General features: G+C 39.0%; 54 protein-coding genes and 1 tRNA gene (1 of these 55 only partly in view). 22 read left to right on the top strand and 33 right to left on the bottom strand.

The window, feature by feature from the left end; translation table 11 throughout:
* The coding region (locus tag LX92_RS14295; RefSeq protein ID WP_146197841.1) for an integrase core domain-containing protein at window positions 1-330 on the top strand (330 nt) is incomplete at its 5' end.
* On the opposite strand, the gene LX92_RS14290 is transcribed toward LX92_RS14295, so the two are convergent.
* Window positions 327-1,307, bottom strand: coding sequence for a site-specific integrase (locus tag LX92_RS14290; protein WP_109651866.1), 981 nt, complete (start codon window positions 1,305-1,307; stop codon window positions 327-329). The two genes, LX92_RS14295 and LX92_RS14290, sit on opposite strands and share 4 nt — an antisense overlap.
* A 417-nt stretch (window positions 1,308-1,724) precedes the next feature.
* Between LX92_RS14290 and LX92_RS14285 the strand changes: the two genes are divergently transcribed.
* The 5 genes from LX92_RS14285 to LX92_RS14265 all read left to right on the top strand — a co-directional run bounded on the left by LX92_RS14285 (window position 1,725) and on the right by LX92_RS14265 (window position 6,054).
* On the top strand, window positions 1,725-2,159 hold the full coding sequence (locus LX92_RS14285; protein ID WP_109651863.1) for an RrF2 family transcriptional regulator: 435 nt from the start codon (window positions 1,725-1,727) through the stop codon (window positions 2,157-2,159).
* 136 nt (window positions 2,160-2,295) lie between these two features.
* Window positions 2,296-2,643: a hypothetical protein gene (locus LX92_RS14280; RefSeq protein ID WP_146197840.1), complete on the top strand. Its 348-nt coding sequence runs from the start codon at window positions 2,296-2,298 to the stop codon at window positions 2,641-2,643.
* A 34-nt stretch (window positions 2,644-2,677) separates the two neighbouring features.
* The gene (locus LX92_RS14275) at window positions 2,678-3,013 is read left to right on the top strand and encodes a 2Fe-2S iron-sulfur cluster-binding protein (protein ID WP_109651857.1); all 336 of its coding nucleotides are present in this window, start codon (window positions 2,678-2,680) and stop codon (window positions 3,011-3,013) included.
* 32 nt (window positions 3,014-3,045) lie between these two features.
* Window positions 3,046-3,231, top strand: coding sequence for a hypothetical protein (locus LX92_RS22640; protein ID WP_109651854.1), 186 nt, complete (start codon window positions 3,046-3,048; stop codon window positions 3,229-3,231).
* Between the two features lie 177 nt (window positions 3,232-3,408).
* Window positions 3,409-6,054, top strand: a complete 2,646-nt coding sequence (locus tag LX92_RS14265; RefSeq protein ID WP_109651851.1) for an MGH1-like glycoside hydrolase domain-containing protein — start codon at window positions 3,409-3,411, stop codon at window positions 6,052-6,054.
* Between the two features lie 153 nt (window positions 6,055-6,207).
* On the opposite strand, the gene LX92_RS14260 is transcribed toward LX92_RS14265, so the two are convergent.
* The 17 genes from LX92_RS14260 to LX92_RS14180 all read right to left on the bottom strand — a co-directional run bounded on the left by LX92_RS14260 (window position 6,208) and on the right by LX92_RS14180 (window position 20,995).
* Window positions 6,208-7,143 carry a hypothetical protein gene (locus LX92_RS14260; protein WP_109651848.1) on the bottom strand — a complete coding sequence of 312 codons (936 nt, stop codon included), beginning with the start codon at window positions 7,141-7,143 and terminating at the stop codon, window positions 6,208-6,210.
* Between the two features lie 12 nt (window positions 7,144-7,155).
* Window positions 7,156-7,878, bottom strand: a complete 723-nt coding sequence (locus LX92_RS14255; protein WP_109651845.1) for a hypothetical protein — start codon at window positions 7,876-7,878, stop codon at window positions 7,156-7,158.
* A gap of 12 nt (window positions 7,879-7,890) precedes the next feature.
* Window positions 7,891-8,376, bottom strand: coding sequence for a DUF3592 domain-containing protein (locus tag LX92_RS14250; protein ID WP_109651843.1), 486 nt, complete (start codon window positions 8,374-8,376; stop codon window positions 7,891-7,893).
* A 9-nt stretch (window positions 8,377-8,385) separates the two neighbouring features.
* Window positions 8,386-9,009, bottom strand: coding sequence for a hypothetical protein (locus LX92_RS14245; RefSeq protein WP_109651840.1), 624 nt, complete (start codon window positions 9,007-9,009; stop codon window positions 8,386-8,388).
* Between the two features lie 11 nt (window positions 9,010-9,020).
* A complete protein-coding gene (locus LX92_RS14240) occupies window positions 9,021-9,377 on the bottom strand; it encodes a hypothetical protein (RefSeq protein WP_109651837.1) in 357 nt (118 codons plus the stop codon).
* Between the two features lie 348 nt (window positions 9,378-9,725).
* Window positions 9,726-10,286 carry a hypothetical protein gene (locus tag LX92_RS14235; RefSeq protein WP_109651834.1) on the bottom strand — a complete coding sequence of 187 codons (561 nt, stop codon included), beginning with the start codon at window positions 10,284-10,286 and terminating at the stop codon, window positions 9,726-9,728.
* 235 nt (window positions 10,287-10,521) lie between these two features.
* On the bottom strand, window positions 10,522-13,569 hold the full coding sequence (locus LX92_RS14230) for a hypothetical protein (RefSeq protein ID WP_109651831.1): 3,048 nt from the start codon (window positions 13,567-13,569) through the stop codon (window positions 10,522-10,524).
* Between the two features lie 7 nt (window positions 13,570-13,576).
* The gene (locus LX92_RS14225) at window positions 13,577-14,155 is read right to left on the bottom strand and encodes a hypothetical protein (RefSeq protein WP_109651828.1); all 579 of its coding nucleotides are present in this window, start codon (window positions 14,153-14,155) and stop codon (window positions 13,577-13,579) included.
* A gap of 11 nt (window positions 14,156-14,166) precedes the next feature.
* Window positions 14,167-14,793: a hypothetical protein gene (locus LX92_RS14220; RefSeq protein ID WP_109651825.1), complete on the bottom strand. Its 627-nt coding sequence runs from the start codon at window positions 14,791-14,793 to the stop codon at window positions 14,167-14,169.
* 9 nt (window positions 14,794-14,802) lie between these two features.
* Window positions 14,803-15,402: a hypothetical protein gene (locus LX92_RS14215; protein WP_109651821.1), complete on the bottom strand. Its 600-nt coding sequence runs from the start codon at window positions 15,400-15,402 to the stop codon at window positions 14,803-14,805.
* A 4-nt stretch (window positions 15,403-15,406) separates the two neighbouring features.
* A complete protein-coding gene (locus LX92_RS14210; RefSeq protein ID WP_109651818.1) occupies window positions 15,407-16,006 on the bottom strand; it encodes a hypothetical protein in 600 nt (199 codons plus the stop codon).
* A gap of 10 nt (window positions 16,007-16,016) precedes the next feature.
* Window positions 16,017-16,514: a hypothetical protein gene (locus LX92_RS14205; protein WP_109651816.1), complete on the bottom strand. Its 498-nt coding sequence runs from the start codon at window positions 16,512-16,514 to the stop codon at window positions 16,017-16,019.
* A gap of 90 nt (window positions 16,515-16,604) precedes the next feature.
* On the bottom strand, window positions 16,605-17,630 hold the full coding sequence (locus tag LX92_RS14200) for a hypothetical protein (RefSeq protein ID WP_146197839.1): 1,026 nt from the start codon (window positions 17,628-17,630) through the stop codon (window positions 16,605-16,607).
* A 50-nt stretch (window positions 17,631-17,680) separates the two neighbouring features.
* Window positions 17,681-18,703 carry a hypothetical protein gene (locus tag LX92_RS14195; RefSeq protein WP_109651812.1) on the bottom strand — a complete coding sequence of 341 codons (1,023 nt, stop codon included), beginning with the start codon at window positions 18,701-18,703 and terminating at the stop codon, window positions 17,681-17,683.
* 13 nt (window positions 18,704-18,716) lie between these two features.
* Window positions 18,717-19,811 (bottom strand): hypothetical protein, encoded by a 1,095-nt coding sequence (locus LX92_RS14190; RefSeq protein WP_109651809.1) that lies wholly within the window; start codon window positions 19,809-19,811, stop codon window positions 18,717-18,719.
* 13 nt (window positions 19,812-19,824) lie between these two features.
* The gene (locus tag LX92_RS14185) at window positions 19,825-20,169 is read right to left on the bottom strand and encodes a hypothetical protein (protein WP_109651806.1); all 345 of its coding nucleotides are present in this window, start codon (window positions 20,167-20,169) and stop codon (window positions 19,825-19,827) included.
* A gap of 16 nt (window positions 20,170-20,185) precedes the next feature.
* Window positions 20,186-20,995 (bottom strand): DUF4412 domain-containing protein, encoded by an 810-nt coding sequence (locus LX92_RS14180; RefSeq protein WP_109651918.1) that lies wholly within the window; start codon window positions 20,993-20,995, stop codon window positions 20,186-20,188.
* A gap of 113 nt (window positions 20,996-21,108) precedes the next feature.
* Here LX92_RS14180 and LX92_RS14175 point away from each other — a divergent pair, with 113 nt between their 5' ends.
* Window positions 21,109-21,654 (top strand): RNA polymerase sigma factor, encoded by a 546-nt coding sequence (locus LX92_RS14175; protein WP_109651803.1) that lies wholly within the window; start codon window positions 21,109-21,111, stop codon window positions 21,652-21,654.
* A 3-nt stretch (window positions 21,655-21,657) separates the two neighbouring features.
* Window positions 21,658-22,386: a tetratricopeptide repeat protein gene (locus LX92_RS14170; RefSeq protein ID WP_109651800.1), complete on the top strand. Its 729-nt coding sequence runs from the start codon at window positions 21,658-21,660 to the stop codon at window positions 22,384-22,386.
* Here the strand turns inward: LX92_RS14170 and LX92_RS14165 are convergent.
* The 5 genes from LX92_RS14165 to LX92_RS14145 all read right to left on the bottom strand — a co-directional run bounded on the left by LX92_RS14165 (window position 22,366) and on the right by LX92_RS14145 (window position 29,721).
* Window positions 22,366-25,221, bottom strand: a complete 2,856-nt coding sequence (locus tag LX92_RS14165; RefSeq protein ID WP_109651795.1) for a CHAT domain-containing protein — start codon at window positions 25,219-25,221, stop codon at window positions 22,366-22,368. The genes LX92_RS14170 and LX92_RS14165 overlap by 21 nt on opposite strands.
* 52 nt (window positions 25,222-25,273) lie before the next feature.
* A complete protein-coding gene (locus LX92_RS14160) occupies window positions 25,274-25,894 on the bottom strand; it encodes a DUF3450 domain-containing protein (protein ID WP_146197838.1) in 621 nt (206 codons plus the stop codon).
* Window positions 25,895-26,457: 563 nt separating this feature from the next.
* The gene (locus tag LX92_RS14155; RefSeq protein WP_109651790.1) at window positions 26,458-27,828 is read right to left on the bottom strand and encodes a GH1 family beta-glucosidase; all 1,371 of its coding nucleotides are present in this window, start codon (window positions 27,826-27,828) and stop codon (window positions 26,458-26,460) included.
* Window positions 27,829-27,830: 2 nt separating this feature from the next.
* On the bottom strand, window positions 27,831-28,838 hold the full coding sequence (locus LX92_RS14150) for a glycosyltransferase family protein (RefSeq protein ID WP_109651787.1): 1,008 nt from the start codon (window positions 28,836-28,838) through the stop codon (window positions 27,831-27,833).
* 10 nt (window positions 28,839-28,848) lie between these two features.
* Window positions 28,849-29,721 carry a UDP-2,3-diacylglucosamine diphosphatase gene (locus LX92_RS14145; RefSeq protein WP_109651784.1) on the bottom strand — a complete coding sequence of 291 codons (873 nt, stop codon included), beginning with the start codon at window positions 29,719-29,721 and terminating at the stop codon, window positions 28,849-28,851.
* Window positions 29,722-30,074: 353 nt separating this feature from the next.
* Here LX92_RS14145 and LX92_RS14140 point away from each other — a divergent pair, with 353 nt between their 5' ends.
* The 6 genes from LX92_RS14140 to LX92_RS14110 all read left to right on the top strand — a co-directional run bounded on the left by LX92_RS14140 (window position 30,075) and on the right by LX92_RS14110 (window position 35,772).
* The gene (locus LX92_RS14140; RefSeq protein ID WP_109651915.1) at window positions 30,075-31,238 is read left to right on the top strand and encodes a TIGR03364 family FAD-dependent oxidoreductase; all 1,164 of its coding nucleotides are present in this window, start codon (window positions 30,075-30,077) and stop codon (window positions 31,236-31,238) included.
* A 387-nt stretch (window positions 31,239-31,625) separates the two neighbouring features.
* Window positions 31,626-31,982: a fructose 1,6-bisphosphatase gene (locus LX92_RS14135; RefSeq protein WP_109651781.1), complete on the top strand. Its 357-nt coding sequence runs from the start codon at window positions 31,626-31,628 to the stop codon at window positions 31,980-31,982.
* A 22-nt stretch (window positions 31,983-32,004) separates the two neighbouring features.
* On the top strand, window positions 32,005-32,856 hold the full coding sequence (locus LX92_RS14130; protein WP_109651778.1) for a cell envelope biogenesis protein OmpA: 852 nt from the start codon (window positions 32,005-32,007) through the stop codon (window positions 32,854-32,856).
* Complete coding sequence (locus tag LX92_RS14125) at window positions 32,843-33,340, top strand: Rab family GTPase (protein WP_109651775.1); 498 nt, start codon at window positions 32,843-32,845, stop codon at window positions 33,338-33,340. Before LX92_RS14130 ends, LX92_RS14125 begins: the two co-directional genes overlap by 14 nt.
* Window positions 33,327-34,859 (top strand): hybrid sensor histidine kinase/response regulator, encoded by a 1,533-nt coding sequence (locus LX92_RS14120; protein WP_109651772.1) that lies wholly within the window; start codon window positions 33,327-33,329, stop codon window positions 34,857-34,859. The genes LX92_RS14125 and LX92_RS14120 overlap by 14 nt, the downstream gene beginning before the upstream one ends.
* Window positions 34,860-35,562: 703 nt before the next feature.
* On the top strand, window positions 35,563-35,772 hold the full coding sequence (locus LX92_RS14110) for a hypothetical protein (protein ID WP_109651766.1): 210 nt from the start codon (window positions 35,563-35,565) through the stop codon (window positions 35,770-35,772).
* Between the two features lie 376 nt (window positions 35,773-36,148).
* Here LX92_RS14110 and LX92_RS14105 read toward each other — a convergent pair.
* Window positions 36,149-36,220: transfer RNA gene (locus LX92_RS14105), tRNA-Arg, on the bottom strand.
* A 94-nt stretch (window positions 36,221-36,314) separates the two neighbouring features.
* Window positions 36,315-37,028, bottom strand: coding sequence for a hypothetical protein (locus LX92_RS14100; RefSeq protein ID WP_109651762.1), 714 nt, complete (start codon window positions 37,026-37,028; stop codon window positions 36,315-36,317).
* A gap of 448 nt (window positions 37,029-37,476) precedes the next feature.
* Here LX92_RS14100 and LX92_RS14095 point away from each other — a divergent pair, with 448 nt between their 5' ends.
* From LX92_RS14095 to rimK, 6 genes are all read left to right on the top strand, one after another.
* Window positions 37,477-38,934 carry a type III PLP-dependent enzyme domain-containing protein gene (locus tag LX92_RS14095; protein WP_109651759.1) on the top strand — a complete coding sequence of 486 codons (1,458 nt, stop codon included), beginning with the start codon at window positions 37,477-37,479 and terminating at the stop codon, window positions 38,932-38,934.
* Between the two features lie 27 nt (window positions 38,935-38,961).
* The gene (gene speB, locus LX92_RS14090; protein ID WP_109651756.1) at window positions 38,962-39,903 is read left to right on the top strand and encodes an agmatinase; all 942 of its coding nucleotides are present in this window, start codon (window positions 38,962-38,964) and stop codon (window positions 39,901-39,903) included.
* Window positions 39,893-40,867, top strand: coding sequence for a deoxyhypusine synthase family protein (locus LX92_RS14085; protein ID WP_109651746.1), 975 nt, complete (start codon window positions 39,893-39,895; stop codon window positions 40,865-40,867). The genes speB and LX92_RS14085 overlap by 11 nt, the downstream gene beginning before the upstream one ends.
* Before the next feature lie 2 nt (window positions 40,868-40,869).
* On the top strand, window positions 40,870-41,184 hold the full coding sequence (locus tag LX92_RS14080) for a hypothetical protein (protein ID WP_109651743.1): 315 nt from the start codon (window positions 40,870-40,872) through the stop codon (window positions 41,182-41,184).
* Between the two features lie 128 nt (window positions 41,185-41,312).
* Window positions 41,313-42,839 (top strand): bifunctional GNAT family N-acetyltransferase/carbon-nitrogen hydrolase family protein, encoded by a 1,527-nt coding sequence (locus tag LX92_RS14075; RefSeq protein ID WP_109651740.1) that lies wholly within the window; start codon window positions 41,313-41,315, stop codon window positions 42,837-42,839.
* Window positions 42,840-42,964: 125 nt separating this feature from the next.
* Window positions 42,965-44,341, top strand: a complete 1,377-nt coding sequence (gene rimK / locus LX92_RS14070; protein WP_109651737.1) for a 30S ribosomal protein S6--L-glutamate ligase — start codon at window positions 42,965-42,967, stop codon at window positions 44,339-44,341.
* A gap of 47 nt (window positions 44,342-44,388) precedes the next feature.
* On the opposite strand, the gene LX92_RS14065 is transcribed toward rimK, so the two are convergent.
* Window positions 44,389-45,330 (bottom strand): NAD-dependent epimerase/dehydratase family protein, encoded by a 942-nt coding sequence (locus LX92_RS14065; RefSeq protein ID WP_109651733.1) that lies wholly within the window; start codon window positions 45,328-45,330, stop codon window positions 44,389-44,391.
* 63 nt (window positions 45,331-45,393) lie between these two features.
* Here LX92_RS14065 and LX92_RS14060 point away from each other — a divergent pair, with 63 nt between their 5' ends.
* Window positions 45,394-45,891 carry a hypothetical protein gene (locus LX92_RS14060; protein WP_109651730.1) on the top strand — a complete coding sequence of 166 codons (498 nt, stop codon included), beginning with the start codon at window positions 45,394-45,396 and terminating at the stop codon, window positions 45,889-45,891.
* Window positions 45,892-45,983: 92 nt separating this feature from the next.
* Here LX92_RS14060 and LX92_RS14055 read toward each other — a convergent pair whose 3' ends face one another.
* The 4 genes from LX92_RS14055 to LX92_RS14040 all read right to left on the bottom strand — a co-directional run bounded on the left by LX92_RS14055 (window position 45,984) and on the right by LX92_RS14040 (window position 50,397).
* A complete protein-coding gene (locus LX92_RS14055) occupies window positions 45,984-46,682 on the bottom strand; it encodes a tetratricopeptide repeat protein (RefSeq protein WP_109651727.1) in 699 nt (232 codons plus the stop codon).
* A 131-nt stretch (window positions 46,683-46,813) separates the two neighbouring features.
* Entirely contained in the window at window positions 46,814-47,188 is a 375-nt protein-coding gene (locus tag LX92_RS14050; protein WP_109651724.1) for a hypothetical protein, read from the bottom strand.
* Window positions 47,189-47,309: 121 nt separating this feature from the next.
* Window positions 47,310-48,119, bottom strand: a complete 810-nt coding sequence (locus tag LX92_RS14045) for an NAD-dependent epimerase/dehydratase family protein (protein WP_109651721.1) — start codon at window positions 48,117-48,119, stop codon at window positions 47,310-47,312.
* Window positions 48,112-50,397 carry a M20/M25/M40 family metallo-hydrolase gene (locus LX92_RS14040; protein WP_109651718.1) on the bottom strand — a complete coding sequence of 762 codons (2,286 nt, stop codon included), beginning with the start codon at window positions 50,395-50,397 and terminating at the stop codon, window positions 48,112-48,114. The genes LX92_RS14045 and LX92_RS14040 overlap by 8 nt, the downstream gene beginning before the upstream one ends.
* 117 nt (window positions 50,398-50,514) lie before the next feature.
* Here LX92_RS14040 and LX92_RS14035 point away from each other — a divergent pair, with 117 nt between their 5' ends.
* Window positions 50,515-50,979, top strand: coding sequence for a CBS domain-containing protein (locus LX92_RS14035; protein WP_109651912.1), 465 nt, complete (start codon window positions 50,515-50,517; stop codon window positions 50,977-50,979).
* 1 nt (window position 50,980) lies between these two features.
* Here the strand turns inward: LX92_RS14035 and LX92_RS14030 are convergent, their stop codons facing one another.
* The 3 genes in view from LX92_RS14030 to LX92_RS14020 are tightly spaced (at most 59 nt apart) and all read right to left on the bottom strand, a layout consistent with a single transcriptional unit that may run on beyond the window.
* Window positions 50,981-51,331 carry a DUF2116 family Zn-ribbon domain-containing protein gene (locus LX92_RS14030; protein ID WP_109651715.1) on the bottom strand — a complete coding sequence of 117 codons (351 nt, stop codon included), beginning with the start codon at window positions 51,329-51,331 and terminating at the stop codon, window positions 50,981-50,983.
* A 1-nt stretch (window position 51,332) separates the two neighbouring features.
* Window positions 51,333-51,827 (bottom strand): DUF6265 family protein, encoded by a 495-nt coding sequence (locus LX92_RS14025; protein ID WP_109651713.1) that lies wholly within the window; start codon window positions 51,825-51,827, stop codon window positions 51,333-51,335.
* Between the two features lie 59 nt (window positions 51,828-51,886).
* Window positions 51,887-52,045: the 3' portion of a pentapeptide repeat-containing protein gene (locus LX92_RS14020; protein WP_109651709.1), read on the bottom strand. It continues 417 nt past the right edge of the window; 159 of the gene's 576 nt are visible here — the last part of the coding sequence; its start codon lies off the right edge, out of view; it ends in the stop codon at window positions 51,887-51,889.

Genomic DNA, 52,045 nt, shown 5'->3' with positions numbered 1-52,045 from the left:
GGCCCGGAGTTCATAGCCCATATAACGAACGATTGGAGCCAGATGCACGGGATAGAGTTCAAATATATCCAACCGGGCAAGCCGACCCAAAATGCTTATGTGGAAAGGTTCAATGGAAGCTATAGACGTGGGGTGCTGAACAAATATATCTTTGAAAACCTAGACCAAGTAAGGGAACAGACACAGATCTGGATGAACGATTATAACCATCATAGGCCCCACGATGCCTTGGGTAAAATACCGCCCGTAAAATACGCGGAACTTAATTCTTTTGGGGCTAGCCCCAAAAGAATTAAAAACAATAACTTTAATGAAGTTTTAGAAAACTAAGCAGTTCTAATTAGGGGAAGCTTACAGGTAGGGGTATAGTCTTCTCGAAAAAGTAAAGGAAAAACATACTTGTTGCCATAACCATAAGCGCGATAATAATCTAATATTTTTTGCACCGGAGGCATTATGGCTATAGAGAAGTTTCCCTTAGTTTTTGCCCTAGTATAATAAATGATATTAGCTTCCACATCTTTCCATTCCAAGCACATCATATCTGCAAAATTCATACCTCTGGTATAGAAACTAAACACGAAATAATTTTTGGTATTTATCAAATGTGGAAAGTCATTCAAATTAAAATTAATGATGCGCATGATTTCTTCGAAATCCAAAGCACGTTTAAACCCTTTGCCTCTCAGGTTTGATATTTTATAGGTTTTGAAGGGATAAAGACTTTCTTTGATAACTCCACGTTCTATTGCCTTGTTAAACAATGCTCTAATAGATCGCATTTTCACACCGATACCGCCATCGGTGCCACCTCTGGACCTGAGAAAAGCATCGTATTTACTTAAAAAAGTAGGGTTAACTTCCCTAAAATTAAGGTTTTTGAATTTATGAAAAATTTGAACCGAGGTTTTAGCGTCCTTATAGGATTTCGCATTTCCGATACGACCAGCAAAGGTCATTTCTTCTATAATCTCATCAAAAAAGGAGAAAACATCATTCTTGACAGGGTTGAAGGTGATTCTATAGCTTGTGTCGAAATCCTGTAGTGAATAATCAGGATTTTCAATTTCTAAATCTGTTATTATTCTGTAGGCTCTTTCCTTGAACTTTACAAGTAACCGGTTATATTGGATGTAGTTTGGGTTTCGTTTATTGAAGTTCCCTATGGGTTCTATCCATTCACTCAATTTTGCGCTGAACGGAGTTTTATAATGTCTACATTGTCTTTCTTTAGTAACTCGTAAACAGACAGGATATGTTCCATCTGATAGCAGTTTCTTTTTAAGAACAATTTTGAGCGTAATCATATTTTATACATTTGGGGACAACATTTACATTATTTTAATTTGAGGACCTTGCTGTTATAGGTTGCATATGATAATCATGGGGACAACATAGGGACAACAAATGGGCTATTAAATGTAATTATTGTAAAACCAAATGCAAAACAAAAAATCATAAAATATTGATAATCAGATTATAAGAAGACATATAGAGCTAAATGAAAACACTCCATTTGCGGCTGTTAATCAGAGGGTCCTTGGTTCGAGTCCAAGAGGGGGAGCAAAAAGGGAAAGCCATTCGTAAGAGTGGCTTTTTTGTTTCCAAGGGTTTCCACGGTGTCTAGCTTGTCTTTAGGGCATCATAAATTGAAAAATATAATAGGACAATGTTATCCTAATTAAAAATAGTAGTATCTTAGTATTATAATCAATAGCAGTATAATGTTTTCAAAAGCATGTGAATACGGTTTAAGGGCAGCAACTTACATTGCTATGCAATCACTTGATGGCAGAAGGGTAAGCCTAAAGGAAATCGCCGATAAAATTGATTCCCCCATAGCCTTTACCGCAAAGATTTTACAGTTGTTGTCCAAAAATAACATCGTTGAATCCGTAAAAGGGGCGTATGGCGGGTTCGAAATATCGAGGACACAAATGGATAAACTGAAACTAAGCGCGATTGTTGATGCCATCGATGGGGATACCATATATGCCGGCTGTGGATTGGGCTTAAAAGAATGTAACGCCGACAAACCTTGTCCGGTTCATAGCAAATTCGTGGATATTCGGAATGATTTAAGGGAAATGCTCGAAAATACCAGTTTATATGAAATGACGGCTGGATTAGAAGTGGGACTGACCTTCTTGAAACGCTAAAAAAATTATCCTTAAATCGGACAAAATTATCCTATTAGAATATGGAGTAAAATGACAATGAAATAAAACGAGCCGGCAACATCTACCCTCCTGATGTTTCGGTCGAATGGTAAAGAGGGAGAAAAAAACAAAAGTTATGGATGTATTAAATAACCCTGATTTGACCCATTCCGATACTCAAAGAATGGAAAACGGACCCTTAAAAACGTATAATAATCTGTTGGCCGAATTTAAAAAAGGCCGAATGGGTTATGCTGCAATCGCCATTATTGGTCAAAGCTGTTTGGGCTCGGTGGCCGTAATGCTTTTGCTAATGCACGGTAGGCCTACGGCAGTCGAAATGTTCGTGGTATTTTTGATCACTATTTTTTGTATGGCCTTTAATGCATCGATACTCGCCCAATTGAAATCAAAAATCGCATTCAATCTACTTATATTGAGTGTGGTATTCAGTTGCTCGGTGATAGTCGCATATTTGGTTTAAGGTCTGTTGGAATTTGATTTTTAGCAATGAATGGATGACCATAAAGCAATGTAGCCTTAAGTATTATAATGAATTCGGGGAAGAATGTGATGTGATGTTTAGGCCCAACGAATACCATAGCCTTATGGAACTACTCTTCGATAAATATGTTGAAGACTGGGGTGACTGCAAGGGTAGGGCTTGGTGTGGTACCTGTCATATTCAGGTGATCAAAGGTCCAATTTCAGAAAAAATGGAAGCGGATGAAAAGCAAACCCTCTCCAAGCTGGGAAATAGCACCCTTCAAAGTCGTTTAGCATGTCAAATTCCAGTTACAGCCCAATTGGATGGGGTTGTATTTAAAATTTTAAAGGATGATGAGGTATTTTAGCGAGTACTGATCGATTTTTGGAAATCGGTTTTATGGCACCCGTTTCCCTTTCCAATGCATTGTATGGTGGTTGCCCCCGTTTTAAGGCCATACTTCCAAACAATAAGGAAAGTCCATTCAATGTCCGTAAAAAGGCTCTTATAGCCCTACCAGCCCCAGTGTTTCTCTATCCCAACGCAAATTCAGACGGTGGGTATTTGATGTTTCCGCTACCATGAATTTTGTGGTTACACATATTCCCCGAATGTAGGTAGGGTAGGTAATCTATTGGATCCATAAAAAAAATAGCCATCTTTTATATACTGATTGGGTTTCTTGGTAAAAACATGATAGATCGAAAAGGGTGTAAAAACCCCTCCAATGGTTTAACTTTGTTACACCAATGATTTCTTCCCATGGACAATATACAAGAACTATCCAAAGAGCAAAAACGACTAAAGGAACACTATTCAAAAGACAAAGATTGGCTTAAGTGGGGTCCTTATCTAAGTGAGCGACAATGGGGAACGGTGCGAGAAGACTACAGTTCCAATGGAGACGCATGGAATTATTTGCCACACGATCATGCCAGAAGCAGAACATATCGTTGGGGCGAAGATGGTATTGCCGGAATCTCCGATCGTTATTGCAACATCTGTTTTGGGGTAACCCTATGGAACGGGAAAGATTCTATTTTAAAAGAACGTTTGTTCGGTCTTTCAGGACCTCGAGGCAACCATGGTGAAGACGTAAAGGAGCTCTATTACTATTTGGAGAACACCCCCTCCCATTCGTACATGAAACATTTGTACAAATATCCCCAGAATGAGTTTCCTTATGGGAAATTGGTGGAGGAAAACAAAATAAGGGGCAAAGCGGAACATGAATATGAACTTCTTGACACGGGAATTTTTGATAACAATGAATACTTTGATGTCGTTACCGAATATGCCAAGGCCGATACGGAAGATTTACTTATAAAGATATCAATCAGTAATCGAGGACCCAAAACAGCACCGGTTTATCTACTACCTACGTTGTGGATACGCAATTTCTGGAGTTTTATTGATATGGACGAAAAACCCATAATCAAAAAAGATAAGGAGGCATCCTCCGTTTCCATTAGACATCCCTATGTAGGTGATTATACCCTGTATTTTGAGAGGCCTTCAAAAGTTTTGTTTACCGAAAACGAAACGAATCGTGAAAAGATTTTCAATGAGAAAAATGACCATCCATATAAAAAAGACCTTTTTCATGATGCGGTCATCCAAAATGATTATTCGCTGGCGGAGAAGAAAAGTGAAGGAACCAAATGTTCACCCCTTTATGAATTGAAACTGAAAGCGGGTGAAACCCGAACCATTAAATTAAGATTAACAAAGGAACCCCTCCCAGTACCTTTTGATAATAGTTTTGAGGCTGTTTTTTCGAATCGGAAAGAAGAATCACAGGAGTTTTTGAATAATGTAACCCAAAAATCCTCGAAAGAACAGCGGGAAATACAAAAACAGGCTTTTGCCGGACTCCTTTGGTCCAAGCAATACTATAATTATGAAGTAGAGAAATGGTTGAATACCGATTCGGATGATAAGCCGGCACCCGAACGAACCCATGGTCGAAACAGTAATTGGAAAACCTTGCGTACCCATGATATCCTTTCCATGCCCGACGCTTGGGAATATCCTTGGTTTGCTGCTTGGGATTCGGCCTTTCATTGCGTCTCTTTCGCTATGATAGATCCTGATTTCGCCAAGAAACAGTTGCTCCTATTTACCAAGGAATGGTTTATGGCACCTAATGGCCAGATTCCTGCCTATGAATGGAATTTTAGCGATGTTAATCCGCCTGTACAGGCATGGGCGGCCATTCATATTTACCAAATCGAGCAACGGGACACCGGAAAAGGGGATCTGAAATTCTTAAAACGGATGTTCAATAAATTGGCACTCAATTTTACATGGTGGATAAACCGTGTGGATAGGTTCGATAAGAATATTTTTGAAGGAGGGTTTTTAGGCTTGGATAATATTGGGGTTTTCGATCGAAGTGGGGGAATTCCCGGAGGAGGTATTTTGGAACAGGTAGATGGTACTTCCTGGATGGCGCTCTATTGCCTTAATATGTTGGAAATTGCCCTGGAAATTGCCATTGAGGATGATACTTTTGAGGATATGGCCATCAAATACTTTGGCCATTTTGTGTTTATTGCCGAAGCACTGAACAAACTAAAGGAAGGCGCCCCAGGTTCTTGGGACGAGAAAGAGGGATTCTTCTATGATACGTTGATATTGCCGGATGGACAGTCGATTCCCATCAAGGTCCGTTCAATTTCCGGCTTATTATCACTGGCGGCCGTACTGAACATTAGAAAAGAAACTTTGGATAAACTACCCCGTTTTCGTGGTAGTATAGAGTGGTTTCGCAAATACCGTGTGGAAAACGCCATGTACCAGGTTGTTGAGGAATATGCTACCGATAAGGATGTTTTACTTTCCCTAGTACCCAGGAAACGTATGGATATTTTGATTAAAAGTATGCTGAATGAATCTGAATTTTTGGGAATCCATGGTATACGTTCTTTGTCCAAGGGACATGAAAAACCTTATAATATTGAAATTGATGGAACCAATTACGGCATTAGCTATGAACCTGCCGAATCCCAAACGGACCTTTTCGGTGGCAATTCCAACTGGCGAGGACCCATTTGGATGGCAATGAACTATTTGTTTATCGGTACTTTCAAGGAATATCACAACTATTTTGAAGATAACCTTAAATACCAATTCCCATCAGGAAGCGGTAATTATTTGAATTTAAAGGAAATAGGATTTGAAATCAGCAAAAGGCTGATTGCGATGTTCGACAAGGATAAAGATGGCAATCGACCTATTCATGCGTTGCACAAAGAAAAATATAGAGACGAATACTTTAAGGATCTTATTCTTTTCTACGAATATTTTGATGGTAACAATGGTCGTGGTGTCGGCGCGTCACACCAAACGGGATGGACGGCCTTGGTGGCCAATCTTATCGAAGAGATTAACCGGAATAAAAAATGATTCCAAAGCTAGCTTTGCTTTCTGTAATATAACTATTGCTATAAGGGTTACGACCTTCATTCCTGGCAGAAGAAATTGACCGTGGAAGTAATTTCTTTAGTCCTGATTTATTTAAAATAAGGCAGCAACCCTTAATTGGGGAAAGGTGATCATTTAGTACAGCGTTGATCTAAAGTAATAAGTGGCATCATCAGGAATGGAAGGCACCATCGTATGCACGTGCTTTTTATATCGCGATCGGTCCTCTTCGGGAGCGTTTGGAAATTCATATTTTCCAATAACTTCCGTTTTTACCAAATTCCATCCCGGTTTAAAACTAAGGTCATATGTAACGGTAGTTTCAACCAGCAATGGAGTGCCCGTGTTGCTTAAATCCCCTTTCCAATTTTCATGGGCCATAATTGCGCATGCTTCGTCAACATAAACCCATGACAATAGATACCCCTCATCACCATAATATAAATCCCCGGATGTTAATAGGTTTCGGGTTACTTTTTCAGAATTTCCGATGGTCAAGATCCCTATTTGTTTATCATTTTGATATACCGATAAATAAGCGTTGAGTTTAAATCCGGAATCTTCATTATGGTATTGATAAACATCTGGATTATGGATATCAAAAAAATTGTTGTTATCCTTAAATTCCTTTATAGGTTTTAGTATGGGTACTTTGTTTATGGGATTCAATGCAATAGTGCCATCTGCCCTAATGACGCCGATCTTGACATACTGTACCTTATCTTTTCCCGGGTCATAAGAATAGTTGAAAACAAGATCGGCGTCTCCGTTGTTCCAATTTTTCAGTGTATTGCCGGAATCGCTGGCTAATGTATTTTTCCAATATTTATCCTCATTTTTTATGGCTTTAGGGATAGGGCTCGTTGTATTATTACTTTGCTTATCCGATTCGAGCCTTTTTTGCTGCTGTTCTGCCTTCCTTTGGACCTCTTCAAGATTAAGGCTCTCCATGATACTATCCCGCATTTTCAAGGCCTTATCTATCATTTTTTGTTGCTCAGGTGTTTGGGAGAAACCTGTACACCCAATAAGGATTATAAGTATGGGGAAAATCTTATGTATTGTTTTCATGCTTACTATATTTTAGAAATATTTACCAATCCACTTTATTGTTGGTGGAACTGATTGTGTTGAAGTAACCTTTATTTTACTAGGCTTCATTATGTTGTCAAAAACACCTTCCTCATACATGCTAGGAATGGCATGTTCAAGTACGCTTTCGATTTTATATTCAATGAAATTAAATCCGGCTTTTAGTTGCAAATCGTAGCTATAGGTTGTTATAATGGTATCGTTTTCTGTATTGGACACTGTGGAAGTGCATTCCCCCTGATAATTAAAATCCGATTCCATATAAACCAGTTCAAAATAGGATCCGGTTACGGCGTTATTCGAATAGGTGTCTTCCAGCCAAGGGACCAACGCTTCATCCGTAACCATAGACAGCAACCCCGAATACGGATTCTCTTTTGTGCTTAATGAAATTTGCCCAGCATTGACGGCTTTGCCATTTTCATCCTCTGATAGCATGTCATAACTATTATCACATTTGGAAAATAGGGTAAATGCCGTGTCCGACATAAAATTGGCTTTTACATCATCAGTAATGGCATTTAGGTCTTTTGGAAAATTGAAAGTTATTTCTCCAGAATCCGAGATGGTTCCTATGGTAAGGGGGTTGTCCATTCCGAAGGAAAACAAGACCAAATCCGTAGCTCTCAACGGAAAATCCTCCACCGTGTTATTGGTTTGGGCCATGCCAAATTGAAAGGCACAGGCCACTAAAAACATAACTGATTTTTTCATAATAAATGTGTTCTAACGGTTAGAAAAATAATCTATGGCTTCCACTAGTAAAGAAGGACGATAGAAGGATACGGCCCCTAATAAGAAAAGTAGGAACAATAGTAGTAAGGCACCTATTACACCATCCTTTCTTCCTGGCTCCAAGGTCGATATCCTAGGGTTTGAAGGATTGTAGAAAACATTTACCTGTTTTCCAAGCGCATATTTAGCAATTAACCCTGAAGCCTTCTTTTGCGAAAAATTCTTGAATGAATTGGCAAAAAATGGTTCTTCGCCTGTATAAGTGGCGCCATTGAGTTCATAGGTGTATAGAAAATCGATTTTTTTGGATAGGGGGAAGTCGAGCCCCTTTGTTACCACTCCCTTGACTTTGGGCCATTGGTGGGATTGTTTTGCCCACCACCAACGGCGAAGGGCCATAAATAAAAATGGCAGAAGTATCAATTGCAAGACAAGGCCTACTATTTGAAACTGACTAAGGGATTGAATGTATTCCATACTATTGATTTAATTTCTAAAGCCATTCAAATTGTCAATACCCATGGCTTTCCAAAGGGCATCGGTGTCCATCCCCTTTCCTACCAAGGTAACATAAAATCGATTACCGTAAAGAAATCGAAGTTCGGATTGAAAATCGGCTTTTGTATTTGCATCCCGATCAGTACCAAAGGTTAAAATTCCGTTGCGCTCAATTTTGGAATATCTTATGGTATTGTTGCTCTCTGAAGTTATTTTGTTGAGGTGCAACATTTTTAAGGGTAAGATGGCACCAACGGCTTTTTGGCCTGCGGCATCCAAAATTTCCATTCTAATGGTGTCATCCCCAAAGCTGCCTGCAACAAGTTGGGTATCGGTGATTTCAGGTTCTTTTGTATTCTGTTCTGAAGGATCTAAATTGAGATGGTTCAATTTTTTCGGAAATGCCGCTATGAGTTGGTTATTGGTTAGTGGGGTCTTGGCACCTAATTCCTTGAGTAGAAGATCGTATTTTTTATTTATTTCTTCATTCTTGCCAGTTATTTCATTCATTACTCCTTCCATAATCTTGGATTTATTCGAATTTGATTTTGGAGTGTCTTTACAAGCAGCCAAGAGTACTATAACTAGGGTTAAACTTAATATATTTTTCATGTTCTTTGTTTTTATATTTTTTCAATAATAAGCTTCGAAACTTCAATGGCTTTTTCATTATTTTCAATGCCGTTATTAGATACTTTAACATGCACAGGAAATATATATTTATTTGAAAGAAACGTTAATTGAGACATCCTTGTATACCAAACTGCCATAGTGCCCATATTGGAAATTTCTTCCGGTTGTTTATAAACTGATGTAGATCTTTTGAACATATCTTCATTAGCGTTTTTTACCATAACAATTAATACTTCACTAGGTATAGTAGATTTAATTTCTTGACCTCCAAAAGATACCGACGTTGTAATTTTACCATCTTCCCATTTAAAAACACAAGTAGGATACGTGTAAACTAAATCTTTCATTTCTATAGGGTATTCTGTTATTTAAAAAAATACTTTTCACTTCTTCCATTGAAATAAGTTCGCAAGGGGAGTTAGTAGAAGTCGATTTTTCGGATTTCACACTTTTATTTTCTGGTGCATTCGTTTTGTTTTCTTTGCTATTTCATGCAAATACAAACATGGATAATAATGTAATAAGAAAATGGTTTTTTATTATTTTCATTCTAAATATGTTTAAAATATTAATATTGATGTGTTTCTTCTACATGAACCCAATCCATGCATATTGGCTGAATAATCTTGCTTTTTATTCAATTATTGTAAGTTTGTCTTGTGAGGTCTTTTGTTAGTTTTTGCAAACTGTCTGGCTTAATACTTATCCAATTTTTTTAAGTCCTCTTCTTTTATGTAGGTCCATAGTTTATCCGGATGATCAGCACCTTCCAGAATGATGCTAAAGCGTTGATTATAAATAAACTGAATCTCATTACGGTTTTCCTCTGGTTGTAAAAAGGCAATGGTTTTGTAGCCATTGCGCTCTTTATAAATATATTCCGTTTCTCCTTCCCCTTTATTCTGGTACTTATAGGATATTTCAAAATCTTTAAGCACTGAAGAACCTTTCTTATGACCATCTTCAACACGGTATTCCATATTATTTTTCATATTATCACCTTTCAAATAAAATGCACTTGTAATTGTGCGAGACAGTACTGTAGATTCAGACACTTCTATTAATTTGTAATCTCCGATTTCTTTTGGAAAAAAATCACCAAACTGCTGTTCAGATAAGGTTGTTTTAGACTGTAAATCTTTAGAGGAATCCATGCTTTTCTTTTGAGCAGAACTTGAACTAACAGCTTCTTTTTTATTGGATTGGCAAGAGACCATTAACACCAATACCGTTAGTATTTTTAAATAGTTTTTCATAATTACACTTTTTAGTTTTTGATGAATAATCCATTAGCTCCATCTTTTCTTCTTGGTTCCGATGTTGCTATTTTTGGCTTATTTGGATTGTAAAAAACCTCAACCTGTTGTCCTTACATGCAAACAGAAGGGCTACAAGAAAAACTATATATATTATTTTTATAATCTCTCTAGTGTGTTTTTTCATTTTGTTTATGTCTTAATAGATTATTTTTTCTTGGCTATAAAATTGTTATTAACATTTGAATATGCCACTTCCATCACCCATCAGGCCTATTATAACATCTAATCCACCCATTACTTCCCCTACCTTTCCAAAAGCAAAAAACATAATTTCTTTATCTACATTACAGGCAAGTTCTTGTAAAGCCGCCATAACTTTTTCGTCCATTCCTGTCGGATCCATAATGATAATGACTTCCGTAACAATGGCATAGAGCTTAACAAGCGTTTTGCCATAGGCGGCTACAATGCCAAGTGCCAAACCTGAAGCCCCTATTGAAGAAAAAACTAACATATACATATCCATAACTTTATTAAGCTCTTTAAGTTGTTTCTCAATACTATTAGACCCACCACCTGTTCCATCAGCCAATATGCCAAATAGCTCCCCTGTTTTTTGATTGATTTGCCAATAGGCCAAACTCACGGCGGCTTCATCGAAAATTTTAAAATTTCCATCACCCCGGTGAATCCGTTCACTCCAATAGTAGGGTTGTGAAAAGGTTTCTTTTTTCTCTTGAAACCATTGATTATCAATTGCTTTTTGCCTTTCTAATAGTCGGCTGTTTGTTAATTCAGAGACTGTACTGTTGGTGAAAAAATGGGCTTCCCTTACCGCCAATTGTGCTGTTTTTTCCAAGGTGATTTTAAATGCGGAATCTGGGTCTTTCGTTAATGTGGTATACTTTGAGGTTGGCAAATAGTCGAATGACTTTGTGGATGCTTTTTCCCCCACACCAATTTTATGTTTTATAATGGCTATGCGAATGCCAGAGGAAAAGGTCATGCCATTTGTGGTAATAGCATCACCCAGTGGTGCCATAAGGGATATGATTTCAGGGTGGTATAGGTAACCTCCTTTAGCAAATTCTTCCTTTGCCTTGCTGGTATCATTGTCTATAAGTGCTTCCCCCCAAGACCGTGTAGTCAATCTGTATTTTAAAACATCCGATAAGGCTGCTGAAATGGTAGGACCTTCCCCTTCAAAATAAAGGGTAGCACCCCCGAGTATCGTATTTCTTACGGCTAAGGAATCTAAATAATCCGGTTGTTTATTAATTTCGGTTTGTGGATCCCAACCCGCCAAAACCCTTTTTATGGTAGTATTTCCGGTTTTAATGGTGCAATAGAGTCCGATCAATGATTGCCCTATTTCTTTTGTTGCGTTGGTAACGAACTTAAATTTTTCAGCTACGGTAATCCTCTTGTTGTCAATACCTAAGATGGCCTCATGCACCTCTTCCGCTCCCACGGCATAATAGGTGAAAACATACGGCGGAATTTCCATTTTCGAGATATAATCGGTTATAGCTTCGAGGGTTTTTGCTTGGTCTTTCGCTTTTAACACCATTCCGTTGGTGATTTCTGCCATTTTATTGAATGTTTCAACACTATGTCCAGACTCACTATCATTGACATTTAAGACAATAGTAGGTGCGCCGTTTTTATAGATTTCCGCATTGGTCTCGGAATAAGAATCATTATTGTCTCCATCCGTGGCATATATGATGAGATCATAATCGGATTTTGATGCTTTTAATAACCATGTGAAAATTTCCGAAGGTGTTTTCCATTTGGTAATAAAGGCCGCTGGGTATTCTTTTAAAATAGATTGGTGTAGACTTTCTATAAAAGCATCCATATGCTCTTGATAATATTCTTTAGGCATACTTAATGAGGTGTCATAAAGAATCAAAATCCGCGGGGTTGGGCGGTTGCTTTCCATCAACGCCTGTACTTGTCTGCTATTATCGGTAATTGAGAAATCCGAGGCCGATAAATTTTCTACAAAAGCCCCATTTTCATCGGTTGGGGTTACATGTAATTTTACCAATGGATAATTTGCGGGAAAAGCCTTGATCTTTAATGCGGCAACTTTTTTCTGTAACTCCGTATTTGGCTTTTTAAGTATGGTATTTCCATTTATTTTGGGTTCATCCCCAGATACATCGATGATTTTCCCATCCAACGTAAAAGGATTGCCTAAAAAGGAATTCTCTTGCATGACTTTGATTTCTTCATCAAAACTTTGAAAAGCAAGTGCAGGGGTAAAGGTGCGCAAGGTTCCTATAGGTGTAATCGCTTGTTGTTCTAAACTCAAACCGTTTAAAAAGGACACATTGATTTGATTGCCCACAACTTGGGTTGATAACCATTCCCCGGATACGAACTCTTTTTCGGTTTTAGGATCAATGGAATCCCTATAGCTAATGGAAATACTGGTTTTTTCATCATTATTTTTTACGGGATCCGCTTCAGAGATATTTATACCATCATTTTTTAATTCCCCAAAAGCTACTGCTGGATCAAAAAGATGCGCATATTTTGTTTCACCATTCAAGATGAATTCCACGGTTGGTGTTTTCCAATTATCCCAACGAAAATCGAACGGTTGATTGTCTAATTTTTCTTTATCAGGGATTAGTTGCCATAGTTTTTCGGCCAGCGCTTTGGATTCATTGTGTTCTTCATCATATTTCGGAATTTCATGGGTTGGGTTTCCCTTGACCTGGAGTTCTTTCTCCCATTGTCTCCATTGACTTTTGGATATATCGAGACCAAAGTTGCGTTGTATGGGTCTTAAAAAAAAGGCAGGAACTTCTTCTGGTTGGATGTTTGTACGTTCAAAAACCACCTTTGAAGTGATCTTGGCCTGGGTATACATGTAATTTAAAAGCTCGGCTTTTTCCCGTGGGGTGGCTATTCCGTATCTTAATGCCCCTTTTATTCCCCATTTCAACTGCGTTCCGATATATCCTACAGAGTTAGCCTTTGTAGGCATCAAATAAATTTCGTCACGAACAAAATCAAACATGGCTTTGGCATCATTTGAGGCTATTAGAAATTTCATTCTACCCTCTAAATGATCAGGACTTGTTTCCAATGCCATCAGCATTTCTTCCCAGACTTTGTAGGGAGCTTTGCCAGTACCCACAAAATTAGGTTTGTCATCTTTACAGCCGGTAAAAACCAAAGGCATTTGCGCTGCCGCATAGCATAAGGCTAGTTGCTGAATAAATTCACGTCGGGTGGTGCCATCTGTGGTTTTTGGGTTCTTCATGATTTTTTTACTTATTCAGGTTTTTATAACCACGCAATGCATTGATGTCGAAAGCGTTCCAAAGCTCGTCGGGATCCATTGCTTTTGCACTTAGGATAATATAATAGCGATCGTCATAAAGTAGTCGCATCTCTGTTTCATTATACTTGAATTCACTTATGGTTTTAATACCATCCCGTTCAATTTTGATCGATTTGATTTTGTCGGTAGCAGGGGGCACATAAGAATAAAAGCCAAGAAATGTCGTTACTAATGGATTATTTTTTCCTGCAGCATCTGCGACGGATAACGATATTTTCCGGTTTCCGAATTGCCCGACAACTTGCTGCATATAAGGAATGGCGCTAACCTTTTCCAATGGATGACCAATTAATTCTTTTGGGAATGCTCCCAATAATTCTTCATCCGTTAAGGGTGTTTTCTGTAAAAGCTCATTGGTCAATTTATCAAATTCGGAGGGTTGGTCGGCACTTTTGGCTTCCGTTTGTTCAACGGTTTTCAATAGCTCTTTGGTTACCTTTTTAGCTTCTGTATTGCATGAAGCCATTAGCAATAACACACTTGTGAATTTCAGGATTGTTTTCATGTTGATATGTTTTATTCTTTCATTCTGGTATCATAAATGCTAAAGTTCTCGAGTTTTATCCGGCCTTTCATGGGAAATAGATTCTCCGTTTTTTTCCTGGCACCATGGGCAATCCCCTTACCGTCAAAATTGATAAGTATTTTAGTCGTGGATAGTTCTTCAAGGGTAACGGAACCTTCATACAGGATTTTGTTGTCGCCCTGAAAATGTTGGCGAGAAGGAATCAATATCTCGAGCCTACTCTGTGTTTTTGACGTTGCAGCCTCTTTAGGAGGCAAGGCTAAGCTTTGACGCGTTATGGTTAAGGGTAGTTTCGTGAACATTTCGGGAGAATATATGTTTACCAAAACCGACTTATTTTGATAATCATGTATTCTAAACTGTAAACCCCCATTTAGAAAAACCACATCCGTGCTGGTCTCTGGATTGTATTCTGTTAGACTGAATTTTTTTCCACTGATATCCGCCTCAATATTTACGATCGCTGTTTTTCTGGTATTTTCCTTTTTTTCCTTGGTAATTGATTGTGGAACGGTATCGTTGGTGTTTACATCTGTATTCTTTTGAGCGTTTTCTTTACAGCTACAAAGTTGTATGCTAATGAATATGGCCAATGTTAGATGGAGTATTGTTTTCATATTTGGGATTTATAATTTTTCCGTTACGATTAATTTTGCCAAGGCGATGGTTTTTTCTTTGTTTAAAGACCCATCATTTGAAATAGCTACTTGAACCGTAAAAGAAACACCGTTTGAATACACCTCTAAATGGTTCTTTTTCGAATTCCAATAAGCACTTTCACCAACTTCCTTTAATTTTGATAGTTCTTGATGTTCATCCGGCTCAACAAAATCTAAGAATGATTCCATGTCTGCTTCGGTATCGACCCATTTTATTTGTACTAGATCGGTACATGAAATCGTTGTTGTTTTCATTCCTGGGGTTATGGTTTCTTTATTTTTTTCTCTTCCATTCTCCCAATTGTACCTCAATATTTCACCGATCATGCCCTTTAAGATGTGTGTTTTTCTTGCTTTTGACGGTTCAAAACCCGTTATTCTTGATGCCATTTCCAGCGTCAACAAATCTTCATAATCCCCGTTGAACATCAATTCGTTATGGGAAATTGAGGCTGTGGAAACTACATTGGAAACATCATTTTTCGCATCGTTATTGGGATCTTGCCCATTTCCTTTGCATGAAAAAAGTAGAAGAGTAATAACAGTGGTAATCAATAATCGTTTCATCGTTTCAATTGTATTTGTCTAATTTTTTCAGGTTTTCAAAGTCGATATAAGACCACAATTCTTTTACAGGATCAGGGCCTTCCAGGGTGATTTCAAACCGATTATTGTAAACAAATCGAATGAAATTGCGTTTAATTTTAGGCTGTAAGAAAGCAATGGTCTTGTAACCATCCCGATCTTGATAAACGTATTCGGTCTGTGGTGGTCCTTGGGGCTGTATCTTATAGGTGTCAAAAAAATTCCTTACGATGGCACGGGAACCTACACCGTCTTGAATAAAAAAATTATAGCTTTTTTTCCCTAAGGGACCATATATGCCTGATGTTAATTGACTACTTACCTGAAGTACAAGGTCACTGGTTGGTTTATGGCCATTGATATCCTCGGGTAAGATGGCAAAGAGTTGATCATTGGTTAAGGGCGTTTTCTTCTTTAGGGCCTTATATATGGCTTTTTGGCTATCGTTATCCAGATACGGATTGTCCATTGTTTTTTCCTTTGCCTTTTCTATGGCAGAAGAAATTGTCGTCTTTTCTTGGTTTGCACTTTCTTTACATGAAAACAATAGCACCAAAAGGCAGCATATAAATGTGTGGTTTTTCATAATTGTTATTTTATTCAATGGTGATTTTCATGGTGGCAGGGCTAATACTCCCTTTTATCTTTTGCCCCTTGGACGGTACCAATTGTAAAATGATTTCAAAGGATCTAGCACCCTTGGGAGGAAGACTGTTAGCCCCCTCATTTGATGTGAATTTCTGTAAAGCAGGAATTGCATCGAATGCTTCGATGGGTACAAACATATCACCTGGTATCCAAGGCCATCCGTCCCGCGAAGTTTCGGATATGGTTTTACCATTGTATTTTACTATGGTTTTCATATCAAAAAGTATAATTTGATCCGATTTGACGTCGGAGGTCCTAAAATTGAAATGAATGTTGTATTCACCATCCTTGAATGCCTTAAACAATGCTACGGGTGTTTTCTGTTTAATGGTTCTGCCTTTCGCTGATCCTTTAATCGCGAGTTTACCCTCAACCGATTGTGAAAAGGAGAAAGTGGTTGTTAACATGAAGGCCATTACGACCATGGTGATTTTTGAAGTTTTCATTGTTTTGTATTTTAATTAAGTATTGTTTTTATAGTTTAATTTTAATGAATAAAGAAGGGTTGATTTCTTTTTTAAGCGTTTGGGTTTTTCTTATTTTGAGGTTACAAAAACAGCATTTGCATAAGCTTTGTATGTGCCATCTGTTAAATTTGTCACCTCTCCGTTTTTCCAAATTTTTGCCACATAGGATGGCCCGGTATATACATAGCCAGAAACATAAACATCATTACCTTGTACAAAAATTGAGGTTGCATACGACGGATAAATCCCTTTCGTTAGTTTTAAAGGGGAATTATTATTCCAGATGGTTGCCATCGATTTACCGTTATTAAATTCCGTACCTGCAATATATACATCCGATCCTACAACATATACTGAATTGGCCGTGGCATAATCTATTCCCTTGGTTAAAATCGTTGCTTTCCCATTTTTCCATATTTTAGCAATTGATATGTCGTTCTGATTATTTTCGTACCCAACTGCATAAACATCCGAGCCTTCAATAAATATGGAGTTGACGGCCGCGTTGGTGGTGCCGTCGGTTAAATTAGTCGGTACTCCATTTTTCCATATTTTAGCAACATTTACATGTCCGTTGAATTGAGTTCCGGCAACATATACATCGTTCTTAACAACAAAAATTGAATTGAGATCGATGCTTTCAATTCCATCAAATAAATTCATCGATTCCTCATTTTTCCAAACGGTGGCAATACTTGTCGTCCCATTGGATATATATCCCAATACATATACATCAGATCCAGAAACAAAAACCGAATTGGCGTAAGACCTTAAGCGTTCTGTGAGTTTAATAGGAACCCCATTTTTCCATATCATTCCTATGTCATCCACTCCATTTGATCCGGTGCCAACAACATAGACATCATTGCCAGAAACAAATAAGGAGTTGGCGGTAGTCTTATTCCCTCCATCAGTCAATGATGTAGCTATCCCATTCTTCCAAAGTTTAGCGCTGCGTGTTGTTCCTTCATCTTCATAACCAACAGTATACACATCGGTTACTAAATCTTCGAACTCAGATGCTGATTGTTCATCATCTTTACTACAAGAAAAAGCACTACTTATCAGTAAGCACAATACAAAGAGTTGTCGCATTTTTATCATTTTTCAGTTTGAATTGATTTTATTTTTTTAGTACTGATTATTTAATTTTTGGTTACAAAGACTTTATTGGCATATGCATTATTGGAGCCATCAGTTAATGGCGTTCTTATGCCATTTATCCAAAGCATTGCAATATCTTTTGAATCAGGTCTTTCATAGCCGACAACGTAGATGTCATTTTCTGAAATAAAAACAGATTGTCCAGAAGCATAAGTGCTGCCATCGGTAATGGAGTTGACTACTCCATTTTTCCAAAGATTCACTTTAAAGCCGTCATACCCTGTTACATATACATCAACACCAGAGGTAAATACTGATGTTGCGGCTGATTGAAAAGTCCCGTCGGTTAACGTTGTTTTTACCCCATTTTTCCACAAAATAGCTACGTATGTTGTTCCATTCTTTTCACGTCCCGCTACGTATACATCATTCCCCGAAACAGCTATGGAATTGGCAATAGCATCATTTGCTCCATCGGTTAAGGGCATCGCTACACCGTTTTTCCAAACCATTGCTATGTTATTTGCTCCATTGTTTTCAAAACCAGCGGTATATATGTCGTTACCCGATACATATATGGATTGCACACCAGCGCTATTTGTGCCATCGGTTAAGGGCATGGCTACACCGTTTTTCCAAACCATTGCTACATTTTTAGATCCATTGTTCTCGCGACCCGCTGCATAAACATCCGTTCCTGATACCAAAACAGAGAGTACGAGAGCATTGGTAGTGCCATCTGTTAGTGGTGTTTTTACACTATTTTTCCAAAGTGTTGCAATGTTGTTTGTTCCATTATTTTCGTAACCTCCTATATATACATCTTCACCAGCTAAATAAACCGAGGTTGCATTAGCATCATTTGCGCCGTTGGTTAAAGCGGTAGCGATACCGTTTTTCCATATTTTGGCAATTTTATTTACACCATTGGATTCATATCCAACCGTGTATACATCAGTTACTACATTGTCTAAACCACCTCCTGATGGATCATCATCTTTACTACACGAAAATGTGAAACAGATCAGTAATAATAGGCTAAGGAGTTGTAATATCGTTTTCATTTTACAGTGCTATTTAATTAGTTGCTACGAAAACAGAAGTAATCGAAGCATTGTTAAGACCATCGGTTAACGAAGTGGGGGTGCCATTTTTCCAATATTTAGCAACATTTAATTCATTACCTCCTATATACACATCAGATCCTGATACCCAAACAGCACTTGCCGTAGCACTCGTATTTGTATTGAGTTCCGTGGCAACACCATTTTTCCATATTTTGGCAATTTGATTGTCATTCGCATCGCTTTTAATACCTGCAACATAGATATTGGAACCATCTACAAAAACATCCATGGCCATACCTTGCGTTTCACCATTTGTTAAATCGGTAGGGATTCCATTTTTCCAGAGAACAGCAATGCTAGCACCGTCATTTTTTCTAGATCCAGCTACATAAACATCGGTACCATCGACAAAAATTGAAACAGGTCTATTCCATTTTGAACTGTTCGTGTAATTTAGATCAACCCCATTTTTCCATACCTTCATTTGAAATGAAAAGGTTTCCGCTATGTATTCCTCACCCACTACATAAACATCTGAACCAGCTACAAACACATCGGAGGCACTGGCATCATTTATTCCTGATGTCAAAGGGGTAGCTACTCCGTTTTTCCATAATTTTGCAATGTAATGTGACTCTCTATTGATTACTTCAGATCGTTCGTATCCCACCACATAAACATCACCTTCGGAGACAAAGACTGAATTGGCTTTAGCATCTTTTGTTCCATCGGTGAGATTATTGCCAGCACCATTTTTCCATACGATGGCTGCATCATTATAACTTGTTTCTGCTTGCCCAGCTACATACACATCGGTACCATCAACGAATACATCGTAGGCAAGCGAAGTTCCGGATGGATTGGGAAGGGCTGTTTGCTCTCCATTTTTCCATAGTTGTGCATAGGGTTTGTCGCCATCTCTTTCATAGCCTACTAAATACAAGTCTGTAGTTTGGGGAGTTGGCGTAGGATCAACTGGGTCAACCGGATCTGGTTGTGGTTCCTCTATAGCAATGGGTTCAGGTTGGCTATCATCATCTTTATTGCATGAAAAACTGAACGATAATAGAAGCAACACTGCAATTAGTTTTATTCGTTTGTTCATAATCCGTATATGTTTAAATATTTTTAAACCACATTTTAAATTTCTCCCCCAAGAAGGGTACTGCACTTTCTTTTTCATTGATCGCGTTCATCAATCCGATAATCCACATATACAGGAGTACGAAGAGACCTAGGATGTTTATTATCCAACCCAGTATGGGGATCATACCGATGGCCGCTAATGCGAGACCTATAAGAGCCAACCCCAATGATTGTTTGATATGGTAAGCGGCAAAGGGGTCTTTTTTGTCATTGTTCATCACAAAAGCGATGATAAGTCCTATGATGGTGATGTAAGCAATAATTGCAATGTTCTTACCTTCGTTAACTACTGCTGTATTGTTTTCTGTTGTTTCCATTTTAATTGGTTTTTGGTTACCTGATATTATAATCTGATTTGATTATGGTTTTTTGAACTTCTTCAAGACCGATACATTCCATGGTCGCACTCATTTTTTTCTTTTTATGATCGATCATTTGCATTTCCAACATCAGTACATAATCGTCCTCACCGAAATAGTTTTCTAGTCCGGCCGGCATGTTTTTATTTTGGTTTTTATAGATGTCATTGAAACTTACGGGGGCATCTGCCGTGAAATACATACTGATTTCATAGCGGTCGTTCGTGGCTTTTACCCCTGTGCAGGTATATCCCATGATTTCTTTATCAGGTAAAGATTCATAACCGAAGGTTGCGGATTCATCGTTCGCTTCTTCAATATCAAGGTCATCAGGCATACTATTCGCCATAATTGCCGGGCTTTTTTCGGATTGCATATACATTACCGTAATTTTTCGCCCGTTGTCCATCACGGTGAACATACTTTCCATTAGTGGGGTGGTGAAACCAAAGTAAGGCTGCCCGGGTTGAAGAAAGTAGTGAAATACAATGTCCCCATCTTTGGTCTTCATGTTTAAGGAGTATTTCCAACTAAAGTCATAGGAGTCAGGAACAAGGGTGGGGTCCACTTTTCCCTTACCCATTGAAAAAGGATTGATTTCAAAAGCCTTATCCAATGAGTTTGATGCCTTTTCAGCAACCTTGTCCGATGTTTTTTCCACAACCACATATTCGGTCTTTTCTTTTACGCGTTCTTTTAGTTTTTTAAAGAATTGGGCTTCGGCCTGTTGTACGTTTCCTATAAATGCAAGTAAGAAAAATACCGTGATCGCTATTTTTTTCATGATTATTATGTTTTTCATTTACCTTTAGTCATGTCAAAAAATGCATTGTTAACATTTCTCTTTTAAAAAATTAACTTTGCTATAAATTCACCCTTGGCGTTCTTAAAAGGTAGATGGAAGAAAATCACATAAAAGCGTTGGTACATGGTAATCAAATAGAGGTGGGTAAACTCTATAATGGCCATAGGGATGCTTTTTTGAATTTTGGGAAAAAGTATGGCCTGTCGCATGACGACCTTTGTGATATTTACCAGGAAGCCTTCATTGCGCTTCGAAAACATGCTTTGAACGGTAAATTGGCGACAGTGAAAAGCTCTTTGAAAACATACCTTTTTGGGATCGGAAAATTTATGATTTATGATTTGTTGAAGGAAAAGAAGAAAACCGTCGAATATCAACCTAACAACCCTGGTATTCATGATACAATTGAATTAATCGCTACTGATATCGAGGAAGAGGAATTAAGCCATGAACAGGTTTTATTGCAGACCTTTTTTAAAAGATTGGGAAAAAAATGCCAAGAGATGTTAACCTTGTTCTACTCTAGGGGACTAAATATTGATGAAATTGTGGAGCATACGGATTATACGGATGGTAGTGTAGTCAGAAGTCAGAAATCCAGATGCCTAAAAACCCTGAAAGACATGATTAAATCATAGCCTATGTCGAAGCAAGAAGATTTAATTGAAAAATATATACAGAATAGACTTTCACCGGAAGAAAGGGTGATGGTGGATGAACTCTTGCATAATGACATTGATTTTCAGAAAGAACTAACCTTACAGGCCAATTTGAAAAAGGCTATCCGAAAGGAGGATGATGATCGTTTTAGGGATTTGATTTCAGAATTGGAATCGAAAGCCAAAATTGAAAAGCCAATAACGAGACGTTCCTATGTAAAATGGTTGGCAGCGGCCAGTGTGTTGCTATTTGTGGGTTTAACCTATTTTTTAACCATGGATCAAAAGGTTTCTACCGACGATCTTTTTGCAAGCTATTTTGAACCCTACCGAAATGTGGTACAACCACTGCAAAGGGGTGATGGGTATCAAGATGAGAAAACCCTTGCTTTCCTCGCCTATGAAAGAGGAGAGTATGATACCGCGATATCCTTGTTTTCAAATTTGTATTCGACCACTAAAGAACCTTATTATTTATTTTATAAGGCAAATGCCTTGCTAAAATTGAAAAAGGCCAATGAAGCAGTTCCGCTATTGTTGGAACATCTAAAGACCAATGATACCTTAACGGAAAAAACAACCTGGTATCTAGCCCTTGCTTATCTAAAAATGAACGATAGGCCTAATGCTAGAAAAACACTGGAAAAGGTAATTGCTGATGGGAAATATAAATCTACAGAAGCCAAAAAACTACTTGAAGCGGTTAATTGACTTTTTGTATAGCAACCAGATAAGTAAAAGGCCAATAAGGGCTACGATTGCCCACAATAAATAATCCGTACTGGTTAAGGGCATCGTATTACCCGTTATTACAATACCGGACCAATAGTACGGGTGTCTTAAAAGCGCATCATCATTTGAATTTAAGTACCTTAGTTTTGCTTGTCGTAAGGCTTCCTTTTTATTTAACCCGTTACTTAGGTTCTCGTAAAAGGATTTCATTATTTCTGAGGTGCTCTGATCATTGATTTTCCATAACGAGGTAACTAGTGAAGGTACACCCGCATAATTAAAACCTCTTGCCAGACTTAACATACCTTCACCTTTTTGCAGTTTTCCAAAACCCGTTTGACATGCACTCAAGGTAACCATATCGGCATCGATATGATAATTGTACAAGTCTTTCACATATAGTAAATTGGAAGTATCATCAGTATCTTCAAATGCTAAATAAGAATAATCGGGAAATTCATCATTAGCGGATGCGTGGGTGGCAAAATGAATCAAATTATAGGCATCAATATCCTTTTGAAAATTTGCAATACTCGCCCTATTCCCATCATAAATCGTTCCCCTGAAATACTCGGAAATATTTTTTGCTTCTTGAATGTTATAGATTAATGGGCCCATATCAAACCTTTCCTGATCCGCTTTTATCCCTGAGACCGATTTGTTGAAATTAGGTGCAAAGATCATTAGCTTGTTACTGCTTTTTACGTTCGTTTTGTTTTGTTCCAAGTATAAGGTCGCCGAACTTGCATAACTAATGCTATACTTGAAAAGTAAGTAGGATTTCTCTTCCAGGGGATTTGTCTGAAGTACATCAAAGGGAATATAGTTTAGGACATCATCGGCAAGGATTACAATATCTGTAAACGTATTGTTGTCCAATGCAGGCTCAATAATCGCTTTATAGATAAGCTTACTATTTATGCTATAACTTGTCCTGTCCTCTATATTGGGCATTGAAAGCTGCCGGTAATAATCGGTAATTGTTTTTTTTAGGGTTTCATTAAATGGCAACTTATAAAAAGCATCATTTTCATGGGTTAGTACTGTAAGGAATATCGAATTATCGGTAACCAAATAACTAAAGACCGATTGATCTGTATGTAATTCATTTTTTAATTCTTGCGAGGAAACGACATCAGCGTTATACTTTAAAGCATGGTATTTGGGGTAGTCATGTTCTATTTTTGCGATGTATTCATAGTATTCTTTTTTGATTAGGAACAACGAGTCGATCAAGGCGGCTTTATCGTTCGGATTGGCGTTGAAGATCTCTTCATCCAAATGGGATATTTTAGCCCGATAAATCTGCTCCTCACTAATTATGCCATCGGGAATGTTTCCGTATTTGGTTGCTTCCGAATTTCTATGCGCCTCCAGTAGGGCAATGCTTTTGCTTTTTTCCATAAAATAAAAAGCATCATCAATATAGCTGTTGTCTTTGCTCTGTTGGTATAATTCGTATGAAATGCGAACCATTGTTTGAATCGTGGGATAGGTTTCGGTAACCAAAAATTCCTTGTCTAATTTACTTTCAAATTCCGGTCGTAAAACATCCAAGGTTTTTATAATGGTTTTGGAAGTGCTATTTGCCGTCTTTAAATATTCAATATCATTGGTCATCGAATAACTTTCATAGAGGGCATTGAGTTTTTCTTTTAAGACCGTGACCAAGATTGTTTTTGAAAGTACCTTGTCCGGATTTGGATTTGAATCAAAATCCGGGTTGTTGAAATCTTTTTCTAATTGCATCAATGCCGTTTGGTAGTACGATAAAGCTTCTGCGATTTTCCGTTGCCTTAAAGACACCTTACCCAATCTTGTATAAACCATCGCCATATCTTGATGCTTTTGATTCTCGCGATACGCTTTTATTTTCAATAATCCGGCATGATAATAGGTCGCAGCTTTGTCGTAATCCTTTAAACCCAGATAGGCATCCCCATAAATTAAGTCTACCTCCCTTGAAAATGGGTTGTCTTCAAAATAGAGGTAAGCACTTTCGTCCAAAGTGGCAATGGCCGAGATGAAATTCCCTTGTATGATAGAATTCTTGGCCAAGAGAATATAGGTTGAGAGAATCCTGTTCTTAAAGCTTGGGTCTTTTATTTGTGATTTATAGTAGGATAAAGCTTCGGTTAGCAATAGGTTCGCTGCCTTAAAATCCTTTTTGTCCTCATACACCTGGGATAGTAATTTTTTGGAGTTCATTGAGGAAGTCTTCCAATCATCCATACTATCCTTGTAGGTGGATACCAATGCAATGTCTTTTTTAAAATTATACTCCGCCAATTCATATTTGCCCGTATGTTTATAGATAGCCCCAAGAAAGCTGTACAGGCTTGATAAGGTGGCCAAATCATTACGATTACGTTGGGCTTCGGGTATTGCATTAAGCTTGGCAAAGAGTTTTTGAAAATACCCTTTAGCCGTAGTGTAATCTTTTATTTTGTAATGGTAATTGCCTTTGTCGAAAAGTAGATAATCTTTATAATAATCGATGTTCGATAAGGTTTTAAAACGCTTGTCATAACGTAAAAGACTGTCTTCTTTTTTTAAGTTTTTGCGATAATTCTTTAAATCGTAATAGTGCCCGTTGGCATTCATTAAATAAATGTATGCACTTAGCATATATTCCAATTCATTCTGGCCATCGGCCAGTCGTATGGTTTTATTGTAATAATGGTAAGCGCTATCCTTATGGGCATAATGGAAATCAAATGCTTTATTATAGGTCTGTTCCAATTCCGTGTTTTGTGCCGTAGCGCACTGAAGACATGAAAAGGTACATATTAGGAGTATAACAAGACACTTCATAAAAAAAGCCCTCCTTTTGATGGAGAGCTTAAATATACAGATTTCAAGTAATTTATAGGCCAACTACGGGGGTGGGAATAGTAATTTCCCCAACTACCTTCGTTTTTAATGTGGTGTACATTATGCCCTCTCCTTCCAAGCTTGTTTTTAACTGCAGGGCACTTTGGCCATATTCGTCTTCTATGGACTTAAATGATGTGTCAACCGATTCTTCCTTGTTGTTTTTTACAAGAATATTGGCAACCATCAATTCTTCACCTAATACGATTACGGTATTTGGAGATAGGTTCTGTTGGGGGATGCAATTACTTCTATCATCTACTAAACATGGTTTTGGTGGCATTGGGCCTTTAGATCCAAGAGGTCTTTTTATATAGAGCAATGATTCATTGAATCTTTTTAATTTTTCAATCTCCTTTTGAATGTTTTCAATTTGTTCCATCACCCCTTTATTGCCGTTTTCAAATTCAGCTACAAGTTTTGTTTTTTGAAGTTTCAATCTATTGATCTCAATCTCCGCACTCGCATAATAGAATTGATGGCCGTATATAGGTTCATCGGCTTGATCTTTTGAGGTTTTGGAATTCACAGAAGTTAGGTCATCTTCAGTGGTCTCATGGTTGCTACAGGATACAAGTGTTGCAACGGTCAGGAATAGGGTTAATACGGTCATTTTTTTCATGTTAGATACGATTGTTTATTGTTAGTCCTTTTTGTTTTTAGAATGTTAACATTTTTCAATCGGGGGATTTATTGTGTTGGAATAATATCTGTGTTAAATATAACATTATAATTATTAATATATCCATAACCGTCTGGTTGCGTATGTTTTACTTGTCATGGGATAGTTAAGTGATTTGACCCCCCCTATAGGGTAATGAAGCTTGGATTCATTGTAGGGCATTCACATAGTGAAATGAAATGTGGTTTTATGGGTAAAAATCGATATTGCTTTTTCTTCTGCTGTTCGTATTCCCTGTTGGGCTCTTAGGGTTGCTTTGTTTTATTTAATGTAGGGGATATCTATCCATTTTTAAACGATAACAATTGGGGGCTCCGGGTAAAGAATTTTAAACTTAACCTAAGGTTCAAAATGACCTAACACAAAAGCTTTCGTATTTCTCTATTTTTGCATGGCCTCTATTGGGAGGAGACGTTCTTTGTTTGAGTTAGTTTAGTTAAAGCTGGTGGCAACATTGGCTTTTTTTATGTCCTTTTATCAGGATGGATCTTTGTTCAATGATTTTTCAGAAAACTTGAATACCATTTGCCTGAAGTTTTTATCAATCTTTTTTGGGTCTTGAAGTTGTTATGAACCAGACCAAATCTTGGGTAAAATCCTTCGGCCCATTCAAAATTATCGATAAATGTCCATACAAAATACCCTGCTATGCCTAAGCCTTCTTCTTTTGCCCTATGCACTTCCTTGATGTATTCCTGCAAATAGGAAAGTCTTTCAGGGTCATCTACTTCACCGTTAAGGACGTTATCTTCAAACGCGGCACCGTTTTCTGTAATGATCAATTTTTTTATCCCTTTGTATGAGTTGAATTGGGAAATCATGGCATGGATACTTTTGGGATATACTTCCCAATCCATCAAGGTGGTGGGAACATTCCGTTTCGTGGCATTTACGATTTTCGACCTAAGATAGGGTACGGTAAAACTGTGTTTAACGACCTCTCGGGTATAGTTTTGAATTCCGATAAAGTCAAAATCAAAAATCATGTTTTTTTGATCCTCCGGTTTTTGGTGCTTTTCCATACGGCGTAGTACTTTCAAGTCTTTGACAGGATACCCCATTCCCAAACTAGGTTCTATGAACAAGCGATTCAATAGGGCATCTGCTTTTCTCGAGGCTTTTACGTCTTTTTCTTTTTGGGAGTATGGCGTAATTTGGGAGCATGAGAAGGTTGTGCCAATTAGGGCTTTTTCCACAGTGTCACGCAGTACTTTGCCACCCAATGCTTGGCATAAAGTTGCGTGGTGAACGGCTGGTAAAAAATTTCTTAAACCTTTTTTTCCGGGTGCATGGACACCCAGAAAATATCCTGCCCCGGTAAAGACCATGGGTTCGTTCAATACGATCCAATGTTTAACTCGATCTCCGAAAAGTTGTCCGCATTGGCGTGTATATGCCTCAAACCAATTTAGGATGTTCCTATTGGTCCATCCTCCTTTTTCCTCCAAGGCTTGGGGAAGGTCCCAATGGTAAAGGGTAATCCATGGTGTTATGCCACATTCGAGGCAGATATCAATAACACGGTTGTAAAAATCAATTCCATCGATGCTTAATTTGCCTTGACCTTCCGGTATCAATCTTGACCATGATAATGAAAATCGAAAATGCCGAATGTTCATAGACTTCATTAATAGAATATCTTCTTTGTACCGATTGTAAAAGTCACAGGTGATATGGCCATTTTGTCCCTGATAAATGTTTTTCTTGTTTCGTGTAAATCGGTCCCAAATAGACTCGCCTTTATCGGCGCTGTTGTGGGCACCCTCAATTTGGTAGGCCGCTGTAGACACGCCCCAAATAAAATCGGAACCAAAATCGGATGCTTTTAATTCGAAATTGGAAAAGGTTGGATTGGATGGTGTCAAATTTAATAGTCCATTTGGTCGACGGTAGCTTCTTGAAGGATCTGATCAACAATATTGGCCGTAATATCGGGATAGTGAATATTGATCGTGTTGTCCATTTCTATCCAATCTTCCAAGGTTTCCAAATGTTTTAGCTTTAATGATTTCATTATGGGAACCCCCATTTCCCTTAGGGCCGCTGCATTGCATTGTTGTTCATATTGACCTTTCATCGGTATTGCCATCAATTTTTTCCCTAGATGTAGGGCCTCCGCAGGGGTTTCAAATCCCGCGCCACAAAGAATGCCCTTGCAATGGGCCATGCTGTGGATAAAAGCTTCATTATTGATTTTACGAACGGTTATATTTTTGTAAAAGAAGTCCGTATCGGTATGTTTCGAAAAAACTTCCCAATGCACGCCTTTCAATTTGGAAAGAATCCTCAATATTTTTTCATCGCTGTAGGAGGGCAGATATACCGTATAATAATTGCCTTCGGTTCTTTTCGTATTTCTGATTTCCCGACGAACGATAGGGGTAAATATTTTGTCCCCATAGGCCTTAAAATGCAGGCCATAGCTTTGGTTGGTAGGGGCATATTTTTTTAAGATCATTTTCCCTAAAAGATCGTTTTTGATGGGTTTTGGGGTGTTTGGGGCTATCACTGCAGCCTGATGGCTTAGACCAATGCATTTTTTATGCTTTAATTTACATGCCCAGGCCGATACGGGTTCAAAATCATTGATGATCAGGTCATAATCGGAAATCGGAAGACTCTTTATTTCTTTTTGTAGTTTGGCGGAATTCGTTTTAAGGTAGGTTCGCCACATATCCACCCCACCTTTTTTTCCAAATATAAAACTCAGGCCTTTTAATTGGTATGTAATGGGAAAGGGGATTTGAACGTCTGCCTGGGTCCCGCTGACCAGAATATCAAGGTTGACTTTTTTTTTATGCAGTTCAGGTATAATATCTCTTGCCCGGCTTAAATGGCCATTGCCGGTGCCTTGTATTGCGTATAGTATTTTCATTGAAATCGGCCTACTTTGTTTTTACGTTACCGCTAGAAACGCTAATGGTTTGGAACTCGAGCATCAAGCGATCAAAAAGTTCATTTTTCTCTAATAATTCGGTCGGTTCAAAAACTTCCATATCCCGGGAATGTATGGCAATGTCATTATCGTAGCTGTATAGCTCCCATTTGCCATGGGAGTATTCCAAAGCGGTAAGGTTTTCAACCCAGTCACCGGAATTTAGATACATGACGGAACCTTTGGAAGTGTTTACTTTTCGAATTACAGGTTGGTGTATATGACCACATATCACGTAATCAAATTCTTTTTCAATGGCGATATCTGCAGCGGTCTGCTCAAAATCACTGATGAATTTAATGGCCGATTTTACCCCGTTCTTTATTTTTTTGGACATGGAAATAGGTTTTTTGCCCATTTTTTTGGACATAAGGTTTACGGCACTGTTGAGTAGGATCAAGAAGTCGTAGCCCATTGCCCCGAGTTTGGCGATCCATTTGGAATGCTGCATGGTAACATCGAAGACATCACCGTGGAATATCCATGCCTTTTTTCCATGAACGTTAAGTAATACCTTGTTCGCGATACTGAACGAACCCATTCTAAATCCTGCGAATTTTCGAAGCATTTCATCATGGTTTCCGGTAATGTATTGCACTTTTACCCCTTTGGCTACCCATTCCAATAAGAGCTTAACGATTTTCATGTGCGATTTGGGCCAATAGTGTTTGCTAAATTGCCAGATGTCAACAATATCCCCATTGAGGATGACCTGATTGGGTGTAATTGACTTCAAATACTTCAATAGTTCTTTGGCATGGCAACCGTAGGTACCTAGATGTACATCGGAAATGACCACAACATCAACAGGTCTTTTTTTCATTGGAAAAGGGTCGGATTGGTTTGTTGTTTTTCTTCACCTTTAGGGGCGAACCGTAGGTGCGTAAACGATTCACAGGAAAATCGATTAGCAAAGTTGTAAGCGAAACCGTAATGTTTTTCATAGTCAGGACTTCAACTGCACCAAAGGTTTCAAATAAATTTCGATACTTCCGTAAAGTCCTTTTTAAAGTTAGGTTAAGCGAACTTTAACAATGGACTTCCTACGTTTTGTTTTATAACCTTCCCTTAACCTGTAAAAATTCATTTTCAATGTAATATTCCTGAATATTATAAAAGAAAATATTTAAGGCCTGCACCAAAGGAAATTGAAAGCGAATCAGCAATTATATGAGGATACAACCACAATATGATCTTATTGTAGTAGGGGGAGGGGTCCTTGGTACTTTTCACGCCTATCATGCACTCGAAATCGGATTGAAGGTGGCTTTGATAGAAAAGGATAGTACACCTCAAGGGGCCACGGTATGTAACTTCGGGCAGGTCGTACCTTCAGGGATGAACAGTAAATGGCAACTTTTCGGAAGGGAGGGCTTAAGGATTTATAAGGAAATCCAGCAACAGTTCGATATTAGTGTACGTCAAGAAGGTAGCGTATATTTTGCATCCAACCCCGAAGAGGAGCAACTGCTAGAGGAACTGCATCAGATAAACCGTGATAACGATTACCCCTCCATACTAATGACCAAATCGAAATGTCTTGATTCCTACCCTGGTTTACAAAAGGATTATGTGGCTTCCGGACTTTTTTTCCCCGAGGAGATACTGCTAGAGCCACGTATAATGATCAATAGATTGCATAAATACCTTAAGGCTTCGGGTTTGGTCCTTTTTGCAAATTGTACCGTGATCGACTGTATAGCATTGTCAAACGGTATAGAAGTACAATGTTCAAACACTAAATCATTATCGGCGGCAAAGGTTATCATTTGTAATGGTACGGACTTTAAAACCTTGTATCCGGAACTGTTTAATGAAAGTAACCTCGTTGTATCAAAATTGCAGATGATGCAGACCAGGCCGCAACCGAATTATAAACTGCCAAGCTCAGTACTAACGGGCCGATCAATACGCACGTATGGGGCGTTTCAGGAATGTCCTTCATATACTGGTTTTAATTCAAGAGGGGATTTCGACTCTACCGATAATAAATGGGGAGTGCAGATCATCTTCAAGCAGGCCATGGATGGGTCGGTTATTCTTGGGGAATCGCAGCAATCGGTTGATGTATCCAAGATCAATACCTTGGGAACGGACCTAAATATGGATGTTGATGATTTCATACTACAGGAAGCTAAGAATATCATTGATTTACCTACTTACGAAATACAGCGACGGTGGTACGGACTGTATTCGCATTGTAAAACGGACGATGTTTATCAAGCTACAATAGACGACAACATCCATGTTGTTACCGGGATTGGAAGAAAAGGGTTGACAGGAAGTGCAGGATTCGCAAAAGCAAATATTTATCATATTTTCAATCTGCGACACGTATAGGATTATAACTTTTCCTAACGCTCAGATGGGATGCGCATACGATGATTATATCCAAGTGTAAATCGCATAACCTAAGGTTGTTGAAAGTAACCATGGGTCTTACGTGCCTTTAGTTCTCAAATAAGTGGTCGTGAATGGATCGGAGCCTTTTTCAAGGAGGTAACTTTTTACATATAAAGGGAAGGTAGTGTACAACTATTGGTTTAAAAAGGATAAATTAAAATAGGAAACCTAATTTGTTATATCTTTGAAAACTAGCTCGAAAACACTATATTTCGTTTGTTAGGGGATTTTATTCCCTATTTTTTGATGAAATTGAAGGTGCTCGATATTTGATTGAATGCAATAGCCAATTACTATATTACAACCCGTTAAATAAAACCAATCATGTCAAAGGATCAAAAACCTGTAATTAATCTACACGGAAAGCAAGACCCGGACTCAAAGATAGAAGCGATAAAAAACCTCATTTTTGGTGATAATATCCAGACCTATGACGCAGAGTTTGAAGCTTTAAAGGAAGACATCCTCAATAAGAAAAAAATCTTGGAGGATTTAATTGAGGAGGTCGGGGCCGACTTAAGAAAATCAATTGATGATGTTTCTACCGATGTGAATATTAGAATAACCGACCTGGAAAACAGTTTGGCCACCAAGATGGAGGACTTGGATGAGAAAAGCGTTGCCAAGGAAACCTTGGGTAAATTACTCATTGAATTGGGTGAAAAAGTCAGTAGTAAATAAATAGATCTTAAGGGCAGTTCGAATGAACGAAAAAGACAGATTGGAAATCCTTAAGGATATTTTGTTCACAGAGGATCGTGAAGATATTGATAAAATTGCCGATCGCATCGAACTGTTGGAGCAAGCTTATAATAGTAGGGAGAAATTCGCCTCACGGGTCGATCCCATTGTGGAGGAACAGTTGGATAAGTTCACCAAAAGTATTCCGCATACGCTCGGACCGACTATTACCGCTACATTAAAAAAGGAAATCCAAAACCACAAAGACGAAGTTGTTGACGCCCTTTACCCCGTGTTGGGAAAAATGGTCAAAAAATATGTGGCCCAGGAAATAAAGGTTTTATCTGAAAAGATAGATAACCAATTGAGTTTTATTTCTGCATGGAAAAGAAAATTAAGATCGTTTTTTGGAGGAAGTAAGGAAAAGGAGCTATTACTTGATGATATAGGTGGGGAAAAAATTGAACAGGTAATGTTGATCGAACGCGGTTCGGGTTTGTTGAAAGCAAGTTTTTCAAAAACCGAAACCATAGATGAGGAAATGATCTCAGGAATGCTCACGGCCATAAAAACCTTTGTTGAGGATGCTTTTAATCAGAAAAACCAGGAGTTGGAACTTATTGAATATGAACTGTACAATATACATATACAAAGCTTCGTCAACTATTATGTGGCAGTGGTGATTTCCGGTGCCTATAGTTTAAAGGCAAAGGATAAGGTTCAGGATATTATTTTCGACTTTTACCATAATTTCATGGAGATGAACCTTGATCTTATCTATACCAGCCGTCATCTCGAACAGCCGGTTGACACCATAAGCAGTAAACTGATTCAAAAAAAGTTAGCAGAATATTTTGGCAATGCAAAAATCTAAGAAGATTGTGATTTTAGGTCATTTCGGTGTCGGTAAGACATCATTGATCCAACGATTTGTAAAAGACAGTTTTTCCGATAAATATAAAGTGACCATTGGAGTTCATATTACCAAAAAAATTGTTGAGGTAAATGAAAATGATTCCGTTTCACTGATCATTTGGGACCTTGAAGGTACCGATGAGGTACAAATGATACGACAAGCCTACTTATTGGGAACCCATGGGGTTGTCTTCGTTTTTGATGTAAGTCGACCTTCCACATTCCAGAATTTGAATAGTGATTTAAAAATAGTTGCCGAGAAAACCCCCGATGTTCCGTTGATCATCGTTGGCAACAAAATTGATTTGGTAATCCAGGATGAGCTTCAAAGCCTTTTAAAAGACAACAATATTGAAGCAAATTACCTGACCAGTGCAAAAACCGGGGATGCTGTAAACGAAATGTTCACCCATTTAGCTACCCTATTGAATGACCTTACTTAGCCAATATAAAGAGCAATACATAAATCAGAGCATTCAGTTTGTTGTCATAGACTTGGATGGTAAGGTTCTGGAAAGTGATCAAACTTTCATTACGTTGAAACAGGGTGGGTTCATCTATGACGTACATCCCTTCTTTATTTCCTACTCAAGTATTCTGGACAGTACGGAGGATTCGATGACCTATAATTGCGTTCACCTTGGGGAACGCGATATGGAATTGATTACCGATGTGCGCATTATCAAGAAAGACAACCACCTGTTGTTGGTTATTTACGACCTTACCGAGCATTATGTCTCCTATCAACGAATAGCCCAGGCTCGGAATGAATCTATCATTAATTCGGAATTGGTGGTTCTTAAGAATATGGAATTGGAAGAACGGGAACGTTTTAAAAATGCCTTTATCCAGAATTTCAGCCATGAACTTAGAAATCCGCTTACAAGTATTATTTCAATAACCAACCTGCTCGAAAAAACCAACTTGGATAATGAGCAGCACCAAATGGTTGATTTTCTTAAGGAATCGAATACCAATTTACGATTATTGCTCGATGATATCCTGAGCATAAGCATGATTGCCTCCGGTAGGTTGCAACTGCGTAACAAAGTATTCAATCTGTTGAAATTACTAGAGCTTATTGCGTTTACCTATACGTCGAAAACCAAGGGGACATCCATTACATTTTTGATGGATCATGATAAAAAAATACCTGAATTTATCGAAGGGGATAGGTTGCGATTGTTCCAAGTGCTCACCAACTTACTCGATAATGCCATAAAATTCACGGAAAAAGGCACGATTGCCCTAAAAGTAGTACTCAATCAGAAAAGGGCAAATAAGGTAAGTCTAAGATTTGAGGTAAATGATACCGGTATTGGAATTCCATCGGAAAAGATGAATTCTGTTTTTGAGAGTTTCACCCAATTGAATGAAGAAGGTAAAAAAGAGGGTGCCGGTTTGGGGTTGTCTATAGTCAAAGGATTGGTAGAGCTCATGGGCAGTGAGATCAAGGCGGAATCAAAGTCGGGCAAAGGTTCTTCCTTTTACTTTGACGTTACCTTGACCTATGCCATGAATTTAGCTTCCAAGCCTATTGGGAATACAGCGAGTAAAAAAGTCGATATAACAAAGCTCAAAGGGGATAGAAAATACAAGGTGTTATTGGTTGAGGATGATGAACGTACACAAATGGTATTGTTCAAAACCCTTATGGATACCAATCTGTTTTTTATTGATTTGGTCAATGATGGTGCAATGGTTTTTGAAACCGTGATCAACAACAACTATGATATTATTCTTATGGATGTTGATTTGCCCAATGTTTCTGGAGATCAAATTACCAAATTGATCCGTGACTTTCCCTTTAAGAACATCAAGAATATTCCGATTATAGGGGTCACGGCCAATGTATTTGAAGATAATATCGATAACTACTTAAAAATCGGAATGAATGCTGTGGTGCCCAAACCATTCGATTTTAATGAGCTGCTAAAAGCCATTGTTAAACTACTTAAGTAGAATCCCTCCCTTTCTGCACATTTGTGTTTTGTACGGTTTATTGTCATATATGAAATACGCTTCATAAACATAAAAGTAGGATAAATCTTGTTAACAATGTATTTCATCGATAAAATGTGCGTTTTAACGACATATATTTCTAATCCATAATTTTCAGCCCTTAAGCCATGACTGCACCTTAAATTTGTCTTGTATTAGAAATGGGAACCTTGATACTTTATAGAGCACTTATGAGCACAACGATTTTTGTAGATATTTTTTTTGTTATCAGTTTGTTGGTTTTTATGACGACCCTTTGCATTATTCTGCCGACCACCCTACTAAAACGGAAGGCGCTTTTGAAAACAAAAGGTGAATACAGATTGAATAACATGATGAAAAGTAGAAGATAAATATAATTGTTGTTTATCACGGCATTCAAACGATAAACAACGATGAACCTTAAAGGATAAATGCTATGCTAAACACTAACCATTTTATCCGTTTAAGTCCATTGGAATCTAATTGGCGGTTCTAGTGGAGTTATAAAACCAACCCGGGTTTTGATAGTGATTAAAGTAATTTAGGTTTTAATTAGTCGGTTGGTTTAAGGGCCCTGTTTACAGGGCCTTTTTTTTAAAAAATAGGGGGTTATATCAGTAAGACAATGCGTCTGTTGCCCATTGCACAATAAAATTTGAACATGACTTTAATAGGGAAATTAATGAACTTGAGGTATTTAAGAGGAAACAGTTCAAAGGAAATGGATTTTGGTCGACAGAATAATGCAAAGGGATTGCCTCCTATTGTAAACCAAGAGGAATTGTTTATTGGTTCGGTTTTTTTAAGTGATGTGTCAAAATTCAATCTATCGGGTCAAGGACATAAAACGGAATATTTTGGTAGGTTGGGTTTGGTGGTTACGAAAGAATAAAAAGTGCTATGAAAAGGGAGGTTAATGGTTATGCTTTGGTGATACTCTTCGGTATTATAGTCGTACTTGAGATTGTTAATAATGTATTGTAATCGAATTAATCCAGTCTTTCGAAACCTCGGTAAAGGAAATACCGGGAAAAGGTCAAACTTACAATAGGGGTTATTCCACATTGACCTTACCATTTTTAAGGTGGGTATAATGGGTTGATCATATTCATTATAAGGCAACGAGGGTTGTGTTTGTTACGTTCCCCCATAAGGGATAATTAGAAAGAAATTTCTGTTATCCCTTTTTAATTTTCAGATATTTAATACAAAGGTTTGGAACCTTGGATTGACGTAAGGGAGGGGTAAAATGAACACTTAAAAATTAGTAGCCTCGGCAAGAATCGAACTTGCATCTAAAGTTTAGGAAACTTCTATTCTATCCATTGAACTACGAGGCCAGTCAAAGAAGATCGCAAAAATAAAGTTTTTTACAATAATTTACTTTATCAATCGAAAATATTTAAGAAGTATTCTCCCATTTAGGTTTTTTGGCTATTGGTTTCTCCCCATCCATATTTCATACATGGGCTCCCCTTTACTGTTCTTGCCTTTGTGGTGCCAGTCATTCCCCTTGATTTTGTATTCGAATGTGAGCTCGGCCCCAACCCTGGAATTATCTCTTGAGAAATACTCGATATTTTCTTGGTAGACCCCATCCTTCGAAGTAAAGGAGCCACCACCGGTACCGTGAAATTGCATGGTTTCGGTATTATAGGCTATCCATTGAAACCGGCCATCGATTAGGACCTTCAATGTTTTTCTGGGTTTGCTGTCCCCTCTTCGTTCCTGCCCTTCATCTGGGCCACGGATTCCGAATAGCCATTGGCCATCCAAATCCTGGCTTATTTTTGCGCTTGGCGTAAACTGCATGTCCGATTCCATGCCAAGAATCAAATTGTTTCCATCCTTTTCCAACGGAATACGCAGTTGTCGAATGGAGTCTTTGGCGTAATTGGAATTGAATTCCAGCGATACCACCAAATGTTGATCTTCAACTTCAAAAAAGCCACCTACGGTTTTTAAGAAATTGGCAGGGGATTTTTCATAGTCCGTAAGAATGAAATACCGCCCTGAAATTTTTAACTCGTGAACCGTGTTGTCGGTCACTGAAAAATAGGTACCTGAGGTAACCTGGGCATTGATTGTGGGTGTTACGCAAAAGAATAGAAGTAAAAAATACCGGTACATATCCATTTTGGTTTTCATGAGTGGATTTTTAATACTAAATATATGAATTAATAGACTATAAATGAATTGATTAGGGTTGATTGGGCGAATAATGGAATATTTTTGAAGTATTTTTTATAAAAAGCTTGTATTATAATTTTTTTGATTTTATTTGTACCATCAAACTAAGTGTTTATTAGTTTGGTTTAAGGCTTTTAGCTGAACATAATGAACCTTGTTTATATGCTCGGGACCATGGGGATTAGGAAGTCATACCCATTGTCTGCCCAGGGATTGGGTAACCGGGATTTAAAGCTAACTTCTGTGAGGACCCTTGCCATCGTCTGCAGCCAGCACGATTACTTTTTCATTCCTACAACGGCGGAACAAATCATGATTTGATTTTAATTCAATGATCTTTTTATAAAAGGAGCCATTCCTTTATCCAAAATGTTATTGCTATTAATTTTAAACATACAACTGTTCCATGAACACAAAATACATTGATCTTGTTGATCAAACGTTTGATTTTCCGCAAGAGGAGTTCTCACTTCAGAACGATCACCTGCAATTTCACGGCATTCCCCTATATGAACTCGTTCAGAAATACGGAAGTCCATTAAAATTCACGTACCTGCCCAAGATTTCGGAGAATATCATGCGCGCCAAAAATTGGTTTGCAACGGCCATTGAAAAAAATGGTTACAAGGGCAAGTACAACTATTGTTATTGTACAAAAAGTTCCCATTTCCAGCATGTAATGCATGAGGCCTTAAAGAATGACATCCATATAGAGACGTCATCCGCCTTTGATATCAATATCATTGAAAACTTAAAGGAAAAAGGTAAATTGAAGAATGACGCTTATATTATCTGCAATGGTTTTAAGCGTGAGCAATATATAGACAACATTGGTCGACTCATCGACTCGGGTCATCGCAACTGTATTCCTATCATCGATAATTATGAAGAGATAGATCTGTTGTCCGATGTGGTCAATGACAACTTTAAGGTAGGCATCCGTATTGCATCGGAAGAAGAGCCTAAATTCGAGTTTTACACATCCCGTTTGGGAATCGGGTATAAGAATATCGTACCCTTCTATGAAAACCAAATTAAGGACAATGAGAAGATCGAGCTTAAGATGCTCCACTTTTTCATTAATACCGGAATACGGGACAATGCGTATTACTGGAACGAACTGGCCAAGTGTCTAAAAGTCTATGTGCGATTGAAGAAAATGTGTCCTTCACTCGACAGTCTTAATATAGGAGGAGGGTTTCCCATAAAGAATTCCTTGGCCTTTGAGTATGATTATGAGTATATGATCGATGAGATCATCAATCAGATCAATATTGCCTGCCAAGAGGCCGAAGTATCGGTACCCCATATTTTTACTGAGTTTGGAAGCTTTACGGTAGGGGAGAGCGGAGGCGCGATTTATGAGATCCTGTATCAAAAACAGCAGAATGATCGGGAAAAATGGAATATGATCGATTCATCCTTTATTACAACCCTACCTGATACTTGGGCCATCAACAAACGATTTATCATGTTGCCGGTCAATCGTTGGCACGATGAATACGAACGCGTTCTTTTGGGCGGACTCACTTGCGATAGCGATGATTATTACAATAGCGAACAGAACAGGAATGCCATTTATTTGCCTAAATACAGTAAAACCAAACCACTTTACATAGGTTTCTTCAATACTGGGGCTTATCAAGATTCCATAGGGGGGGTTGGTGGCCTGCAGCATTGCCTGATACCACAACCCAAACATATCATTATTGATAGGGATGAAAATGGTGAGCTGACAACCACGCTGTTCAAGACTCAACAAAAAGCTGATCAGATGTTGGAAATACTGGGATACGACAATAATGTGCCAGTACATAATATTGAGGAGGTCCTTAACGAACAAACCATTCCTTTACAAGGGTAGTATAACAATAAATTAATATTTAAGATCATGAGTACAACGAAGAATTACGCGGGAATTACCGACGAATTCGCACAATTGGAAACTGCGAAGGTGGTTTTGATTCCAGTGCCCTATGACGGTACAAGCACTTGGGGAAAAGGAGCCGATAAAGGTCCGGAAGCATTCTTGGATGCATCGGAGAACATGGAATTGTATGATATTGAAACCGATTCCGAGGTATATAAACAAGGTATTCATTTGACCAGTCCGGTTACCGAAAACGATTCTCCCGAATCAATGGTGGATGCTGTGCATAAAGTGACCAAAGAGTACATCAAGCGCAATAAGTTTGTGACGCTTTTTGGTGGGGAACATTCTATTTCAATAGGTAGTATAAGGGCGTTCAATGAATGCTTTGACAATCTAACGGTTTTGCATATTGATGCCCATGCCGACTTAAGGGAGTCTTACGACGGAACACCATGTAACCATGCCTGTGCGGTGCATGAAGCCAGTCAGTCAACGAACCTTGTACAGATAGGCATTCGTTCCATGGACGCCATAGAGAAGACTTTCATGGATGAGGAAAAGACCTTTTTCGCTCATGATATGGTGAATGATGAATATTGGATGGATAAGGTTGTAGACCTAATGACCGATAATGTATTCATCACTTTTGATTTGGATGCTTTCGATCCCTCTATATTGCCATCTACGGGAACACCGGAACCAGGGGGATTGTTCTGGTATGAAACCCTTGATTTTTTGAAGCAGGTCTATAAGGAGAAAAACGTTGTAGGTTTCGACATTGTTGAATTATGTCCGAATGCCCATGATAAATCATCGGATTTTTTGGCAGCCAAGTTGTATTATAAAATGCTAAGTTATAAATTCATGGGTGAAGATGTTGAGGATGACTATGATAACACCTATGATGTAAACTATAAATCGGGAAATACCCATTCAAAATTTGAGGAAGATGAAGACTAAAGGAGCTATTTCCAATTTTATTGAAAAATATTATTTGCATTTTAATGCCGCCGCCTTGGTCGATGCGGCCAAAGGCTATGAGGATCAGTTGAAAAAAGGTTCCAAAATGTTGGTGTCGTTGGCTGGGGCCATGAGTACCGCCGAGTTAGGTAAGATCTTTGCGGAAATGATTCGGCAAGATAAGGTACAGATCGTTTCATGTACCGGAGCCAATTTGGAGGAGGATATTATGAACCTGGTGGCACATTCGCATTATAAGCGCGTACCGGAATATCGCGATTTAACACCCCAGGATGAATGGAATTTGTTGGAAAAAGGACTCAATCGGGTTACGGATACCTGTATTCCCGAGGAAGAGGCATTCCGCAGGTTGCAAGAACACATATTTAAGATCTGGAAAGATGCCGAGGATAAGGGTGAACGTTATTTACCCCATGAATACATGTATAAGATGTTACTTTCCGGGGTATTGGAAGAGTATTATGAAATAGATTTGAAAGATTCTTGGATGTATGCCGCGGCAGAGAAAAACCTACCTATCGTTTGTCCAGGATGGGAAGATAGTACCATGGGGAATATATTTGCTTCCTACGTTTTAAAAGGGGAACTTAAGGCAAGTACCATGAAGTCCGGGATTGAATATATGACCTTTTTGGCTGATTGGTATACCGATAATTCAAAGAACGGTATTGGCTTCTTCCAGATAGGTGGGGGTATTGCCGGTGATTTCCCAATTTGTGTGGTACCCATGTTATATCAGGATATGGAACGCACAGACACCCCGTTCTGGAGCTATTTTTGCCAGATTAGCGATTCAACAACAAGTTATGGATCGTACTCCGGGGCAGTGCCCAATGAAAAGATCACTTGGGGAAAACTCGATATGGATACGCCAAAATTTATAATAGAAAGTGATGCGACCATTGTGGCGCCTTTAATTTTTGCTTATCTTTTGAACATGTAATTATGGACAAGCACGCACATTTAAAAAGAGTAATAGTCGATTTCAAGAAACTTACGCCAGAGGTTCTCAAACTTTTGGTCGAAAGGTATCCTGATGGTTATGACGATCGTAATATCATTTCATTTAGAAATGCCAGTGGCGAAAGGGTAGAAGCTGTGGAGGTTTTGACTGAGGATACCAAATATTTGGTCAAGATCAGTGCGAAATTGGAATATACCATGGAGAATTACGATGAGGATGACTATGAGGATTATGATGATGATGATCCAGAAGCCGTTCCCGATCCCGATATGTCAGAGGATGACGATGACGATTAATACGGATAACCCTAGGTAACCCATTCAAATTTTCGCAAGCCAATCCCTTTTTAAAGGGGACTTCCCTTACGATATTAGGCCGATGTCCCCACAAAGGACATCAGGCTAACCTTATCACATATTCAAGCATGAAAATAGAAGAGATTGAAAATATTGAATTAAAGTTCCTAGACCTTGAAGATTACAAGGAACTCAAGGAAGCAATGCTTTCTTCATATACCAATATGCCCGGTTCGTATTGGAAAGAGGAGCAAATTAAGCTATTGGTCGATAAGTTTCCGGAAGGGCAGGTCGTGATTAAGATCAATGGCCAATTGGCTGGTTGTGCCTTATCGATCATCGTCGATTATGACCTGTATGAGGACGATCATACCTATGAGGAGATTACAGGCAACTATTCCTTCAATACACATACCAATGAAGGCGATGTGCTGTATGGGATCGATGTTTTTATCAAACCCGAGTTTCGCGGTCTACGGTTAGGCCGCAGATTATATGATTACCGTAAGGAGCTCTGTGAAAAACTGAACCTGAAGAGTATTGTTTTCGGGGGTCGGATGCCCAATTTCCATAAATATTCGGACGACCTTACCCCTAAGGAGTATATCGCAAAAGTTCGGTTGAAGGAAATCCAAGACCCTGTACTCAATTTTCAGATCAGCAATGATTTTCATCCAGCGAAAGTGATGAAAGGTTATTTGGAAGGTGATGATGCGTCCAACGATTTCGCCATTTTGATGGAGTGGGATAATATTTATTATCATAAACCCTCAAAAAAAGCCGCCACCAAGAAGACCATTATACGATTGGGACTTATCCAATGGCAAATGAGGCCTTATAAGGATTTGGAAGCCTTATTGCAACAGGCAGAGTATTTCGTGGACGCCGTTTCGGGATATCGTTCGGATTTTGCGATGATGCCCGAATTTTTCAACGCCCCCCTGATGGCCGATCACAACCATCTATCCACCCCGGACGCCATTCGCGAACTGGCGGGGCATACAACAGCCATTGTTCAAAAATTCTCCGAGTTTTCGATTTCGTATAACATCAATATCATTTCGGGTAGTATGCCCGAAATCGTGGATGGCCGTTTATTGAATGTGGGGTATTTGTGTAGAAGGGATGGCAGTGTGGAGCGCTATGAAAAGATACATGTAACCCCCGATGAGGCAAAGGTATGGGGAATGCAGGGAGGTAATCAAATAAAGGCATTTGATACCGATTGCGGTAAAATAGGCATCTTAATATGTTACGATGTAGAATTCCCCGAATTGGGCCGTATTTTGGCCGATGAAGGCATGAATATACTGTTCGTTCCATTTTTGACCGATACCCAAAACGGGTATTCAAGGGTGCGTAATTGTGCACAGGCAAGGGCCATAGAAAATGAATGTTATGTGGCCATTGCCGGTAGTGTCGGTAATTTACCCAATGTACAGAACATGGATATCCAATTTGCACAATCGATGGTTTTTACACCCTGTGATTTTTCATTTCCTACCAATGGTATCAAGGCGGAAGCCACCCCGAATACCGAAATGATCCTTATCGCTGATGTGGACATTGATCTACTTAGGGAACTTAACCAGTTCGGGGCGGTCCATAATCTAAAGGATAGAAGAACCGACCTTTATGAATTAAGGAAAAAGTAACCCCTGTCCAATGTACAGGATGGGTTATAAGGACCATCATGTTGCGTTTGTAAGGATTTGGATACACTTGACAGTAGGCCGTACGGGCCATAATATACGTAAGAATATAAAAAAATAGATAAAGTATGACGCTTAACAAGTTGCGTATCATTGGCAGTGAGGAATGGTGTTTTTTCGATCAGTTGGGTATTCCTGCCATTAAGGCAAGGGTAGATTCTGGGGCAAAGACCTCTTCCATTCAAGCCACCAATATCAAGGTAATCAATAAAGGGGTTCAGGAATGGGTGAAGTTTGAAGTAAACCCTTTGCAGGAGAATAGGAGTATAACCTTAAATTGCGAGGCCCGGTTGATCGATAGGCGAATGATCAAAAGTTCCACAGGAATCTCTGAGGAACGCCTAGTGGTAAAGACCCCCGTAACTTTGGGCAATGATACATTTGATATAGAATTGACCTTGGCCAATAGGGATACCATGGAGTATCGTATGCTCTTGGGTAGGGAGGCTTTAATGGACAGGTATATGGTAAACCCTGCGGAAAGCTATAAAATACAGCATTTCACCAGTGAAGAGATAGACCTGAAATACAAGCCGTTCTTTAAACAAAAGACAGGGTTGAAAATTGCGCTTTTGGCCAGCAATCCACAGCTTTATAGCAATAAGCGCATTATTGAGGCCGCTGAGGCCAGAGGGCATGAAATCGTGTTTCTCAATGTTGAATTGGCCTATATGAAGTTGGATGCGCATTCACCCGAAATCAGATATCGTGGAGGGAACATCCTCAATGAGTTCGATGCGGTTATCCCAAGGATCAAACCTGCGGTTACTTTTTATGGGTGCGCACTTATACGCCAATTTGATAATTTGGGCGTGTATTGTCAAAATACGGCTGAGGCCATATCCCAGTCCAGGGATAAACTTTTTGCCTCCCAGTTGTTTTCAAAAAACGATATCCATATACCCATAACGGGATTTGCAAAATCGCCTATGGATACCAAAGACCTTATTAAAATGGTCAATGGGGCACCCCTCATTATAAAATTGTTGGAGAGTACCCAAGGTAAGGGCGTTGTTTTGGCTGAGACCAATAAAGCCGCTGAGAGTGTTATCAATGCGTTTAAAAGTGTGAACACCAACATTTTGGTCCAGGAGTTCATTAAGGAAGCCAATGGGCAGGATATCCGTTGTTTCGTTGTAAACGGTAAGGTGGTTGCCTCTATGCAAAGACAGGCTGAAAAAGGGGAGTTTAGGGCCAATATCCACCAAGGGGGCAAGGCATCGATCATTAAGATTACGGCAGAAGAGAAGAAGTTGGCCTTAAAAGCCGCCAAAGTGTTGAACTTGGCCGTGGCTGGGGTCGATATTATACGATCGAACAAAGGACCGCTCTTGTTGGAAGTGAATTCCTCACCTGGTTTAGAAGGTATTGAGAATGCTACTGGGAAGGATATTGCCAATGAAATGATCTTGGCGATAGAGCGAAAGCTCAAATTCAGTTCTTAAGAAAAGGTGATGGACCCTCTAAAAAGGGTCCGTGACCAAGGTATTGCTCATTCCTTTAAATTCGATAGCATCTCCTTGGTCGTTTTTTCCAAATCGAAATTCGATTGCCATCCCCAATCCTTTTGGGCTTGGGAGTCATCAATACTACTTGGCCAAGAATCGGCAATTTCCTGTCTAAAATCGGGCTTATAGCTTATTTTGAAATCAGGAATCCACGCCTTTATGCTCTTTGCAATTTCCTCGGGGGTAAAACTCATGGCGGCCAGATTGTACGAAGATCTTATCTTAATGTTTTCCGGCTTGCTTCGCATTAATAAAAGGGTGGCCCGTATGGCATCATCCATAAACATCATGGGTAACCGGGTATCCTTTTTCAAAAAACAGGTATAGGAGCCTTCCGATAAGGCCTTATGGTAGATTTCGACCGCATAATCCGTGGTTCCCCCACCGGGCATGGTCTTGTGACTGATAAGTCCAGGATAACGTATGCTACGGACATCGACCCCGAATTTTTGGTGGTAATAGTTACACCAGCGCTCACCGGATTGCTTGCTAATGCCATAAACCGTGGATGGTTCCATAATGGTATTTTGTGGGGTATGGTCCGCGGGGGTATTGGGACCAAAGACAGCGATGCTCGAAGGCCAGAAAATCTTATCTATCTTTTTTTCCTTGGCGAGGTTTAACACATTGAAGAGTGAGTTCATGTTAAGGTTCCAGGCACGCATGGGAAACTTTTCGGCAGTGGCACTCAACATGGCCGCCATTAGGTACACTTCACTGATTTCGTAATAGGCCACCACTTCTTCCAAAGCATTGTAATCCGTGGCATCTAAAAGCTCAAAGGGCCCTGAGTTCATCAAGTCTTCATTTCCCTCGCGAATATCACTCGCAATCACTACCTCATTACCGTGTTTTTCGCGCAAGGCATACGTTAGTTCAGTTCCGATTTGCCCACAGGCACCCAAGATTAAAATAGATTTTTGCATTAAAATGGCGTTAAATGAATACTTGGTAAATATAGCTTTTATTAAAATTTGTACATTCGCTTTATGCATAAATTCTTAGTTGTCCTAGTCGTGTTTTTGGTATCCGTTTCTTGTAAGGAAAAGAAAGATGAAACGGGTGGGGAAGATGCCTCACGATATGAAATAGTTACCGATAAATGGCCTAAAAAGCTTGCTGTGGACCCCAAGGCTGAGGCTATCTTAAAGCAATGGCCGGAATACATGGCCATGGATGTTGGTTTTGATGCTATATACAACGCGGCGAATAAGGAAGATTTAAGCCTAACGATTGATGATCTTATCAATGAGCAAAAATTACTGGAAGATTCCACCTATCCCAAAGAATTTGATTCACCACAGATAAAAAGCCGCCAAAAGGTTTTTAAGACCTATTTGCTAAAGGTCAAGGGTGATCTGGTTTATTTTTTGGACCCCGAGACCTCGGTACATGAAATGATCGAATCCTATAATATCATGAGGGAACAGTTCAATGCCGTTGTGAACCATACCTTGGATGCCAAACTGATTTTGGATCAGGAATAGCAATGGGTATACCCGGTTAACGATAACCTTGCCGTATCCTGTTTAAAAAACGGGACTTCCTGTATCTTTATGTTCGGCGAACCGATTGAAGATTATTTTTTATCCTCGGCAGGTTCTGCTTTTCTGGATTCCAAAGCCTGCTTGCTTAGGCTGGCTAAATTAAAGTTAGGGTCTATGGTCAAAGCCTTATCGATCATGGCGATTGCCTCATCGATCTTGGTTTTATCCTGATTGTAGATGGTAAGGGCCTTTAAATGCATAAATGCCGCCTTCAATGACGCTTCGTAAGGTTGCTGTCTTTCATAAAAAGCATATTTCATATCGTCCTTGGCATTGGCAATCCCATAATCAATATTGGTAATGGCCCCAAGATTATCACCGGTCTGTATTTTTAAATCGGCGAGTTCATACGCCAAATAGACATTTGGGGTACGTTTGTTCAGGATTTCCAATTGTTCCAAGGCCCTTTTGGGCTGGTTGATGGCTTTTAATGAAATGGCCTTCACCTGTACGGCCAGGTCCGAATCCGACTCGTTTTTTTCTATTCCTATGGTATTCAATGCCTGCATATGCTGATTGTTGTTCGCATAGATGTAGGCCAGCGTGTCTTTTCGTGCTTTGGAAGGGGCAAGTACATTAAGATGCGTTAAGGCATTGGTCATACCGTTCACATCGGCCTGCATTCTCATTTCCTTATAAAAGGCTTCGTAATGTTTTAATAATTCGGCGTTTGATTGTGCATTTACCATAAAGCTGGAGGCAAATAGGACCACGAAGACAACCTTTTTCATATATCTCTTGTTTTCTTGATTTTTCGTGCGCTAAGCTATTAAAATTATATTTATTATGCTGTTAACGAAAGTATTAAATAAACATAAAAAAAGCGCCAAGGCGGCGCTGATTTTTTTGGTATGATAAAATATCATACTATGGTTAATTTGACTTCTTTTTTGGCGAACCTACGTATGAGTCCGGCATAAAATCCCAAATTTTTGGTATCCATTTCAATGCATGACTTTAAAAAATCCTTTAGGTTTTTAAATAAAAGATTGGCGTGTAATAAAGGAATGTACGTATTGACCTTGGTCGGGTCGTAGTTTTTGTCGTCCATTACGATATCCATGGCTACCCTTTTTCTGTGATAATCAATAGATACATCCGCTGCATTGTAATACTTCTTCAAGATAGCAACATGTAAGGTTTCAAATTTTTCGGTTGATTGGGGATTTGCGCAACTTTCGGAAATTAATTTTTCAATCTCCTTTTCAATTCTAAATCGTAATGCTGAATTTTCCATGTCAATCGATTTTTTAGTTTACTTAAAATTATGCATTTCATCGATAAGACCTTTAATAACAATGGTTTAATTAACACAAACAGGGCTTATTTGTTGTGAAAATCGAAATTTATGTGGTGAATTAAATATAAATTGAGGTAAGAAAAAGATACTTTTTAACAAGAATAAGCCTACTTGGGTCGATAATTTTACCTGACAAACTTGGGTTTTCGTCATATTCTGGAGGAATCAATCCTTTTTGCTTGGCTATTTGTTGGTAGTATTCCTTTTTAGAAGGATGTAGGGGGAAGGCTGCATTGAAAATTTCACCCCACCATTGCTTTTTTAAAATCGATTTGATGATGCCTATGCAATCCTCCAAATGGATCAAATTCACAGGATGGTTCCCATTCCGTAATCCGGTTTTACCCGATAGCATGGTAACAGGATGTCTGTCCTTACCGATCAATCCCCCAAATCGGATAATGGTCGTTTCTATATTTGGAAGGGCCGAAAACAGTTTTTCCGAAGCTAGCAACTGTTTTCCTGATGCGGTGGTTGGCTTGGGTAGGATGTCATCGTTGATTACGCCTTGATCATCGCCATAGACCGAGGTGCTGCTTACAAACACGACTTTCTTAACCTTGGATTTTTTCAAAGCCCCACAGAGGTGTTCCATTTTCTTGATGTAATTCTCAGGATTGGATCCACGTAGTTTCGGCGGGATATTGATGATAAGGGTTTCCGCATTTCCCAATAGCGTTGTTATGGGGCCTGTAATTCCTTTCTCCGATATTGAAATCCTATAAGGTGTGATGCCAACAGTTTGAAGTATTGGCATTTTGTCCTCCGAGGTTGTGGTCCCAAAGACCGTAAAACCCTCCTGTATAAGGGATTTGGCCAAGGAATACCCTAGCCAACCACAACCCATGATCGCGATGTTCTTATTCAAGAGGGATGGTTTTGGTTATGAGAATGGCATCATTCAATACAAAAGGCATGGGTATATTGTTTTCGGGTCGTTCGGGAATGGTGAATAGTTCATTGGTCAACAGATCGTTGGAGGCTTCATAAATCGTCAACTTGGGTTTGGCCTCCTTGGGCAAGGTAAGTTGAAGTTCGGTATAGGCATTATTGCTGATATAATGTGTAACCAATCGGCCTTGCTTCCTTTGGGCCAAATAAAACTCCGACAAAGGGATGGAATTGACAACGGCATTTTTGATTTCAACGGCATTGGTAAACACTTCCAGACGGTTAACATCGCGTTGGGGGGTTATGCAAATCGTTATCATTCGGTCGTTTCCAATAATCGTATCAAGGGTGATATCGATTTTAGGCGGGGTGATTTCCTTCAATGGGGCATCGACCACATGCGTAAATGCCGTGGAGTACTTACTACTTATGGTGTTGTCCGATAGTTTTTCAGGATTTTTTTTGGTATCACCTATATATTGTGACGTCCAATCGGAAACAACGTTATCATAGGTCGCCCATTGTGCTTTATTGGTATCGGCATCCAGAACATATAGCAGACTGGTCGGTTTTGCATTTTCCTTGGTAAAATCCGAATTGAAATGGGCAGAAACCATAAATCCGATAAAAAGTAAAAACCCAATCATGGCCAATCGGTTCTTACCCTTATAAAATCCAAATAGGGGAAGAAGTAAATAAAAGGTCAAGGAAGTCAAAAGGGTAGTGGCTACCATCATTTTCAATCCCAAACCAATAGGGAACATTTTAATGAAAGGGGGATAGATCCAAAGGGCGGGCAATGCCAAGATCAATATCAAATAAGCATTTGGTTCTTTTTGGTTGATGATTACCATGAACGAAACCAAAAGCGCATATAAGGGAATAACGAAAAAGCTGGCCCCCGGTAAATAGGCCGTAGCCAATCCACATATCAGAGTCCAAAGGAATATGGGCGCTACCAAGAGATTTGGCGTTTCAATCGATTTGAATTTATGGTATGACCAAAAACAAGTGGCTATTGAAAATAGGACAAAGGCGGCAATATAGGTGTGGCCGTTATACGTAAAGTCTTGCAATATATCGGTATATCCGGGGTATAACCATGTAAGGACGCTCCAGCCATAAAAACCGACAATCCCATTAATGGCCAATGACAGTAGTAGGGGCAAGAACCCTTTTAGTACTTGTTTGGTCTGGATAGTTTTTTTTCGAAAACCGATGACCAAAAGGATCACGAAAAAGAGGGCTGCCAAAGCGAACATGGGCCATATCCATTCGAAAGGATAGGAGACTAGCTTAAAGAAGGGAACGTTAAAGTAGACAAAATCATCCAGGCTTTTTAGATTGTCCAACCCGGCATCTGAAAAGTAGGTTAACAAAGGCATTAAATAACTGCCTTGATGGGCTAGGGAATTTCGGTCCAATCGATCATAATTGTCACGTACCGTATGATAGTCGTAGAGATCATCGATAAAGGCAAAGTTAAAACCATCAATATCCCCATCTTCCCTAAAAATGGTTAGATCGGTATCGTTGGGAAGCATTTTGTAAATACTGTACACCAAGGAATTGGCTACGGGATACTTGGGATTGGCCGCAATGAATTCCTGGATAAGTTTTCCATTACCTCGATTTGTTTCCACCAACATATAACTGGGGCCACCACTTCCCCGGGCCTCAAAATTCAAGACTAGGCCTACGTCTTTTGCCCAAGGGTGCTTGTTGACGAACAAATCCGCACCGTTAAGTCCCAATTCCTCAGCATCGGTAATCAGGATTATGATGTCGTTTTTAGGTTGTTTTCCCTCCGCTAGAAAAGCGCGCACGCCTTCTAGGATCGTAGCAACCCCACTGCCGTCATCACTGGCCCCCAATGAGGAATGCGGACTGCTGTCGTAATGGGATAGCAATAGTAAGGCCTTGCCTTCTTCCGACCCCTTGATCCGGGCGAGAATATTGGTTGCCTTACTCAAATTTCCCCAATCACCGGCAGTATATCCCTCTTGGGTCAGGGTTTCCAAACCTAGGGATTGTAGTTCGGATACAATGTAATTTCGTACTTCGGTGTGGGCTGGGAACCCTACGCCATGCGGCTTTTGGGAAATGTTTTTCACATGGGTCAGGGCCCTGTCCGTTGAAAAAGCAATTTTTGTGGTATTGATGTCTTCCGTATAAGAAGGCATTGCCGCTTTAAAACTCCAATAAACAGCAAGAAGAATGAGTAAGAGCGAGGTAATTTTTGATAATGGTTTCATGACGCATACGTGTACCCTAAAAGTATAAAATTATCGAATGATCTGGTAGTATACCGCCCATTTTATGGTATTGGATTATTTTTTCTATCTTTAGTAATCAACCTAAAAGATAAAAGTATGGCTATCAAAAGTTTTCAAGGAATCAGAAAAGCATCTAAGAAAGAGTTTGACGCACCTATTTTGGTCTCCGATTACATGACCACCAAGTTGGTGACCTTTGCCCCTGATCAGTCCATTTTGGAGGTTATGGAGCAATTTGCCAAGTATCATATCTCAGGGGGTCCTGTATTGGATGATAATGGGTTTTTGGTCGGGATCATCTCAGAAGCGGATTGTATGAAGCAGATTTCCGAAAGCCGCTATTTTAATCAGCCTATCCTCGATAAGAGTGTTGAGAAGTATATGTCTAAAGAGGTGGAAACCATTCCACATGACACCTCCATTTTTGATGCAGCATGTATTTTTGATAAGCATAACCGCAGAAGATTACCTGTTATGAAAGATGGGTTGGTCGTGGGTCAAATAAGCCGTAAGGATATTGTTATAGCCGCCTTAAAACTTAGCGGACATAATTGGAAGTGATCTATTCCCTTTTTACGATCATATAATAATCATTCTCTAAGGGTAAGTATCCTAAATCATAGAGAAAATAGTAGGTAGTGCCTTTTTTGGTGGTATAAAGGTTGGTGATGAATTCAAAATCGAAACCTTTATCCATCAATCGGGTTCGCGTGGTCTTTGTTTTCCCGTCCTTTAGGGGAAAGCTGTCCAAAATGCGATAGTTCTTTCGTAGTCGGTTGTTGATATTTCGGATAAGGTTCTTACTGTCTTTGTTGACCTTGTTGTTGTAGGCGTTTCTGCAATGGTCCGAACAGAATTTCTTGTCGACACGTCCCCTGATTTCGGTGCCACATTCCAAACATTTTCTTTGCATCTTATTTTTCCCTTTTGTAATTGAATTTAACTTCTTCGGAAGCACCTTGGTCATTGTCGACGATCACATACATGTTTATTTCGTTTTCGCTGATCCGCTCTATGGTAAAATCATCGAAGTAGATGGTGTGGTCTTCCATTTTCACTAATTTGAAATCGACGGTATCATCTTTTTCTTCCCAACCTTTCAGTGAACCATGAAAATGCTTCAATTGCAAAATCAAGGTTCCATCGCGTTCTTGAATATGGCCCACTTCATAGAATTGTACCTTACCGTCGGTTATCAGTTTAAAGACAAACATCATGGAATCGCCCAAGGGCGGACTCCATATTTCTTCGGCGATACCACCAAAGGCCTCGCCTTTCCAATGGCCCGCAATCCAGGCGACGTTGTCTAATGTGGCTTTGGGAGGGACACTAGTTTCGGTAAAGGAAACGGTGTGCTGGGAAAAGGAGCTCACTGAAAAGCATAAAGCAAGAATAAAGATCGGTTTCATTGAATAATGTTCTTGATGCCAACAAGATACAAATTATCCGATTACAAACGAATAGGGGTTTAGTTTTCGATAACGATGTTATATTTTGTCAATAAACCGACGATGTTGTCTTTTGAGAATTTGGCTTTTTTGATTCGGTTTCTTTCAGGGTCAATGCTGAAGTTATAGGCCGTGGTCAAATCTGTTTTCTCTAAAAAGGTATCGTAAAAAACAGCCTT

Origin of the sequence: Maribacter polysiphoniae (assembly GCF_003148665.1) — a bacterium.
GTDB lineage: Bacteria > Bacteroidota > Bacteroidia > Flavobacteriales > Flavobacteriaceae > Maribacter_A > Maribacter_A polysiphoniae.
This window is presented reverse-complemented; position numbering and strand designations above follow the sequence as displayed.

Coding starts and splice junctions, on each gene's coding strand:
- LX92_RS14290 (WP_109651866.1), bottom strand. CDS start 1,307: ATGATTACGCTCAAAATTGTTCTTAAAAAGAAACTGCTATCAGATGGA.
- LX92_RS14285 (WP_109651863.1), top strand. CDS start 1,725: ATGTTTTCAAAAGCATGTGAATACGGTTTAAGGGCAGCAACTTACATT.
- LX92_RS14280 (WP_146197840.1), top strand. CDS start 2,296: ATGGATGTATTAAATAACCCTGATTTGACCCATTCCGATACTCAAAGA.
- LX92_RS14275 (WP_109651857.1), top strand. CDS start 2,678: ATGACCATAAAGCAATGTAGCCTTAAGTATTATAATGAATTCGGGGAA.
- LX92_RS22640 (WP_109651854.1), top strand. CDS start 3,046: ATGGCACCCGTTTCCCTTTCCAATGCATTGTATGGTGGTTGCCCCCGT.
- LX92_RS14265 (WP_109651851.1), top strand. CDS start 3,409: ATGGACAATATACAAGAACTATCCAAAGAGCAAAAACGACTAAAGGAA.
- LX92_RS14260 (WP_109651848.1), bottom strand. CDS start 7,143: ATGAAAACAATACATAAGATTTTCCCCATACTTATAATCCTTATTGGG.
- LX92_RS14255 (WP_109651845.1), bottom strand. CDS start 7,878: ATGAAAAAATCAGTTATGTTTTTAGTGGCCTGTGCCTTTCAATTTGGC.
- LX92_RS14250 (WP_109651843.1), bottom strand. CDS start 8,376: ATGGAATACATTCAATCCCTTAGTCAGTTTCAAATAGTAGGCCTTGTC.
- LX92_RS14245 (WP_109651840.1), bottom strand. CDS start 9,009: ATGAAAAATATATTAAGTTTAACCCTAGTTATAGTACTCTTGGCTGCT.
- LX92_RS14240 (WP_109651837.1), bottom strand. CDS start 9,377: ATGAAAGATTTAGTTTACACGTATCCTACTTGTGTTTTTAAATGGGAA.
- LX92_RS14235 (WP_109651834.1), bottom strand. CDS start 10,286: ATGAAAAACTATTTAAAAATACTAACGGTATTGGTGTTAATGGTCTCT.
- LX92_RS14230 (WP_109651831.1), bottom strand. CDS start 13,569: ATGAAGAACCCAAAAACCACAGATGGCACCACCCGACGTGAATTTATT.
- LX92_RS14225 (WP_109651828.1), bottom strand. CDS start 14,155: ATGAAAACAATCCTGAAATTCACAAGTGTGTTATTGCTAATGGCTTCA.
- LX92_RS14220 (WP_109651825.1), bottom strand. CDS start 14,793: ATGAAAACAATACTCCATCTAACATTGGCCATATTCATTAGCATACAA.
- LX92_RS14215 (WP_109651821.1), bottom strand. CDS start 15,402: ATGAAACGATTATTGATTACCACTGTTATTACTCTTCTACTTTTTTCA.
- LX92_RS14210 (WP_109651818.1), bottom strand. CDS start 16,006: ATGAAAAACCACACATTTATATGCTGCCTTTTGGTGCTATTGTTTTCA.
- LX92_RS14205 (WP_109651816.1), bottom strand. CDS start 16,514: ATGAAAACTTCAAAAATCACCATGGTCGTAATGGCCTTCATGTTAACA.
- LX92_RS14200 (WP_146197839.1), bottom strand. CDS start 17,630: ATGCGACAACTCTTTGTATTGTGCTTACTGATAAGTAGTGCTTTTTCT.
- LX92_RS14195 (WP_109651812.1), bottom strand. CDS start 18,703: ATGAAAACGATATTACAACTCCTTAGCCTATTATTACTGATCTGTTTC.
- LX92_RS14190 (WP_109651809.1), bottom strand. CDS start 19,811: ATGAACAAACGAATAAAACTAATTGCAGTGTTGCTTCTATTATCGTTC.
- LX92_RS14185 (WP_109651806.1), bottom strand. CDS start 20,169: ATGGAAACAACAGAAAACAATACAGCAGTAGTTAACGAAGGTAAGAAC.
- LX92_RS14180 (WP_109651918.1), bottom strand. CDS start 20,995: ATGAAAAAAATAGCGATCACGGTATTTTTCTTACTTGCATTTATAGGA.
- LX92_RS14175 (WP_109651803.1), top strand. CDS start 21,109: ATGGAAGAAAATCACATAAAAGCGTTGGTACATGGTAATCAAATAGAG.
- LX92_RS14170 (WP_109651800.1), top strand. CDS start 21,658: ATGTCGAAGCAAGAAGATTTAATTGAAAAATATATACAGAATAGACTT.
- LX92_RS14165 (WP_109651795.1), bottom strand. CDS start 25,221: ATGAAGTGTCTTGTTATACTCCTAATATGTACCTTTTCATGTCTTCAG.
- LX92_RS14160 (WP_146197838.1), bottom strand. CDS start 25,894: ATGACCGTATTAACCCTATTCCTGACCGTTGCAACACTTGTATCCTGT.
- LX92_RS14150 (WP_109651787.1), bottom strand. CDS start 28,838: ATGAAAATACTATACGCAATACAAGGCACCGGCAATGGCCATTTAAGC.
- LX92_RS14145 (WP_109651784.1), bottom strand. CDS start 29,721: ATGAAAAAAAGACCTGTTGATGTTGTGGTCATTTCCGATGTACATCTA.
- LX92_RS14135 (WP_109651781.1), top strand. CDS start 31,626: ATGTCAAAGGATCAAAAACCTGTAATTAATCTACACGGAAAGCAAGAC.
- LX92_RS14130 (WP_109651778.1), top strand. CDS start 32,005: ATGAACGAAAAAGACAGATTGGAAATCCTTAAGGATATTTTGTTCACA.
- LX92_RS14125 (WP_109651775.1), top strand. CDS start 32,843: ATGCAAAAATCTAAGAAGATTGTGATTTTAGGTCATTTCGGTGTCGGT.
- LX92_RS14120 (WP_109651772.1), top strand. CDS start 33,327: ATGACCTTACTTAGCCAATATAAAGAGCAATACATAAATCAGAGCATT.
- LX92_RS14110 (WP_109651766.1), top strand. CDS start 35,563: ATGAACTTGAGGTATTTAAGAGGAAACAGTTCAAAGGAAATGGATTTT.
- LX92_RS14100 (WP_109651762.1), bottom strand. CDS start 37,028: ATGAAAACCAAAATGGATATGTACCGGTATTTTTTACTTCTATTCTTT.
- LX92_RS14095 (WP_109651759.1), top strand. CDS start 37,477: ATGAACACAAAATACATTGATCTTGTTGATCAAACGTTTGATTTTCCG.
- speB (WP_109651756.1), top strand. CDS start 38,962: ATGAGTACAACGAAGAATTACGCGGGAATTACCGACGAATTCGCACAA.
- LX92_RS14085 (WP_109651746.1), top strand. CDS start 39,893: ATGAAGACTAAAGGAGCTATTTCCAATTTTATTGAAAAATATTATTTG.
- LX92_RS14080 (WP_109651743.1), top strand. CDS start 40,870: ATGGACAAGCACGCACATTTAAAAAGAGTAATAGTCGATTTCAAGAAA.
- LX92_RS14075 (WP_109651740.1), top strand. CDS start 41,313: ATGAAAATAGAAGAGATTGAAAATATTGAATTAAAGTTCCTAGACCTT.
- rimK (WP_109651737.1), top strand. CDS start 42,965: ATGACGCTTAACAAGTTGCGTATCATTGGCAGTGAGGAATGGTGTTTT.
- LX92_RS14065 (WP_109651733.1), bottom strand. CDS start 45,330: ATGCAAAAATCTATTTTAATCTTGGGTGCCTGTGGGCAAATCGGAACT.
- LX92_RS14060 (WP_109651730.1), top strand. CDS start 45,394: ATGCATAAATTCTTAGTTGTCCTAGTCGTGTTTTTGGTATCCGTTTCT.
- LX92_RS14055 (WP_109651727.1), bottom strand. CDS start 46,682: ATGAAAAAGGTTGTCTTCGTGGTCCTATTTGCCTCCAGCTTTATGGTA.
- LX92_RS14050 (WP_109651724.1), bottom strand. CDS start 47,188: ATGGAAAATTCAGCATTACGATTTAGAATTGAAAAGGAGATTGAAAAA.
- LX92_RS14040 (WP_109651718.1), bottom strand. CDS start 50,397: ATGAAACCATTATCAAAAATTACCTCGCTCTTACTCATTCTTCTTGCT.
- LX92_RS14035 (WP_109651912.1), top strand. CDS start 50,515: ATGGCTATCAAAAGTTTTCAAGGAATCAGAAAAGCATCTAAGAAAGAG.
- LX92_RS14030 (WP_109651715.1), bottom strand. CDS start 51,331: ATGCAAAGAAAATGTTTGGAATGTGGCACCGAAATCAGGGGACGTGTC.
- LX92_RS14025 (WP_109651713.1), bottom strand. CDS start 51,827: ATGAAACCGATCTTTATTCTTGCTTTATGCTTTTCAGTGAGCTCCTTT.